The organism is Undibacterium sp. GW821-FHT11H02 (genome assembly GCF_058808015.1).
In genome coordinates this window covers 115,344-173,014 of record NZ_JBXARG010000006.1, presented here as the reverse complement: position 1 = coordinate 173,014, position 57,671 = coordinate 115,344, and the positions used below count along the sequence as shown (strand labels likewise).

Sequence of the window (57,671 nt, the reverse complement as noted above, 5' to 3'; positions counted from 1 at the left end):
CACCCTATCGCTGTTGCTGAGATTTGCGCCGAATGGAAACTGGATGTACAGGCCATCATGGCAGCTCTATTGCATGATGTGATGGAAGACCAAGACGTCAAAAAAGAAGAACTAATTGAGCGTTTTGGTGCACCAGTGGCTGCATTGGTGGATGGTCTTTCCAAATTAGAAAAGATCGAATTTCAAAGTCACATAGAAGCTCAGGCCGAAAACTTCCGCAAGATGTTGTTAGCGATGGCTCGCGACGTACGCGTAATTCTGGTGAAGCTAGCAGATCGCCTGCACAATATGCGCACTCTAGGCGTAATGTCGCCTGAAAAGCAACGACGTATTGCCAGCGAAACCATGGAAGTCTATGTGCCGATTGCGCATAGACTTGGTCTAAATAATATTTATCGTGAATTGCAGGATCTTTCCTTCGCACATATTTATCCGCTACGCTATCGAACTCTGGCGAAAGCAATCAAAGCGGCGCGCGGCAACCGTCGCGAAGTCGTGAACAAAATTATGGCCTCCGTCAAAGCAACTTTGGCCGATGCTGGTTTAGAAGCACAAGTGGATGGCCGTGAAAAAACCTTGTACGGCATTTACTGCAAAATGCGCGATAAGCAGCTGAGCTTTTCACAAGTACTGGATATCTACGGCTTCCGTATTGTGGTCGATAATTTCCAGAACAGCTATTATGCACTTGGCACTTTGCACGCTTTATATAAACCTATGCCGGGCAAGTTCAAAGACTACATCGCCATCCCAAAATCAAACGGTTATCAGTCGCTACATACAACACTGATTGGCCCGTATGGCACACCAGTCGAGTTCCAGATTCGCACCCAAGAGATGCATAGAGTTGCGGAATCAGGTGTTGCAGCGCATTGGTTATATAAAAATGAAGATGGTAGCTTAACCGATTTACAGCAACGTACACATGCATGGTTACAGTCCCTGCTCGACATTCAAAAGCAGACAGGCGATTCTGCGGAATTTTTGGAGCATGTGAAGGTCGATTTGTTCCCTGATTCAGTCTATGTATTCACCCCAAAATCGAAAATTTTTGCTTTGCCGCGTGGTGCGACAGCACTTGATTTTGCCTATAACATTCACACCGATATCGGCGATCAGGCGATTGCGACCAGAATCAATAATGAGCCAGTACCACTGCGAACCGAATTAAAGAATGGCGATATCGTTGAGATTATTACCTCACCAAATTCACGTCCTACGCCGAATTGGCTAACCTATGTGCGCACCGGCAAAGCGCGCTCCGCGATTCGCCATTATTTGAGGACCATCAATCTAAATGAATCAACTGAACTAGGTAAACAATTGCTGGCACAAGCACTCGTTTCCCTACATTTGAATCCTGAACTACCTGAATCACTGGTCGATAAATTACTCAACGAATCTAGTGCCAATACGCTAGAAGAACTCCATACCGATATTGGGATCGGTAAGCGTATGGCAGCTTTAGTTGCCCGTCACATTTTAGATTTAGTCGAGAACGATTCGCCCTCAATTCCATTCCAACACATTGGTGATGAAAAACTTAGCAAACCTGATCCCGTGATCATTTATGGCAGCGAAGGTGTTTCTGTGCAATTGTCACCATGCTGCTTACCTATCCCAGGCGATAGCATAGTCGGACAGTTAAAACGCGATCAAGGTCTGGTTGTTCATAGCAGCGACTGCACCAATGCCAAGCGCATGCAAGTTAAGGAACCAGATCGTTGGATTGATGTTACTTGGGGTGAAGATCTTAATCGCCGCTTTGATTGTCGCATCTCTGTTATCGTCAATAATGAACGCGGCGCTCTAGCGCGTATCGCAGCAGAAATTGGCGAAGCCGATGCGAATATCAGTCACGTGAACATGGAAGATGGCGAATCAAAAGATATGACCAAAATTCATTTCACGATTCAAGTCGATGGCCGCGTTCACTTGGCTCGCATCATTCGCAATGTAAAACATCTTAATGGTGTCAGCAAAATTCACCGAGAATATACGACCTAAGTCGTAACTCTAAGTTTGCGGGTACTGCACATCGAGTATCGTCAACTCATCCACGCCATGTGGCGTCTTCAATGTGACTGTATCCCCTACCCTAGCTTTAGTTAAGGCGCGAGCAACCGGCGAGATCCAGCTAATCTTCCCATTCAAGGGATCAAACTCATCTACACCAACGATACGTATAGTCGTAACATCGCCGTCCTGATTTTCATATTCGACTATAGCGCCAAAAAATACCTGATCAGATCCAAAATGCACGGTGGGATCAACGATCTCAGCCAAATCCAAGCGCTTCGTCAAAAAACGAATACGACGATCAATCTCTCGCAAGCGACGTTTACCGTAAATGTAGTCACCATTCTCTGAGCGATCGCCATTCGACGCAGCCCAAGAAACGATTTTTACCACTTCAGGTCGGTCGTTATCAATAAGATTTAAGAGCTCTGTCTTCATACGATGATGTCCTTCCGGTGTCAGATAATTCTTTACACCGGGAGGAATTGGCGGCGCGCCGAATTCTTCCTCATCGTCGTGATCCGTTTCTTTTACAAATGCTTTACTCACGAAATCGCTTTCCAATTTATTGTCATTTTTCTGGGAACCTGCATACCGATTAAGTGTTGATTTTACCTTGTTATGCAAGCTAAGCTCAGCAAATAAAATACCAAGTAATTCAATGCACTTTATTTCCTTGGTGCATCATGCAATAATGCTCAGATACTAGTTCCTAGCCAGGAAAGATTTTTGCATGACTGAAAATGCTCGCATCAAATTGCTGATCGTCGATCCCCATCCTGTGGTGCGCGCCGGCATACGTTATTTTATTCGCGACGATGAGGATATCGCTATTGTTGGCGAAGTCGTCAATGGGCAAGATGCAATTCGTTTGGCTCGTCAAATCGAAGTCACCGTCATGCTCATAGAAATCGCACTCAATGACCGAAATGGCATGGATGTGATTAAGCAAATCAAGCGGGAATTTCCCGATATCGCGTTGATCGTGTTTTCCTCTCACCGCGAAGACCAATATGCAATTCGCTCGCTAAAAGCGGGAGCCTCTGGCTTTCTCAGCAAACAGTGTATGGCGAATGAATTAATTTTAGCAATACAGCAAGTATCATCGGGCCTGAAGTTCATTAGTCCAGAATTAGCTCAGGAGATGGCAAATAATCTCAACAACGAGCATGTAAATGAACCGCATAAACTTTTATCTGATCGAGAATATCAAACCATGATGATGATAGCCTCAGGCAAAAGCGTTAGTGATATTGCCAAAGAATTGTCCCTATCTGTTAAAACCATTAGTGAATATCGCTCCCGTATATTGATTAAGATGAGATTACGCCACAATGCTGAATTAACCCACTATGCGATCAAGAACGAACTGGTAGAATAAAATATTCAACTACGCTAAGCGCGCAAACTTAGCCGCATCTTGCCGAAAGTATGTCATGTCAGAAAAGTCCAACAACGTCACGCCAAAAACGCCGACCGATATTGCCCGTGAGACTTTTAAGCGCTTGGCATTGGAACGCATTGCACCAACGCCCGATGCGTACCGTCGGCTGTATGTTGAAATTTCAGGTATCGACGACACTATAGAACCGGTAAAAGTTGAAATCCCCACTCCCCGTAGCGTGGATGACTTAACGCCAGGTGAAGCAGAAAATTTACTCAACACCTTCGCCAGTTCCTTACAAAAGTCCAGTGGTGATTTAGCCAATTACGGTCATCGGTTCGCGCGCGCTTTAAAAGGTAAAGATTGGGAAGATTACGCTAAAGGCTTGAATGAATTAGCAAGTAAGATCAACACAAAACCCAACAATAATCTGGTTGATCCAATTCCAGCACTACCTGCCGCAGTCAATGCGCTACCGAAGCGAATTTCTTTGGTGGATGATGGCCCCGAAGAAAATATTCGTGAAAATATACTCAAGGATCTATTGTTCAGAACTTTGAGTATGGCGGTAAGCTCTCTACTCAAGCCCAATCCAGCGCTTGCAGCAGAATCCGAGTCGATTGCTGACGCAGTGAAAGTGGCCATTCATGAAAACGAACTCAATGGAATCAGCGCCAGGCTCAAACAATTATGCTTTCAGATCGAGCTCAAAAGTGGCGACACCGCTGAGCAACAAGAACTTTTATTACGTCTGTTCGCCCTACTTCTAGAAAACGTCAGAGAATTGTTGGACGACGACAATTGGTTACGCGGGCAGATAGAAGTCGTACAAAATTTGATTGCAGGACCTATCGATCATCGCGCTTTACAGGAGGCAACGCGCAGCCTTAAGGACGTGATTTACAAGCAAGGAGCACTCAAACATAGCCTTGCAGAATCCAAAACATCAGTCAAAAACATGATGGCGACATTTATCGACCGCCTTGATGTGATGACCAGTACCACCACCAATTACCAAGAAAAAATCAGTGGCTACTCAAAAGAAATCAGAAACACCAGAAATACTGCAGAGGTAGAAAAAATCATTGTTGAAATCTTGAGCGAAACGCAAACCATACAATCGGAAGCGAGTCGTTCACAGCAAATTATGTTGGCTGCGCAAAAAGAAGTTAAAGAAGCAGAAGTCCGCATTAAAGAATTAGAAGATAAACTCACACAAATGAGTGAATTGGTGAGAGAGGATCAACTCACTGGCAGCCTGAATCGGCGTGGATTAGATGATATCTTTGAGCGTGAAGCGGATCGTGCCGATAGGCGCGGCACTTCACTCTGCGCTGCGATGTTAGATCTGGACAACTTCAAAAAACTCAACGACACGCATGGACACGCTGCGGGTGATGAAGCTCTGATTCATGTCGTCAGAATCGTCAAGCAAACCCTGCGCTCTATTGATGTGATTGCGCGTTATGGTGGTGAAGAATTTTTGATCGTCATGCCAGAGACTAGCTTAGATGAAGCAGCGAAAGCCATGACGCGAGTCCAGCGCGAACTGACCACCCATTTTTTTACCGCCAACGATCAACGTCTATTCATCACATTTAGCGCCGGCGTCGCATTACGCGCACCGCACGAGGCACAGGATTCTGTGGTTAAACGCGCAGACAAAGCGATGTATGAGGCCAAGAAAACCGGGAAAAATCGGGTGATAGTGGCAAAGTAAAATAGATTTGTGAGTTGCTAAAAATATCAAAAGCGGCATCGTTGCCGCTTTTTTGCCATTAGATTACACACCTGACCACAATTTTTAATCTAAGCGATCCGTTTTAAAAAACCATCCGGTGCAACCGTGATCTGCAATTTGTGATGCATGTTTTTATCAATCACGAACTCGGGGTGTGATTCCAGATAAGCGTGTACCGCTGTCTTAGGGCTATTACCTGGGCTCCATGGGCGGTTATCAAATACATCTGCGGGAACATCTTCAACAAAGGTATCAAACACGACGCAATAGCTATCCTTGCTGACTAAACCTGCGTAGGCATGCAATTCGGCCAGCACGTGTTCGTGCGTGTGATTTGAATCCAAAAAGACCAACACTTTCTGTTTATTTTTGACCAATTCACGTACTTGAGCGACGATGTCATCCGCTACGCTTGATCCCTGCAACATCGTAATGCGTTTAGACATAGGATGCTGCAGTATCGCTTCGCGATTATGCTCTCGAATGTCGATATCAATCCCAATAACGAATGCATCAGAATTGCCACCGCAGGCAGCATTTAATTCCAGTAAAGAAGCGGAATAAATAATTGATCCGCCATGCGCGATACCAGTCTCGATTACGACATCAGGCTGCACGGTCCAGATCAATTCTTGCATCGCCATCATGTCGATAGGATTTTGAATGATAGGCCGGCCCAGCCAAGAAAAATTGTAAACGTATTGGCGACGCATGCTTTGCTCCAGCCAATCTCGTGATTGCTTTTGGAATTCAATATCTTGCGCCAAAGCCTCTACACGTGCTTCTCGTTCTTTTTCGAATTGCTGGATTGGATTCATAATGTCTCACCATAGTGTTGAAGTAGACTTGGCAAATCTCGCACCAAATCACAAGTTCTGCTACCAAATTTTGCTTCTATTTTTTGCGTATTAATACGTGGGAATTTGATTAAAGGTGCATCAAGTTCAAATTCACAAACCACACCCACTTTAGTCAAAAAATCGGCAATCGTCTGATTTGAAATATTCAAACCAGAAGCCAGATTTACAATACCACTCTCACTATCTAATGCAATGCGCGGTAAAGTAGCGACAACCTCTTGCACGGAAATGTAATCCTTTTCAGAATCCGGTGCGCTACGAAATCGTACCTGTTTTACACGTGCCGCAGCATTTAAAATTTCTGCCAAAAAATTTTGCTCAGGCATCTGCAAGCCATAAACATTAGAAAGACGTGCGATACGCACTGGTCGTCCACTTTGCAAACACAGGCTTTCCCCCATCAATTTAGAAAGATTATAAAGATCGCCTCCCAATTCAGGATTTACCAATAGAGTGGCATTTTCGGAGGTCGATGCCGCATTCGCATATACGCGTGTACTCGACAAATAAGTCAAGGAATCAAATTTAGCTAATTGCAGCCATTGCGCCAGATAACTAACATGCGCTTCTATCGTATCAAACGGACGCTCACGAAAATCAGCCGTGAGGCCTGCGCAATAGAACACATGTCCCCGGGGTCTATTAGAAATCGCTGTTTCATTTCTTGGAATAACTTCGCAATCCCATCTTTCTGCGCGCAAATGTGCTGCTAAATGATGTCCGACAAATCCATGCCCGCCGATTATTGTTGCTTGCGGTTTCAAACTCATTCACGCCACCCTAATAGTTTGAGTGGATTACCTGCCTGAATTGAGTAAGCAGGAATTTCACCGCGCACTAAAGAGCAAGCGCCGATCACACAACCCGTGCGCAAAATGGCGCCATCGAGGATCACAACGTTCGCACCTATCCACACATCATCTTCAATCACAATACCACCACGACTTGGTAGAAAACCTTGCTGATTGATACGACGTGATTTGTCTTTATAAGCATGGTTCACAGGCGCGAACGTGCAATTGGCCGCGATCGCGACATCATTCCCAATTTGAATTCCGTTACCTGTATATAAAACGCAACCAGAATTAATCACGGTACGTTCGCCGATAACGACGTCCCCACTTCCACCAGCGGGTTTGATCTTCACAAAACTATCTAAACAAGCATGCGCAGCGATTACGATATTCGTGCCTCGTATCGAGTCTTCGATATCGGCTAGCTTAGACACTTTAGCGAGTGGATGAATGTCAATCACAAGGAATGCTCCTAAACGGGTGTTTTTTTACTGTCCATCAAAAAATTCTTAAATGCGGAATCGCGATCACAAATTGCGCACCCCATTCACGCACAAACGATAATTCTTGCGTGATTTCGCGCTCCAGATTCCACGGAAAAATAACAATTCGATCAGGGCGTTGTTGTTTCAAGTACTCGATATCGACAATAGCCACCCGGCTACCAGGCAAATACTTCCCTTGTTTCTGTGGATTTTTATCGACGACGAATTGCAGCAGATCACTACGTATTCCGGCAAAATTTAAAAGCGTATTACCTTTTGCTGCCGCACCGTAGGCTGCCACAGTTAGACCTTCACGCTTAAACTGCATCAATTGTTCGAGCAAAGCATATTTCGCGCGCTCAGCATTATTTTGAAAACTCAGGTAAAAATCTCGCTCCAACATACCAGCCGCTCGCTCTAGTTCAAGACAATCTGCGACACGTTCAGAAAGCGCATGATGCGCACCGCTTTGCGCATAAACGCGCAAACTGCCGCCATGTGTACTCAACTGCTCGACATCGAATACCTGCAAACCATTCGACTCAAAAATCTTTTTCACCGCCGTCAGCGACAAGTAGGAATAATGTTCATGGTAAGCCGTATCAAATTGATTTAACTGCACCATGTTCAATAAATGTGGGAATTCGAATGTCGCAACGCCAGTCGGCTTTAATAAACATGCAAACCCTTGTACAAAATCATTGATATCTGGCACATGTGCCAGCACGTTATTTGCCGCAATCAAATCCGCTTGTTTTCCTTGCTGACTTAAATCACGGCCCAATGCTTCGCCGAAAAACGCTTCGATAATTTCTATGCCGCGCTGCCGCGCCACGATTGCGGTACTGGTGGTAGGTTCAATTCCATAACAAGGAATGCCCTGTGCCTGCACATACTGCAATAGGTAACCGTCATTCGCGGCAATCTCTACCACCAGGCTATCTGCATTCAATGAAAATCGTTGTTGCATTGCCAGCACATAGGCTTGTGCGTGCGCTAACCAGGAACTCGAATAAGAACTAAAGTAGGCGTAGTCTTCCGTGAATAAAAGTTCTCGTTGTGCGAAATCCTCTGTCTGCACCAAGAAACACGATTCACACAATAACAAACGTAAGGGAAAATAAGATTCAGGCAAGGACAATTGCGCCTGCGTCAAATACGAGTTGGAAGGCGGCGCAGTGCCGAGATCCAAACAGGCGACATCAAGTTGACTTGAGCAATGACGACATTTCAAAGTTTAACTCCTTCAAAATCTTCTGAGAGAAAAGCAAAGGCTAGATCACGCTCTGATCTCAGAGTAATCGGTAATGGCCAATCTAACTTCAAGCGTGGATCAATGATATTCAATCCAGCCTCGCTGTGCGGCGCATAGACAGCGCTGTGGCAGTAGAACATATCGACATTCTCGCTAAGTGTCTGAAACCCGTGCGCGCATCCAGGAGGGATTAATAAGCTGCGATGATTTTGCTCAGATAATTCGATCCTAACATGCTGCAAGAAGCTCGGCGAACCATGTCGCAAATCGACCACGACGTCCCACACCGCACCACGCAAACACGATACCAATTTACTCTCGGCAAAAGGTGGCAATTGATAATGCAAACCCCGTACCGCACCTTGCTGCGCTGTAAAGCTGTGATTCACTTGAGCGATTCCATTATTCCATCCCAAGCTTTGCATAGTCTCGGTGCAAAACAGACGCTCAAAAAAACCACGCGCGTCACCACGCTGAACGCGCTCAATCAGGTACAAGCCCGGAATAGCAGTTGACTGACTCTGTAATCCACTACTTGCACTCACATGTATCCCCTTTGTTTGATTCAATCTGCTTTCATTCCTTCAAATTGAAGTTAGCACTTCTCTAGCAGCGACGAACTTATTCTTGCGTAGTTGCCAAAAAGGCTTGTATGTCCGCCTCACACAAAGCACGTGCATCGCCTCCATCCAAGAAGGCTTTGTACCATTGCATGCTCTTATTAACTGCTTGTGCCAATTGCCAACGTGGACGTGTTCCTAAATGCGCCTTCGCTAAACCTGTGTCAAGGTGCAATAAGTTTGCCTCATGTGGTCCTTCAATCAAATCAGCAAAATCGGTAGTACCTCTGCCAAAGGCCTTTTGCGCTAGTTCTATCACTGCGCGCACACTCACCGCATCGGAGGCATCGGGTCCAAAGTTGTACGCCTGCCCTATTTCAGCTTGCACACACATCTTTTCTGCCAAAATCAGATAAGCACACAAGGGTTCCAACACATGTTGCCACGGCCGGACGGCATCAGGTCGCCGAATATCCAAAGTATGATTATTCTTCCAGGCACGTACCGCATCGGGGATTAGTCGATCAACTGACCAATCGCCACCACCGATGACATTGCCCGCTCTCGCAGTCGCCACGCCAAGATGCTGCAAAAAACATTGCCTATAACTACTCACCAAAATTTCGCAAGCGGCCTTACTGGCACTGTAGGGGTCATGCCCACCTAAGTGATCATTCTCTTGATACGAATGCCCTGTCTCATTATTTTTGTACACCTTATCGGTCGTTACAATCACCATTGATTTAATCGACGGACATGTTCGGACTGCTTCTAATAAATTCAGAGTTCCAACAAAATTAGTCGTCATGGTATCCACAGGATCCACATAACTTTGTCTAACCAAAGCTTGTGCTGCAAAATGTAAAACGACCTCTGGCTGCACTCTTTGCAACCATGCATACAATGCGGGGGCATCACGTACGTCACCAATCTGGCTATCAATAAGCTCTGTCACTCTCGCATTGGAAAACAAATCTGGCTTAGTGACTGGCGCCAAGGCATAGCCATATACCTGTGCCCCCAAATGCGTGAGCAATAAAGCCATCCAACTACCTTTGAAGCCGGTATGTCCCGTCAGCGCAACACGACGTCCGCGCCAAAACTGCGGATCTGGATTGACGAATCCTGAGTTCACCAGCATTTCCATGGCGCTCTCCCGCTTTGCCACAAGTCTTCCAGCATATTTTTCTCGCGTAGAGTATCCATAGGCTGCCAAAAGCCAGCATGTTCAAAGGCCATCAGTTCCTGATTAGTTGCCAGACTCGTTAAAGGTTCAGACTCCCAACTAGTTGCATCCTCAGCGATTAAATCAATGACCTTAGGTGACAACACAAAAAAACCGCCATTAATCCAACCACCGTCGCCACGCGGTTTTTCGATAAATCCTTTGACGAAATCACCATCACGTTCCAGCGCGCCAAAACGTCCGGGAGGCAATACCGCAGTCACAGTCGCTAATTTTCCATGCTGCTTATGAAACGCCAATTGTTCGGTAATGTTTACATCCGACAAGCCATCGCCATAAGTAAAGCAGAATGCTTCTTCATCTTTCAAATACTGAGCGACACGCTTTAAGCGCCCACCTGTCATGGTATCTTCACCGGTATCGACCAAAGTCACGCGCCAAGGTTCAGCGTGATGTTCATGTACTTCGACCTGATTGGTTTTCATATCAAAGGTGACATCTGACATGTGCAAGAAATAATTTGCGAAGTATTCTTTGATCAGATAGCCCTTGTAGCCACAACAGATAACAAAATCATTCACCCCATGCGCAGAATAGGTTTTCATGATGTGCCAAAGGATAGGATGTCCGCCAATGTCGATCATAGGCTTAGGTTTCAAATGCGTTTCTTCCGAAATCCGGGTTCCCAATCCACCTGCTAAGATCACTGCTTTCATGCTGCACCTTTCTCACAATAGATTTGCCACATTTGACGATAGGCTTTCTCTACAGACCGCGCAAAAGCATCTTCGTTCATTAACATGGATGCTTCCATTTCTTGGCGCATGGTTTTACGCATCTGTACTAATCCATCTACATCGTGCGCCAGAATAATCGCTTTCTGCGCATATTCCTCTTCAGATGTTGCGATCCATTCAGGGCGTCCCATGCCCACTAATACACTAGAACCGATACGTCCCACGGGCGGTCTATCTTGCAAAGTAACGAATGGAATTCCCATGTACAAGGTCTCCAATAAAGTTGTCCCAGAATTATGCGGAAAACAATCCAGACCGATATCGATGCGCTTTAAGACTTCCCATGAAGGCGAACTAAATCCTATATCCAAACGCGAGCGATCAATACCATATTGCATAAAGCGCCCAGCCATTTCCTCTTGAACCAAAGGGTCTTTAAAATCTCCGCTATTAATTACTAGGCGTGAATTTGGCATCGCGTCTAGGATAGCAGCCCAAATTCGTACGACGCGATGATTAATTCTGGTAGTACGTGACAAGCTACCAAAAGTCACGAACCCAGTCTGGCTTACGGGAGAGTCATTCAAAATAGCCAAGCGTGTGTCGGGGCGATACACATAGGCTGGCCCATCTAAACGCCAAATCTGTTCCGAGAATAAATGATCGCAATCACCTGTGACACTGGGGCTATCGGTCATAAAATAATCCACCGCACTTAATCCTGTGGTGTAGCCATATTCCAACCAATGTAAGGAAACTGGCGCTGGCTTCTGCGCAAAAATCATCAAACGATTTGAGTTGGTGTGCCCTGATACATCAATCAAAATATCAATTCCATCGGCACGGATTCTTTCCACAGCTTGGTCATCTGTCATGCTGCGAATAGGTATCCAATGATCGACAATTTTTTTGTAGTGTTCGGTGACTTCGTCTTCAAAGGGAATTTGCGCATAGGCATAGATTTCCACCTGACTTCGATCATGCTTTTCTAACAATGGAATCAAGAAGTATTTGCACACTTGATTATAAAAAGACTGGCAGACATACCCAATTTTCAAACGCCGCCCTGGTGTTTTATCATTACTGAATGGCAGCCATTTGTCTCTCAATTGAACTGCAAATCGTTGGTCAAATTCACGATAAGCATTAAAGATGACTTCCGCCGATAAATCAGGATGGTAATTCAGACAAAATAAAATATTGGTATAGACTTTTCGATTAAAGGTCGAATGCTCATCGGTTCTAAAGGATACGGCCTGTATATAAGTTTCAATAGCAGCATCGAGATATCCGCCATCTCTTAATGCATCGCCATAGGCTGCCCAAATTTCTGGAATTTTGTCATTGAGTTGAAGTGCGCTATTGCTGCAATCGATCGCTTGCCGGATTTGCCCAGAGTGTCTATAGGCTTCGATGAGATTAGGGTAAACCTGATGCAAATCCGGCTGGATTTGTAAAGCTTGGTGATAGACTTCTATCGCCGATTCACAACGATCTAAAGACCGATAAGTCAGCCCCAGATTATTGTAAAGATAGGCCATCTGTGGCGCTAACTGTATCGCTTTAGTAAAACTTTCTATCGCTTCTTCATATCTACCGAGGAAGCGATAAGCATTTCCCAGATTATTATAAGCAGTCGCCATTTCTGGTGCCAATTCAACAGTGCGCTGCAAAATCTCCAATGACTCTGCGCAACGCTCCAGAGAAGTCAAAGAGCAAGCCAGATTATTTAATACATGCGGATTATTGGGCAGAATTTTTGCTGCATGCGAAGCGGCGTCGTATGCAGCTTCATATTTTTGCTGCTCCAGACAAGCAATCGACAAATAATCCCAGGCGATCCCGTCTTTAGGGCGTAAATTGACCAACCAGCGACTAGCTTGCTCTAACAACGCATAAGATTTACGCGTAACGAAACGATTCAAAATCGTGTAATAAGCTTTTGAATCAATCACCATCTTGTGCGAAATAGAAAAAGCTTTCTGTAAATGCGCGATTGCTTCCTCATCTTGGTCGCAATTAAAGTAAATTTTAGACAAAAATAGATGCGCGTCTTCGTTTAAAGGAAACCGTTGAATCACTCGCAAAGCGACTTGCCTAGCGTCTTCTAACTTACCCGCCTTTACGAAAGCCTGTGCTTCTCGCATTGCTGCTTTCGGATCAAAACCAGATTTACTCATTGCTCGCTCTTTCACTCACGGGTTAGTTCAAGGTATAGCTATCTTTTACCAGTTAATCGACAAAATCACAATTCACGGCACAAACCGAACAACACACAACGACTCAGTTAGCTAACCAAAAACAAAAAATACTGATTTTTTAGTATTTTACAAACAAAATTTCACATCAAATCGAACAAAAAGACGTGAAAAAATTGTTCAAATCAGGGCTTAAGTATTTTAAAAAGCTGTCGTATAACGGAATATCAAGAAAAACTTAAGCACAAAAAATAATATTTATTTTGGGCAATTTCCTCAATTTTTTTATTTCCTGCCCGTTACCAGTTTCAACGACGGTGCAATGGTCAACAAGACAGACCGAAGTTCAAGCTAAACGTCGAGTTGAATTAACCAAGTTAGGAGAACCATCATGGCTTCATATATCAATACCAATATCGCGTCTTTAAATGCACAACGCAATTTATCGACATCACAAAGTTCATTGAACACATCTTTGCAACGCTTGTCTTCAGGTTTGCGCATTAACAGCGCAAAAGACGATGCGGCAGGTTTGGCGATTTCTGAACGTATGACTTCACAAATCGGCGGCTTGAATCAAGCAGCACGTAATGCAAACGACGGCATCTCTCTTGCTCAAACGGCTGAGGGCGCGTTAAGCCAAATTGGCGCCAACTTACAACGTATTCGTGACTTGGCAGTACAGTCTGCTAACGGCTCTAACAGTGTATCTGACCGTGCGGCGTTGAACAACGAAGCTTCTCAGTTGATTTCAGAGATTAATCGCGTTGCTAGCAACACTAACTTCAACGGCGTTAATTTGCTGGATGGCTCCTTCTCTGCTCAAACTTTCCAAGTGGGTGCAAACGGTACTTCAAACGATCAAATCAATATCGCTAACATCGCTAGCGCAAAATCATCTGCTTTAGGCGTAGGCGCATCTTCAAGCTACGCTACCACAGTGGCTGGCGCTGGTGCAGTCACAACCACAGCCTTAGCTGCTGGCGACCTTTCAATTAATGGTTTCCAAGTTGGCGCATCAGCTGCAGACGGCGTTTCTTTCTCTAACTCGACTGGTAGCGGCATCTCCAAAGCGGCTGCGATTAATGCGATTAGTGGCAGCACAGGTGTTACTGCGACTGTAGGCTCGACGACCATTTCCGGTACCGCATCTACTTCTGCAACCGCTATCGCTTCTGGCGACATCACTATCAACGGCGTAAATTTGGGTGCTTTATCTGCATCGACATCTGGCGCACAACGCGGTGCTCAGGTCGCTGCGGCGGTGAATGCAATCAGCACACAAACTGGTGTTACCGCAACATTCAACACAACAACAGGTGCAGTCGCACTGGCAGCTGCTGATGGCCGCAACATCACAGTAACCGCTAGCACTAATGCTGCTGCTGCTGCTGCGAATACTGGTATCACTGTATCCGCTACTGGCGCAACTGACATAGCAACGTCAACATTGAGTCTCACTTCTACCAGCTCTGCTGGTATTACATTGGCCAATGGTACAGGTACTGGTTTGACAGCAGCAAACTTAACTGGTGGCTTCACTTCTGCCTCAGTCACAGTCGGCGCGGGTGTATCTTCACTGAACTTGGGTACCGCAGCGGGGGCGACCGCAGCATTAAGCACCATTGATGCTGCGCTGCAATCAATTAACAGCTCACGTGCTTCTTTGGGTGCTTATCAAAACCGTTTCGCATCTGCGGTTTCGAGCTTGCAAACTAACTCTGAAAACTTATCAGCATCACGCAGCCGTATCCGTGACGCAGACTTCGCATCAGAAACAGCGACTTTGACTCGTGGTCAAGTGTTACAACAAGCAGGTACAGCGATCTTGGCACAAGCAAATGCGTTACCACAAGGCGTATTGGCTCTGTTAAGAGGTTAAACAATAATGTAGTCCACCACATTATTCATTGATGTAGACTGTCCCCTGCCCAATATTTTTTGGTCAGGGGAATTTTGCTTAAAGGAAAAGATCATGGACATTCAATCAATTGGCCGAACTTCGCCATCCGGATCAGTGGCAACAGAAAAACTTCCTCCCCCGCCCTCGCCTGCTATCGCTAACGCACAAAACGCGACTGGAACTCAAACGCTGTCAGCAGTGACTCAAACAGCAAAAGCACCTACCGCGAGCGAAGTCAATAAGGCCGTCAGCGAAATAAATAAGACGGTACAGGCTATCTCACAAAATCTTGAATTTACAGTCGATACGGATGCCAATGAGATTGTGGTAAAAGTAGTGGACCAACAAACCAAAGAGGTATTACGCCAGATCCCAACAGTGGAAGCGTTGGAAATTGCCAAGTCATTAGATAAACTGCAAGGACTATTAATCAAGCAAGAAGCATAACGATTATTCCTCTTGTTTTCTTCGGATATCAAGAAAATGCGATGAATCTTGCAAGACGAAAATAGATAGGTAAATGCCCCTCTAAAGTCTGATTTGCTTTTGCCGTTAACTTGTATAGTGACAATACTTACAAAAGGGGAACGTGGTGGGCATACAATCAACAGGGGTTGGCTCTAATTTAGATGTAAATAGCCTCATCACTAAATTGATGCAGGTTGAAAGTCAGCCATTAACGACCCTCGCAAAAAAAGAGGCAAGCTATCTGGCGAAACTGACCGCCTATGGATCACTGAATGGCGCACTCAGTTCATTTCAAAGTAGCTTCGTTGGACTGAGCAGTGCAGCAGCATTTCAAAATTTAACTGCCAACGTTGGGGATAGCACGGTACTGTCAGCAACTACCACTAGTGTCGCTACTGCTGGCAGTTATAACATCAATGTAACTCAACTCGCAAAATCACAAACCATTTCAAGTGCTGGCCAAGTCAGCACCACCGACAGTATAGGCGCTGGCGCAAGCACAACAATCTCGTTTCAATTTGGCACGATCAGTGGTGGAACATCGACAAATGGCATCTACACTGGTGCCACTTTCACACAAGACGCGAATCAAGCCATAGGCACAGTAACGATTGATAGTTCAAACAATTCTTTACAAGGCATACGTGACGCAATCAATGCTGCTGGCAAAGGTGTTACCGCCTCTATCGTCGGCGATGGATCGGCAACGCCGTATCACCTAGTATTAAGTTCGAATAAGACGGGGCTGACATCAAGCTTGAAGATCGATGTCAGTGGTGACGCGACTTTGCAATCTCTACTCTCGTATGACCCCGCTGGCACACAAAATTTATCTGAAACCACAACGGGTCAGAATGCCAACCTTTCAATCAATGGCATTAATATCACCAGCACATCCAATACAGTAAATGATGCGGTTCAAGGTGCAGCTATTACGCTATCAAAGGCAGGCAGTACGACACTCGCATTGACCAACAACACAGCTGGCGTGCAAAATTCTATCAATACTTTTGTTAAAGGTTTTAACGATCTTCAAGCTACATTTAAGTCCTTAACAGGTTTTGATGCTGCGACAAAAAAAGGCGGCGTGTTGACTGGCGATGCTGCAGCGCGTGGCGCGCAGAGCCAAGTTAGAAGTGCTTTGTCGTCTGCTGTGAACGGCTTAGGTGGCAATATAACTACCCTCTCATCGATAGGCATCAGCTTTCAAAAAGATGGCACACTAAGTGTAGATTCAACAAAACTACAGAATGCGCTAAACAATAACTTTAAAGAAATTAGTGGTCTGTTTGCCACCATAGGTAAAGCCACCGACAGCTTGGTAAGCTACAGCACCTCAAGTGCCTCAACGACTCAGGGTAATTACGCATTAAATGTAACCGCATTAGCGACACAAGGTGGATTAACCGGCGACCTAGATTTAACGACTGGCAACACAACAATAGACCCAAATACAAGTATTAACGTCACGATAGACGGAACCTCAGCGGCAGTATCATTAGCGGCTGGGTCGTACACTTCAAGCCAATTGACCACCTTATTACAAACCTCAATTAACGGAACTACCGCATTCACCAATGCGGGTGTGAAGATTACGGCAACCACAAATGGCAGTGGTTTTTTGAAATTAACATCAAACAGCTATGGCAGTACATCCAACGTAACACTATCAAATGGCACAGGAACAAGTATTTCAGCTTTGAGCGGAACTGTTTTCAGCGGCACCCCTGGGACGAATGTTACCGGATCATTTAATGGCGTATCGGCAGTTGGCACAGGTCAGTTTTTGACAGGCACGGCTGGATCTGCAGCAGATGGATTAAGAGTATTGATTTCTGGTGGTGCAACAGGTGACCGCGGTACCGTACATTTCTCAAAAGGTTATGCAAGTCAGCTTAGCACCTTGTTTAGTTCTATTGTTGGAAGCGGCGGTAGCATTTCCAGCACTACCGACGGGGTTAACCGCACTATCAAAGATATTGGTAAACAGCGTGAAGCAATAAATAGTCGCCTGATTGATACAGAAGCGCGTTACCGGGCCCAATTTACGGCATTAGACAGCATTATTAGTAGCCTCAACAACACGAGCAGTTTTCTCACTCAGCAGCTCTCAGCATTAACCGGCAGCAACACCAAATAATTAAGGAAACATTTATGTTTGGCTCTTCTAACTCACATGGCGCTAATGCCTACGCAAAAGTTGGCATTGAAACTGGAGTCATTTCTGCCAGTCCGCATAAACTTATCGTCATGTTGTATGACGGTGCAATTGTTGCATTAAATAACGCTATGCAGCACATGAAAAATAGTGATATTCCGGCCAAGGGTCACTCAATCTCGAAAGCGATTGCCATCATTGAAAATGGCTTGCGTGCTAGCCTAGACAAGAAAGCTGGTGGTGAAATAGCAGCCAGCCTTGACGCCTTATATGAATACATGAGTAATCGGCTCTTGCAAGCCAATATCAATAATCAGCTAGAGGGTTTGGCTGAAGTTCAGAATCTCTTGCGTGACTTAAAGTCCTCATGGGAGGCGATCGCTCCAGATAACAACAAAACCAATATTGAAGCACCCATTCCGCAGCTCGACCCGCTCGCTCCACGTCGTGCGAATCTCTTTGAGGCCTAAACCATGAATAGTCTGGAACTGTTAAACGTGTATGAAAAAGTCGCTCACATCACTGCCAATATGCTGCTTGCTGCACGTGCGAATGATTGGGAATTGCTATCAAAATTAGAGAGCGACTGCAGCGGTCACGTTAATACCTTGCGAGAATTTGAAGGCCCTAGCGAATTGCCTTTAGAATTAAAATCAAAAAAAATCGCGATTATCAAACAAATTCTGGCGGATGACCGTGCGATTAGGGATATCACCGAACCTTGGATGCACAATCTCGCTAATCTGATGAAAAGCTCCAGTACAAGTCGAAAACTTTCACAAAGTTATGGTGCCAATCAAATGGGATAGTGCATGTCGATTATTTTCCCTCGTCTTGATCCCAATCTGATCATCACAACTGGTGTCGAGGGACCTACTGCTGTCAAAGCAATAGAAGCCATTAAGCAGGATGTCGTTCAGAGACTAAGCCAGCTTGGTGTCGGTAAACATATCCAAGGGGAAGTACTGGCAAGACTGAACGATGGAAGCTTCATCGCCAAAGTGGATGGCACACCAATGCGCTTATCGCTCCCTGCAGCTACGCAAATTGGCGAAAAACTATCATTAACCTTAATCAATCTTACGCCACGTCCAGTCTTCCTATTAAATGGACAAAATCAGGTCACGCTACTCGATATACCTCAGCGCGGCAAGCCTGGCGAATCAGCACAGCAAAGCTACAGTAAGGTAGGACTAGCTTCTGATGCCGAAGCAGTGACTGATGCTCATCAAACCTCAAATACCAATCAAAGCCTCCCCAAACCCACTCGATCAGCACATTCACAAGCCGATGCAACTGGACACACTCAAGCTGGCATTCAGGCTAGTGCAAGCTCTAAATTCTCAAACCTACTTGGCGTTTCCGAATCAGAGTTTGTCACCCAACAGAATTTAACATCCAGCATCGGTGCCAGTTCAGAAACTGAACTGAGTTTGACGGGGCAATTAATCAATAAACTCCTTCAAGAAACGAGTAAGTCGCCAGACAAATTGAGTATTAAAGCTGAAGCCCCATTGCTAACAGAAGCCAATAGCAAATTAGCTGATACCCATTTAGCGCGACAATTAGAAACGAATTTACGTCAGAACATTAGCAGTAGCGGACTTTTTTACGAGTCCCATGTCGCCAAGTGGTCGGTTGGACAAAAAACAATGGCCGAGCTGCAGGCTGAGCCTCAAGCAAAAATAGCGCCATTTCTGGAGCAAACTATTTTACTCAATCAAGAAGATAGTAATCACGCTGGATTAACGCAACTTATTCATCAGCAGTTGGATATTTTGGAACATCAGAAGCTTCAATGGTCGGGGCTACTAACACCGCAAATTCCTATGCAATGGATGATTGAGGAACAACTACCCGATCAACAACAGAACAAGACAGAAGAATCCGAAAAAAAGCAATCTTGGCAAAGTTATCTTAGGATAGAACTCCCTAATCTGGGTACCGTCGCGATAAGTATTGATCTAAGTTCAAATAAGCTGCAACTGAATATCAAGAGCGATGCGCTTGAGACGAGTTCAATATTAAGGTCGCATTATGCCGACTTAGAAAAAGCAATTGAAGCATCAGGCACACATATTCAAGTTTTCACGGTGCAGCATGATGAACAAGTCTGAGCAACCGTTGTCAAGTGCCGTTGCACTTACTTATAGTCCTGAAGACGGCGCTCCCAAAGTCGTCGCAAAAGGCAAAGGCCTTGTGGCGGAAGAGATCATTGCCAGAGCAAATGAACATGGTATTTTCATTCACCAATCAAAAGAATTAGTGAGCTTGTTGATGAAAGTGGACTTAGACGACAACATCCCACCGGCACTTTATACAGTTGTTGCAGAACTACTCGCTTGGCTATACCATATCGAGACAGAGATAAAAACAAAATAACAAATCTCTAACATCCTCTCATTATAATTATTACAGAATAAAGCACTATGCCTGCAACGCATCCGTCCCTGGGAACCGAAAACCAAAGCCCGTACCAAGTTGAATCAAAACGCGAGATCTTTTCAATACTTAAAGGGTTTAGGGATAAATCACAATTGATCAGTATGCTAATCAATGGTGGTAGTGAAGCTTTTATCACTTCCGTGTTGGATATTGACGACAAGAACAATACGCTCATCATCGATAGCACGCCTAGTAACGAAGCCAACCAAAGAATCATTGCGGCCTCCACCGTGTTTTTTGATGGCTTATTGGATAGAATCAGCATCCAATTTACTTCTTCCAATGTCAAAATAATTAGCTACGAAGGAAAACCGGCATTGCAAATGCCGATGCCAACCAGTGTCATCCGCCTGCAGCGTCGTGAAAATTATCGAATCAATACTCCCATCACAACACCGATTAAATGTGTGATTCCGGTAGAACTAGAGTCAGGAATTTTCAGGCACAAGTTTTCATTGGTCGATATTAGCTGCGGCGGTATCGCGATCCTGGACGATGGTCGTCTCATCGATATTGCTATTGGCACTGGCTATCCGCATTGTCAGATGGATATACCTGGGATAGGCATAATTGAAATGGAATTACAGATACGCAATTCACAAGAATTGACGCTATTGAATGGAAAAACTACGCGACGCATAGGCTGTGCGTTTTTGAACTTATCGAGCAAGAACCTAGCTGCCGTGCAGCGCTACATTATGAAGTTAGAACGTGAGCGTAACGCAAAAATTACGGGCATCAATTAATTTGATACTGATTAAATTCCAGCGACATCATTTACATAAAAATAATTAAATTTGCATATTCATAATGTCGTGATAGGCTGACACTAACTTATTGCGAACCTGGACAGTGGTCTGAAAAGAAATACTGGCTTTTTGCATAGAAATCATCATATCTGACATGCTGACACTATCATCACCGAGAGCAAATTTCTTTCCCATCTCTTGAGAGGCGCTTTGCGCTGCGCTGACTTGATCCAACGAAGACTTCAGCGCATCCGCAAAATCTAATTTTGGCGCGCCTGGATTAATGCCAGTGACAACATTTCCAGCTCCGCCCTCCATCTTCGCCGCAGCAGCTTTAAGTTGCGCAACCATCGCGTCGATTTTACTTTTATCAATTCCACCGACATTCACTTGAGCTCTCCTTTTTTTCAGATATGCTTAGAATAGCAGTCGAGCAAAAAAGCTTAAGCTGAAGAAGGCGGGTGAAACAGGCGTTTTTCTTGCAATTGAAAATAATAAAAAGTCGCACAATTGCTAGCAAGGGAAAAACCTTCACAGGAATAAAAAAATGTTGCAAAGAGAATTAATTCAAAACGAAAACGGGGACGACCATGGCAACCGCAAATGATGCGACTTTAGAAGCGCCAGTACCCGTCGTATTCGGTATCCCACAAACACCGGCGGTACGCACCATCCTGTTATCAGTAGGTGCAGCAATCACTATCGCGCTGATGGTTGGTATCTGGCTGTGGAGCCAGGCCCCCGATTATCGCGTGCTTTTCTCCAATTTCAACGATAAAGACGGTGGTGCCATTGTCGCCTCTTTGCAGCAACTAAACATTCCGTATAAATATTCAGATGGTGGCGGTGCAATCTTAGTGCCTGCCAATCAGGTGCACGATGCACGTCTTAAGCTAGCCTCTCAAGGCTTACCCAAAGGGGGCAATGTAGGATTTGAATTGATGGAAAATCAGAAATTGGGCATCTCCCAGTTTTTGGAGCAAGTGAATTTTCAACGTGCTCTTGAAGGCGAACTAGCTCGTTCAATTCAAGCGGTTTCATCGGTACAAACCGCACGTGTGCATTTAGCGATTCCCAAAGCCTCGGTGTTCGTAAGAGAACAACAGAAACCAACTGCCTCGGTGTTACTTAACTTGTATCCTGGTCGTGTCTTAGATCAGCAACAAGTCAGTGCGATTGTTCATCTGGTCGCCAGCAGCATTCCGGAGCTACCCGCAAAAAATGTGACCATCGTTGATCAAAATGGCAATCTCCTGTCTGACACCAGCAAACAGACAGCCAACAATAATCTCGATCCATCGCAGTTAAAATATGTACAAGAATTTCAACTCAGTATCGTTAAGAAAATTGAATCGATTATTTCACCGATTGTAGGTCCCCAAAATGTTCGTGCGGAGGCGACAGCCGACATCGATTTTTCAAGAAGCGAGCAAGCAGCAGAAACCTATCGCCCTAATGCGCCTCCAGAAGCGAGTACCATTCGTAGCCAGCAAACCAGCGAGAGCTATGGTAAGCCAGCGAATGCATCGGGTATTCCCGGCGCTTTGAGCAATCAACCTCCCGTTCCGGCTACAGCGCCCATCACCGCCGCGGCAGATCAAGGCGCACAAAGCGCGGCAGCAGCGAATACTGGATTGACACAAAAAGATTCCACGCTCAACTTTGAAGTTGATAAAACCATCCGTTACACACAACAAGCGATGGGTGGGCTAAAACGACTGTCAGTTGCAGTCGTGGTCAATTACAAAACAGAAACCGATAAATCAGGTAAAACCACGACACGTGCATTGACCGAGATTGAAAAAAATCAAATTACTGACCTGGTTCGCGAAGCAATGGGGTATAACAAGGAGCGTGGTGATACCCTGAATGTGGTGAATAGCCCATTTGCCAGCCCAGAAAAAGTCAAAGCAGAAGATATACCGCTTTGGAAGCAAGCAGACGTGTTACAAACCGCGAAAGAAGTCGGCAAATACATCATCGGTGCTCTACTGTTACTGTATTTATTCTTTGGCTATTTGAAACCTACGCTCAATAAGATTACGGGTAAAGATCCAAAGTCATTACGGAAAGAAAAAGAACAAGAAGCACTTGAGGCAGCCGCCAGAGCCGAAGAAGAGGAAGCGGCCATCGTCAAACTAAATAACAAAGAAATGGAAGCAAGCAATAGGCAGCAATTATCCAGTTACGAAATCAATATGGATATGGCAAAGCAGTTAGCTTCCAGCGATCCTAAAATCGTCGCAAACGTAATTAAGGCATGGGTCAGCAATGAGTGATGAAGGCGTACAAAAAGCAGCCACACTAATGCTCGCATTAGGTGAAGATGCTGCCGCTGAGGTGATGAAGCACCTTGGCCCAAGAGAGGTGCAAAAGATTGGCGCTGCTATGGCGACCATTGGTGCCATTCCGCATGAGTCGATAGCCAAAGTTCTCGACGAATTTAAGTCTCAGGCAGACTTAAGTTCTTCGGTTGGACTTGACTCCGACGAGTACATTCGCAACGTGCTGACTAAGGCACTGGGAGATGACAAAGCCTCCTCCCTACTCAATCGCATTTTGGGCGGCAAAGACGCAAGCGGTATCGAAAGTCTGAAATGGATGGATTCAGCGTCGGTCGCCGAACTGATCAAGAACGAGCATCCGCAGATTATTGCGACGATCTTAGTGCATTTAGAAAGCGATCAAGCCAGTGAAGTACTGAACAACTTCAGCGAACGCTTACGCAATGACGCAGTATTACGAATTGCTACTTTAGACGGTATCCAACCAACTGCCCTGCGCGAACTGAACGACGTGTTAACGAAGCTACTGACTGGCAACGAGAGTTTGAAGAAAAAATCTATCGGTGGCGTACGTGCTGCCGCAGAAATTCTCAACTTCATGAGTGGCGAGAACGAAGCCTCCATCATGGAAAATCTACGCAAATACGATGGTGACATGGCCGAAAAAATCATGGATGAAATGTTCGTCTTTGATAATATCCTTGAGATTGACGATCGCGGCATCCAACTATTACTGCGTGAAGTTCAATCTGACTCATTAATTGTTGCCCTAAAAGGCGCGAATGCAGACATGCGCGAAAAGATCTTCAAAAACATGTCGCAACGTGCGGCCGAAATGATGCGCGAGGATCTGGAATCAAAAGGCCCAGTGCGACTTTCAGAAGTAGAGGCGCAACAAAAACAAATTCTTTTGATAGTCCGACGCCTGGCCGATGATGGTCAGATTATGTTGGGCGCAAAAGGGGAAGACGCCTATGTCTAATGCTTTACCGAAAGAGCTGCAGACCGCTTTTCAACGTTGGGAGATGCCATCGTTTGGCGATATTCGTCCAGCGCATTTAGAAAAAATCGCCCAACAAGAAAAAGTAACCGTCGCTGAAATTACTGCGATTAAAGAGCAAGCAAAAAATGAAGCATATGCAGAGGCATATCGGGAATCCTACGCAATTGGCTATCAGGAAGGGCAACAAGCAGGTCAACTTGAGATGCAAGATCAAACGATGCGCGTACTCGACGAATTGACTGAGCTAAAGAAATCTTTCGAAGAGCAACTACTCAACGCGCAAAACACCATAGGTAAAGACTTGATCAGTTTAGCGGTCGAACTAGCGAGTGCGATGACCAAACATCACTTTGAGCATCATACTGAATCAATTATCGAAATCGTCAAAGAAGCGATCGCGTCATTGCCCTCCATCCAGCAACCGGCGCAGATTTTTTTGCACCCTGAGGATCTAAAATTAGTAAGTGAAGGCATGGATGACACTTTGGATCGCGGAACTTGGCGCATGATTGTGGATCCGCACATGACGCGTGGCGGCTGTCGTATCGAAACAGCGCACAATCTGCTCGATGCGAGCTATGAAACTCGCTGGTCGCGCCTTAGTCAGGCTTTACTAGATTCGAACTTCTAATTCACAACTATCGACTGCCTGCCCTAATCAGCTCAGCAACCAACACCATATTACCAACACCAGACCAAGCATGAGCACCCTACTCTCACCACAACATTGGAAGGATCAATTGACCAATAGTGTCAAACAGATCTCCCATGTACAGACCGAGAGTATCTCCGGTCGGATCGTTAAAGTAACCGGTCTGGTAATGGAAGCCGTAGGAATTAAATTACCTGTGGGCAGTGCCTGCCTGATTCACCTGCCTAACGACGTTAAAATTGAAGCCGAAGTAGTTGGCTTTGATGGTGATCGCTTATTTTTGATGCCGCAGAGTGATCTCGATGGTGTTGTCCCTGGGGCCGCCGTTACGCCAGTCGCTACAGCGTCGAATCAAGATCCCAATCATCCACATAGACGGAACAATGACAGGACTAAGCGCCTTCCAGTAGGCTATGAGTTACTTGGTCGGGTACTCGATGCAAATGGTCGTCCGCTCGATGCTTTAGGCCCCTTAAATAGCAGCGTAACCGCTCCACTCGGTGCTCGTATTTATAATCCACTTGCCCGCGCACCGATCAAGGAAAAACTGGACGTCGGCGTCCGCGCCATCAACAGCATGTTAACTGTGGGTCGTGGCCAGCGACTCGGTCTTTTTGCTGGTTCAGGCGTCGGTAAAAGTGTCTTGCTCGGCATGATGGCGCGCTACACCACGGCCGACGTCATCGTCGTTGGTCTGATCGGCGAACGGGGACGTGAGGTCAAAGAATTTATCGAAGAAATTTTAGGCGAGGAAGGTTTAGCGCGCTCTGTCGTTGTGGCTGCACCAGCTGACGCACCTCCCTTGATGCGCCTGCAAGGTGCCGCTTATGCCACCACCATCGCAGAATACTTTCGAGATCAAGATAAAAATGTCTTGTTAATTATGGATTCATTAACGCGCTATGCGATGGCACAGCGCGAAATTGCACTGGCCATCGGTGAGCCTCCAGCAACCAAAGGCTACCCGCCCTCGGTATTTGCAAAACTGCCGATTTTGGTCGAGCGTGCAGGCAATGGCAGACTCGGTGGCGGATCCATCACAGCGTTTTATACGGTATTAACTGAGGGCGATGATCAACAAGACCCGATTGCGGACTCGGCTCGTGCGATTTTGGATGGACACATAGTTTTAAATCGTACTTTGGCAGAAAGTGGTCATTACCCTGCTATCGATATTGAACAATCCATCAGTCGCGCTATGCATGGCATTACGACACCAGAACACCAAGCCTTATCACGTCGATTAAAACAATTGTACTCACGTTACGAACGTAGTCGCGACTTGATCAATGTTGGCGCGTATGCGGCAGGCTCCGATCCCGTGCTGGACGAAGCGATACGCAAATATGGTCGAATTCAATCATTTCTGCAGCAAGAAATTACCGAAAAATCATCCATATCGCAAAGCTTAGCGGGACTTTCCTCGCTTTTCGACGCTTAGAATAAAAAGTTGATGGGTACAATTAGAAAAAGAATGAGAACAATATGGCTGGGTCGGCTTTAAATACTTTGATTGAACTCGCAGAAAATGCTGTCGAGAATGCGGCTAAACATTTAGGGCGGACTATTAAAGCAAAAGATGACGCGAATCAGCAATTAGAGCTGTTAATCCAATACCGTACCGACTATGAAACACGATTACAGAATAATGCGCAAAGAGGCCTGTCTGTCACGCAATTTGCTAATTTTCAAGGGTTCATCGCAAAACTAGACCAGGCGATCGATGGACAGAAGAAGTTGATTATCGATGCAGAATATAAAGTTGAGCTGGCAAAAAAATTCTGGCAAGAATGTGAAAAAAAACGACTTTCTTATAAGACTTTAATCAATAGAAACATCGCGACCGAGTTAAAAAAAGAAAATAAACGCGATCAAAAACAAACCGATGAGCGAGCTACCCGCACACTGTTTTATAAAAAATAGTAGAAACAAACTGAGGTGTTGGCTTTCAATTAATTACTAGTAATTTTCGCTTTTATAGGTGTCATCATGCCAAGCACGTCAAGCACTCCCGTGGTCACTCAAGTTCTACCCAATTTCAACTCTGCGAAAAATGGCACAAGCGCGAATGAAGTAAACACGAGTAAGGGCTTTAATCAAATACTAAAAAATGAAGTCGCGAATAAAATCAAAAAAGCACCCGCAAATAATACAAAACCACTGGCAAGCAACCAGGTGGAACAAACGCCTTTGACTCAAAAGAAAAGTGCCGTCAATAGCGAAGCATCACACACAGAAAATACGAGCTCATCAACCAATGAGGAGACCAAAGATCTCGAGGACATCAATTCGTCCATCATCGACGAAACGAATACACTGCTCAATTTTGTTGGAGACCTAAATTCATTGGTACGTCCAACCGAGGTCACCCCAGACCAAATGGACGATGCGCTCACAAAGTCATCAATGACCTTAGATGTTTCGTTAAGCCCAAGTAAAGTGACGGCTCCGGAATCAACACTTGCGTCGAATAAAACGCCAGTGGAGCTACCCGTTGCCGAGCTAAATTTAAGCCAATCAATTAAGGAAAGTTCGCTTAAATCGGATACACCAGTTAGCCCTAATAACTCAAAAATCAACAGTAATCAATCAGCCGAAAATGCTCTAAAGGCAGCTGCCACAGAATTGATTCCGCCACCTGTATCGTCGTCACCAAGCTTGCCAGCAAGTACAACTGCAATATCAGCCAATCTGATTTCGTCGAACACCGGGCTTGATGTAAAGCCTGTAGTCAGTGATAAGAATAAGAGCTTCGGCATATCAATGGCGACATCCAAGGATAAAACGCCATCAATCGCCTCAGCATCTGAAGAAACACAACTCAGTAATGCAAGCGCTCAAACAGATGTGCTTACTCGTCAACAGAAAATCACTTCCAATATTGCTAGTGCTGATTCAAGCGTGCCAGCAAACGTTCAACGTGAAATAAGTGCACAATCTGATTTAACAGCCAAAGCTGCACCTATACTTGGGTCTATGATTTCAAACATAGAGCCCACTAGCGTGCCAGCTACAAAGGCAATTCAAGCATCTCTTGATATCAACAAGCAAGCCACCACCAGCGAAGTCGATCAACAAAACACAATAGCCTTGCCGGAAGACCTCAAACAAGCTACTACAGTCTTGGATATCACTGCGGTGCCACCACCTAGCGACCCAAACAAAAATTTGGCACCAACATCGCCTGCCTCTATACCAAGGTCTGAGGTAAATACTAATGCCGTGGTTCCCGCCAATGCGCCTGAATCCCCTGATAAAAACAAAAATGAATTCACTAGTGTCCCTGTTACAAAGCCACTTCAAGAAGTCCCTGTTTTCAGCAAACAAGCAGTCCCTGACGAAATCAATCAGCAAAACACCATAGTCGTGTCGGACGACATCAATCAAACGACAAAATTGAATGTCACAACGAGCACCACACACAGCGACTTGAACAAGAATTTGGCACTGGATTCGCCTGCAACAACACCAAGGTCTGAGGTAAATACTAAGGCTATAGCGCCAGCCACCGTGCTTGAATCTCCTGATTTAAACAAAAGTGAATTGGCCAGGGTTCCGGCCACAAAACCACTTCAAGAGACCCCTATCGTTAGCAAACAAATCCTTCCTAGTGATGTCAATCAGTCAAACACGGTTGGCATGGTGAGTGATTTTGATCAAGTAACGACAGCCTCAGATAAGGCAGCATCACCGCAGCCTGTTGGCTCGGACAAAAATTTAAACCAAGCACCTCCATTAGAAAAACTGACACCAGCTAGCAACACACAGCAATTGGATTCGGTAGCCGCTGCTGTTGCCGCTCTTGCAAAAACTACTAAGGGTAATCCACAGCCAGCAGATGACACCAGCGAGACCAGCGAGACCAGCGAGACCAGCAAATTTTCTAGCAAAAACACAAGTACAGAACTGATTTCTGATCTCTCTGCCGAAGATTACCGTCCAGAGCTCAAGGTAAATGAGCATTCAGCTTCGGATAAATTTTCAATGGCATTGAAAACACAGTTACATGAAACGCAGAGAGATAATTTAGGGCAAGACAAGGAAGAGCAAAAAGAATTTAAAATCACCGATATAGCAAGAACGGAACCCACACATGCAACGCCACCGACACAAGCACCTATAGAAGCGGCGAGCGTTTCAGCCGCGTCCAATTTTATTGGGGCTAGAGTTGGTAGCAGAGCGTGGGATCAGGCGATAGGGCAAAAAATAGTCTGGATGGTCGCTGGCGGCGAGCAAAGCGCTCAACTTACATTAAATCCCCCTGATCTAGGACCAATACAAGTTGTCTTAAGCATTAGCGACAGCCAGGTTGACGCCAGTTTTGTTTCTTCCCACCTCGATGTGCGGGAGGCGATTGAAGCGGCAGCGCCGAAATTACGTGAAATGATGGATAACGCTGGAATGACCTTGTCTGGATTCTCGGTCAATGCACAATCAACCCCGGCCGACAGTGGTTTTTCATCCAATAACGACAATAGAAGTAGCGAAACCAAGCAGCGCCAACTAACGAGTGTGGATACTGACAACTCAGTAAGCAATATTCCAGCAATTGCGAACAAAAAAGCACCATTGGGGCTGGTTGATACATTCGTCTAAATCAAAAGCATACCAAGAGCAGGATGCCTAGCTTAAGTGCGCTGCCCTGCTCCCCAAATCAGCTTGTCGCGGCAGGATTACCCGCAAGCTATCATTGCTCTGCTCAAAACCGAACATGCGCGGCTGGAATAAGGTCGAACTCGTGACAATTGATTCAAAATTTAACCCAGATTTTCCATTAGGATTTGTGAAGATGACGGATGCACTTTTCGAGGCAGTTTTGTTGCGAGTGAGGAGCAAATAGCGAGCTATTTGCAACGAAGAGCAACAAAAATGACCGAAAATGCGCCGTCAGCACACAAATAGCACCGCAGGTGCGCCTAATGGGAAATCTGGGTTTAAATCAAAACCAACATGTTTTCAGTTTCATACGAGCCAAACCAGACCGTATAGTTGAAAACAATACTATAATAAAACTGGGCGAAACGATTCTTTTGTGAAACTTTCGCGCCTCAGCATTAGTCATCGAAAAGCGAGCTAATTACGATTGTTTTCGCAATAAAAAAACCGTCTTTCGAAATAACTGAATGATAAAAATTGAGAGCAAGCCCCAAATTCCCACTCTGTTTTGAAGATGAGAAATCACAAAACTAGTGGATAATTTTTTTAACTGCAATAACACTTATGAAGTGGTGAAAGCCAAACATGTCAAAAGCACCCGGAAAACCTGCGGCACCTGATGCGCCAGTCGGTAAATCAAAAAAGAAGCTATTCATTATGATAGGCATCGCTGTCCTTTTGCTTGGCGCAATCGGTGGCGGGGCTATGTTTATGCTCTCAGGTAAGAAAAACACCAAAGAAAAAGAACATAAAGAAGAAGTCGCAAAAGCGCCAGTATTCCTCGCGCTCGAGCCCTTCATCGTGAATTTACAATCAGACACCGGTGAAAAGTACTTACAAGTGCAAATGACACTGCAGGTACCGGAAGAGGCACAGTCAAATTTGATTAAATCCAATGCTCCGCAAGTAAAGAGTCGCCTGATTATGTTGTTGTCTAGTAAAGATGCTGCTGAACTTTTGACGCCAGAGGGAAAGGAAATCTTGATCAAAGAGATTATGGAGCAAGTCAATTTGCCCTTCTCTCCAAAGGGAGACCCGCAAAAAGTCAGTGGTGTGTTTTTTACTTCATTTGTAATTCAATAAAATCGTGTCGGATAATTTTCTATCACAGGAAGAAGTCGATGCCCTATTAAAGGGTGTGACTGGCGATCAAGACGATGCAGAGTCGCTTGAAGATACCTCGGGTGTCCGCCCCTATAATTTGGCAACTCAGGAACGTATTGTTCGTGGGCGTATGCCAACCTTGGAAATTATCAACGAACGTTTTGCCCGACTTTTACGCATAGGCTTATTTAATTTTCTACGCCGTAGTGCTGAGGTCTCAGTAGGCACGGTGAAAGTCTCGAAGTACAGTGAATTTATCCGTAACTTGGTTGTTCCTACCAACCTCAATTTAACGCACATGAAGCCTTTGCGTGGCACTTCCCTGATTGTGCTTGATCCGGGTCTGGTGTTCCTCTTGGTCGACAACCTGTTTGGCGGAGATGGCCGTTTTCACACCCGGGTCGAAGGTCGTGATTTTACGCAAACAGAGCAAAGGATAATTCAAAAGATTCTGGAAATCATTTACGAAACCTATGCCAAGTCTTGGGAGCCGGTGTATCCCGTTCAATTTGAGTATATTCGCTCGGAAATGAACACCCAGTTCGCCAACATTGCTACACCCAATGAGGTTGTGGTCTCCACTACTTTTACAATAGAACTGGGACCGGTTAGTGGTGAAATGCATATGTGCATGCCGTACTCGATGATAGAACCAATCCGCGATTTGTTGACGAGTAGTTTGCAAGGAGAAACTCTGGAGATTGACAAACGTTGGGTACGTCTGATGACCCAGCAAATTCAAATCGCAGAAGTAGAAATTGTGGCTGACTTAGGTACTGCTCGCATTAATCTTGGTGATATTTTGAATATGAAAGTTGGCGACATCATTCCGATTGCAGTGCCTGAAATCGTTTCTGCAAAAGTAGATGGAACGCCCGTCATGGAATGTAAGTACGGCGTTTTTAATGGGCAATATGCGCTGCGGGTTGACAAAATGCTAGGCTCTAGCGTTAACGATATATCGCATGAGTCACTAAATGGAGAGAATAATGGATGACAATGACGCAATCAGCGAAGATGATTGGGGCGCAGCGATAGCGGAACAAGAGAAGGCTGATGCCGAAGCCGCAGCACGCGCAGCGGCTGCAGCGGCGCAAGCTGCGCCAGCACCAACTGCTTTTTCCGCAGGCGCTTTTCAAGAGTTCGGCAAAAGTCCGCAAACACAAACGTCCAACGATATCGACTTTATTCTCGATATTCCTGTACAACTGACCGTTGAACTAGGTCGTACCAAAATCGCCATTAAAAACCTATTACAATTGGCTCAGGGCTCAGTAGTTGAATTAGACGGTTTAGCGGGCGAACCTATGGACGTGCTGGTCAATGGTTGCTTAATTGCCCAAGGTGAAGTGGTGGTGGTGAATGACAAATTTGGTATTCGCTTAACCGATATTGTGACGCCTGCCGAACGTATTCGTAAGCTAAACAAGTGAAGCCATCCTTTATGCAATTATTCTTCAGATCGCTGTCTCTATCTAGTTTTTTATTAGGACTACTTGGCGTTGTCAATAACCCAGCGATGGCGCAGGCAAAAGGACAAACTAGTGTATCGGCAAGCACTGGCTTACTACAAATATTTTTAGCCTTAGCAGCCGTCATTGGACTAATGCTTTTGATCGCCTGGCTATTTAAACGCATAGGGCCGATTAATAGCATGAACAAAGTACCTATGAAAGTGGTGGGCGGTCTTAGCATAGGCAACCGCGAACGCATCATGGTCATAGAAATTGCAGATCAATGGTTGATTGTCGGCGTCACGGCACAACAAATTAATACCCTAAGCAGCATGCCTAAACAAGAAATTAGCTCTTCAGACCCAGGTAACAACACGACAGCTCATCAAGAAAATCAATTTTCGAACTGGCTCAAAAAGACCTTAGAAAAGCGCAACACCACTGAAACCTAAAGCATCATGAAAACCTTGCGCTCCCCCTTCTCCTCTAATTCAAATTGTGTCAACGCGATATTTTCAATCGCCTTTTTATTGCTCTTTTGCGCGCCAGACTTAGCACTGGCTCAAAGTGGCGGTGGCTTACCAGCGATCACCACATCACCTGCATCCGGTGGCGGGCAAAATTATTCGCTAAGTATTCAGACACTGATTTTCTTAACGTCGCTGGCGTTTATTCCTGCTGCTCTGCTGATGATGACCAGCTTTACCCGCATCATCATTGTTCTTTCCTTGTTGCGCCAGGCCTTGGGTACTCAATCCGCGCCGCCGAATCAGGTCTTAGTTGGTCTTTCTCTATTTTTGACACTGTTTGTCATGGGGCCTGCATTTGACAAAATCTATGAAGATGCCTATCTGCCTTTTTCAAAAAATGAAATTACCATGCAAAAGGCGATGGAAAAAGGTGTAGAACCGCTCAAAGGCTTCATGCTCAAACAAACACGTGAATCTGATATCGCGTTATATGTGCGCTTATCGAATACACCTGCCCTGCAAGGTCCGGAAGATATTCCATTGAGGGTACTGATTCCGGCATTTATAACCAGCGAGTTGAAGACTGCGTTTCAGATCAGTTTTGCTATTTTCATTCCCTTTCTCATCATTGATATGGTAGTCGCCAGCGTATTAATGGCGATGGGTATGATGATGGTGTCGCCATCGATTGTGTCGCTTCCCTTCAAGCTCATGCTATTTGTCTTAGTCGACGGCTGGCAATTGCTCATCGGCTCGCTGGCGCGCAGCTTTTACTAAAGGAATGAATATGACACCCGATAGTGTAATGAACATGGGCCGGCATGCAATGGAAATCACTTTAATGATTTCTGCACCCTTGCTATTAGTTGCCTTGGGCATAGGTTTGATTGTCAGTATTTTTCAGGCCGCAACGCAAATTAATGAAACCACGCTTTCGTTTATTCCAAAACTCGTTGGTATTTTCGTGACTCTGATTATTGCCGGCCCATGGATGCTGTCGGTGTTAGGTGACTATATGCGTGAAGTCTTCACTAACGTTGCGACCATGGCTGGCTAATTTCAACTATGGTCTCGATAAGTAGCAACGAGCTAATCAATCTGCTTGCGGCCTTTCTATGGCCGCTGACACGCATACTCGGCTTCATCGCCATCGCTCCTCCAATTGGAAATAACGGTGTACCGGTTCAGGTAAAACTCGCACTTGGTGTATTTCTGGCCATGATAGTCGCCCCTACTATAGATCCAATTCTAGATGTCGATATGCTGTCTATCACCGGCATCATGGTGGTGTTTCAGCAACTTATCATCGGCTTGGCGATGGGTTTTATGGTGCGCATTGTATTCGCAGGAATCGAGATGGCTGGCGAGGTTGCAGGTCTGACTATGGGCTTGGGTTTTGCCACTTTCTTTGACCCTCAGACCAGAGGACGTTCCTCCGCTATTAGCCAATTCCTGGTCATCATTACCACGCTGATTTTTCTATCCTTAAACGTCCATTTAATTCTGTTCGAAACGCTTATTACCAGTTTCAAGAGTATTCCTATATCCACCTCTCTTACGATGGGTTTTAGTTTTCAAAAATTAGCCATCTGGGGTGAGGAAATTTTCAAAATTGGTCTACTAATTTCTTTACCCATTGTCGCAGCGCTGCTTATTACCAACATTGCCCTGGGCATACTCACACGCGCCGCGCCGCAATTGAATATTTTCGGTATTGGTTTCCCGATTACTATCGGTGTTGGTTTCTTGATGCTCAGCCTGATCTTGCCACATTTACTTGGACCAATAGAAAGCATATTTCAACATTTGATCGATACGATATCGACTTTGGGAACACATAGCGGCACCAGTGATTTGCGTTCCATCAAATAGTTGCTTGATTTATTATGGAATGAGCAGCCCCTGGATGTGTAGGCAGAATAAAGTACGAGTCTAGCTCTACAATAAACCGCTCACTTAATTTCATTAGTCCTTAGTTAGGATGCCGCTCCATGCAATTTCACGCGCTCTACCAGATTAATCAAATCCGCCAGCTTGAGCAACGCGAAAAAAGCAGACTTCCAGCTGGAACCCTAATGCGAGAGGCTGGCGCTGCGGCAGCAAATCTAGGTAAGCAACTTCTCGAATTTCAGACCAAGTCTGTCAACAGGAAAGTATGTATTCTGGCCGGCCCTGGGGATAACGGTGGCGACGCATTTGAAGTCGCGAACCAACTCGTCACAACCGCGGGACTTACTTCTGGCGGTGTCTTTGAGCGCGATATTCACATCGTCATCTGCGGCGTTCGCGACGTTTATTCTAATGACGCGAAAACCTGTCTACAAAGTGCGGAATCAAAAAAATTCAATTGGCTCACATTAGATCAGGCTCTGCAATGCGATCCTGCTGAATTTGATCTTATCGTTGATGGCCTATTTGGTATAGGATTAGATCGACCTATTACAGGCAAGATCGCCTCACTCATCCAACTAATTAATCAAAAAAGACGATGCCCAGTGCTGGCCTTAGATGTTCCTAGCGGCTTAAATGCCGACACGGGACAGATTATCAACTCAGGCGCTGATGGCACCGCACTCATCGCCAGCCACACCATTACTTTCATTGGCAACAAACCAGGGCTGCACACGGCGCAAGGAAAAGATTATGCAGGCGTCGTCAGCCTCGACGATTTAAATATAAGAGAGAGCAATTATCCGGAACCTCACGCTTGCTTGTCGGATCCAATTCAACTATCCAATCTAATTAAACCGCGCCGACATGACAGTAACAAAGGTAGTTACGGCGACGTCACCATTGTTGGTGGTAGTGCAGGCATGTTAGGTGCGCCGCTACTTTCTGGACGTGCGGCCTTACATGCTGGCGCTGGGCGTGTTCATTTAGAGTTTATCGCGCCTTTTAATGGGGTTGATTTTCTTCACCCAGAATTAATGTGCAAAGAGGCGGCGTGTAGTGATTTCGCAGATAAAAATTTAGTCATTGGACCTGGCATAGGAAGCTCGCAAAAAGCTTGGGATATTTTGCGACTAGGCTTAACACAAGCCCCGACTATCGTCATTGATGCCGATGCACTCAATCTAATCGCAAAACACGCCGAACTTACACAACTTTGTCTTGACCGGTCACATCTATCATGGCGTACGATCATCACGCCTCACCCTTTAGAAGCGGCACGCTTGTTAAATTGCAACACGACGGATATCCAAGCTGATCGCTGTCTGGCAGCACACCGCTTGGCGAAAAAATTTCACGCCACCGTCATTCTAAAAGGTGCGGGTAGTATCATCGCTCAACCAGGACAGATCATCATCAACAGCAGCGGCAATCCCGCTCTGGCGACAGCAGGCACTGGTGATGTATTAGCAGGCGTCTGTGGCACACTAATGGCACAAGGATTAAGCGCATTTGACGCAGCTTGCCTCGCTACATTTATTCACGGACAAGCCGCCGACGATTGCGTAGATCGTGGCGTGGGTCCAATTGGTATGAGTGCGAGTGAGCTGCTTCCTGCAATACGAACAGCCTTAAACCGACTCGTTTATTCGAACTACAGTTAAATTGGGCTAGCTAGTACCCAGCATGAGCGTCAACACAAATTCCACACCTTCTTCTACATTTTGCGCCCTGATGGTACCGCCCATTTTTGCCATATATGTTTGCGCTACAAACAAGCCCTGACCACGGTTGCCATTCGCGCCAGACTCCAATTGATCTGATACACCATACTCAAAGATTTTTTCAAGCATGGTGTCGGGAATAAGTGGACCGCCGTTATGGATAATGATACTGGCACTAAGTTCATCAACTGCTAAACGGATACTGATCTTGCTTCCTGCTGGACGATAGCGATCTGCATTTTTCAAGATATGGGTAACGACATCTTCCAGAGAATATTCATCTGCTTTAACTTTAATATTTTTATACCGTTCGCCAAGTGGGATAAACTCAACATCTTCGACACCTATGCACGGCGCATTGCTTGCTACATGCGCCAAAAACCCAGCAATATCAATTTCTTCCAGTTGCAACACAGTGGTCTGAAAAGCCTCGCTAGGTGTCGCACTACCATAGAGCACTTTGATCGCCTGTTGCATGCGACTAATGTAGCGATGACTTTGATCATCAGGTGTCTGATGCAAAACCATTAAAGACTGCAAAGGCGACATAATCTCATGGCCGACTGCATGCCACATCTGCTTTTCTTGCTCGGTACGTATAGTCTCACGCTCCACGTCCTCTTTAACGCGTCTTAATAAATCATGCAGTGCGCTCGCCAAGACACCCAACTCATCGGGACTGCGTAAATCACTCACATCCAACTGATCAAGTTCACCTGCACCTTTCATCGTACGTGACAAACTAGCAGCACGCTTAGTCAATAAAGTGATACGTCGGATGATATTAATTTCTATCAACAACCACGCCAACAACAAAGCGAATAACATAGCGCCAACGAACCACGATACCCGGGTCGCAACTACGCTCAGACTTTTACTGATACTTCGCACATCGCCTTTCAAACTAATTTCATAATTATCCAACGGCGTGCTAATCAAATCACTACCGACTAATGGCGTATCGTATTCATCTACCGGTAAACGCCTGATTAGGCGGGTCAAAAGATTCCACGATTCTTCTTCCTGCTCGACGCTGCCTAGCAGTTGAACAATATCTTTTTTCTCAGCGGCTTTGCGTATCCTTAAGCTCTCGCCAGGCAATAACATGGCCTGCAAATCATGCAAAGAAAAAGGTGTCGCAGTTGGCACGCTTTTGCTATCCAACAAGGCGATCTCACTTCCCGGTGCCAACACTGTCAATTCCACTTGAATTTGATCCAGATCCTGTGGTGGCCACACCGGACGTTTTTTCTCAAACAAGGCTTCTTGCAGCACGGCGATAGGCAGACGCAAAGAAAAAAAAGTATTGCGCAGGCAATCTTGATTCTTAGTTTCCGAATTCCTTAATTGATTACTGTTCCTATCAATATCAACATCAATATCATTGCAAATCGCTTTTTGCCAGGCCCAGCCACGAAAATCACGCACCGGGCGTAGATTAGGCTTTGTAATATCACTCTCGACAAATCCTACCCAGCGACCGCGCAAGCCGACATTGGCTTTGCTGGCAGGCTCTTCTTCAAACGGTGCTATCCATTGATAGTGTTCGCCACGCAAAGAGACACTGACACGAATTCGATGAGCTTCATCACGCACCATTTGGCCACGCGGACGCGAGACTAAAGCCGCACTATTAAAACTACCGGCCACATAAATAAAACCACCCGCCCAGGGATTATTTCCTATACCGACGCACAGTGACCCTTGCTCGCCGTATTGCACCAGACAGCCTGACATTGCAATCGCTTGCTGTACCTTACTTTGATCATCAAAATCAAGTGCAGAAAATGGCAAAAGCAAAGGATGTAAAACACCAGTATCGTCAACCCGATTACTTTCATCAATTACGCTACGTGGATTAAGCAAGGCTAATTGCCCGGCGGGATGTCGTAAGGTGGCGACGATTTGATTACGAGTTTTATTAAAATTCGCTTGGTAATTGTTATAGCTAAGTTGCTTTTCCTGCTGCAATACCGAAAGCGCCAAGCCTATCGTCGCCAAACTTAGTAGCAAGAAAACGCCGCGAAATAGTAAGCGCAGTCGATATGATGAAAGCAGAAATTTTTTCATGACAAGTCACCTGAATAGGGGCTATAAAATTGAGCAACAACTTACACACTTGCCACCCAACGAAAGCCGCGCATAGGGACATTTTCTATACCTTCAAACGCAGGATCAATTTCACGAAAAGCATCACGTATCGTACTTACATGCTTACGAATATTGTCTCGATTGCGGCCGCTCTTAACGACTTCATATAAATCATCATATGATACAACCTGACCACGTTTTTCAAACATCACAGCGAGTATGCGTTGTGCCGTTAACGGTAAATTAATACGTTGTCCGCGCCACATCGGTGTACGTTGACGCAAGGGATCCATACTTAAAGAATCGACGACAGAAGCTGTTTCTACTTTCTTTTGACCACTAGACAATTTCTGTTGACGTTCTTTGACAGCGCGCAACATATCAAGAAATGTGTCAATAAAATCGGTTTCTTCGAATGTCGCCTTCTGCAAATAGTCCCAAGCATCTAAGGCTTTCATAATGCTGCGATAAATAGTCGCAGGCATGGCGGAGACCACTAACACAGGCGTCGCTTGCCCTTCCCCACCCTTACTAACATTCTTGTTGATCGCATTGATGATTGCCACCCCCGCATGACGCTCACGCCCAAGTTCAATATCTAAAACAACCAGATCGTAATGTTCACGAGCAATCGCCGCTTCAGCGTCATCACGATTAAACCATTGATCGATTTGTATCCCTGGTTTAGCCGCTTCTATCCAGGCTTTAAATTGATTACTGGTTGGCTGGTCATCTTCGATAACGGCGACTTTTACTAGATTTGACACGCTGCACTCCTTCTCACTTTACTAGCATCCAGTATCCCTGTTTTCGCACAAAAAGTCAGTGTTACGTTGTGAGTTTTTCTTCACAAACTAGCGTGAACATTCCGTTCTATTAGTAAATACGACGTAGCAGTGAAATTACTTCCCGTAGGACAGCATTGAATCCTCCGCACCTGACATAGCAAGATATGTCTTAGGGAAACGCACAAAAACATGCGAACAAATTCAGACCCTAGACCGATATTTAATTTCAGGAGGCATCATGGCAAATCGTCTTAAATCCATCGTCAACGCAGTACGTTCCACATTTTCGTCTGTGTTCACTTCACGCAGGTCTTCTCAATCTGACATAGGCGTTGTCACCCCAACCAGCGCCGACGCAGAAACTGAATACCAAAGTGAGTATCCGCCCGAATTTCAAGTAAGAGCGCCATGGATTAATAAAGCTAGCTTAAAGAATGTCGCAATCGTTGGCGTTGTAATGGCGATTGCCTACGCAGTTTATTCCCATCCGCCCATTCAAACTATTAGTCGCGGTCAGGTTGGCATTCGTTCCAACTTATTTACAGGGAATGCCGCGCAGTTTCGTGAAGGCAGTGTCATCGTCATCCCTGGCATCTATCAATTGCGCAAGTACTCTTTACAAGATCAGTTATACCGCCCTAGCAAGACCAGCGCAAATAACGAAGCACCATTTCAATCAATTGAGGGCTTATCGCTAGGCGTCGATCTCACCGTACGTTATGCCATTGATCCGAGCAAATTGACCAGCACAGGTAAGGCTTTACCAGACAATATCAATGCTGACATCGTTGAGCCCATGGTGCAAGGCGTGATGTACAAAGCTTTCACCCGTTACACCGTGAAGGAGATTTTCTCTACCAAACGTGCAGAGATTCAACAAATTATTGAAACCGAATTGAAACCTAAATTGGCTAACGACGGCATCCTTTTGCATGCAGTAATGATAGGCAAAATCGATCTTCCCGCCGACTACAAACGCGGCATGGAAAAACTATTAGCAGAGGAATTAGAGAGCGAAAAAATGCGTTACACCTTGGAGCTAAAGGAAAAACAAGTGAAACAAACTGCACTGGAATCCGATGCAGAAAAAATTCGTAGGGAAAAAGCGGCTGAAGCTGCCGGCAATGAACAGGTGATTGCAGCCAGAGCGCAAGAAGAAGCGATGAAGCACGTTTTGCCCTTCAAACAAAAACAAATCGAACAGCGACAGTTAGAAGCGGAAGCGGCGAAAATTTCTATGATCAAAACCTCAGAGGGTAATGCTCAGTCTCGCGTGATTGAAGCTGCTGGTGAAGCTGACTCACGCCGCAAATTAGCCGATGCCGATGCCTATCGTCAGGAATTAGTGGGAAAAGTCTCCAGCGCGCAGTTGGAACGTGATGGTGCTTTACTGTCCAAGCATCCTTTACTGATTCAAAAAACCATGGCAGATAAGTTATCCGACAAGATCTCAGTCATCATCGCGCCAGCACCGGCTGACGGTGGTTTTATTGGATCAGCTTTACTCGGTGGCGGTAAAACGCAAGCCAACACTACGACTACCAATTCTGGTGCTAACAAAGAAACGACACAGACCGAAAATAATTCTGAGAACAATTAGTTTTTTCGCAGCCGCCAACTAGCAATCATTATGTCGAACTCATCAATCAACACCATAGAGGAAAACCATGTTAACAAGTATCGCTGCGGCAGCCGCTTCCAGTATTATCGCCATCGTCACACAAGATCAGGCGGCGTTGCGTGCCGCCCCCAAAGACAGCGCACAACAACAAGTCATTTTATGGCAAGGCGATAGTTTAGAAATTCGTGGTGAACGCATGGACTATTTGCAAGTCTATGACCATAGACGCGAACGTGCCGGATTTATTAAAGCGAGCCAAGTACGGCTGGTGCGCATAGATCCTGACGACGCGCCGGACAGTTTCGCAGTGATTCGTTTTTTACGCGACACACCAGGGGCTGAGGCACTGGGAATCAGTTACACGGCCGCCTATTTAAAAGCCGCACCCGTCAAGCAAATCGGTCCTGAAGTTTTTGATGCCTTGGGTAGCATGGCAGAACGCTTGGCACGACGCTCGACCAATTTGCAAAGCCAAACTGGTTTCACTACGAAACCAGCAAAGCACATTGAAACAAGCATCGCTGCGCATCTGGAAGTCGCCAGCTATTATGGCGTGCAGTTTAAGAGTTTTGAACGTGAAGGCAGGATTCAACTTTGTTATGACGGCGAAGCCTTTCGCCGCGTACTCGCCATGAATGCCAGTAGTGAACAAAAAGCGCGTGCCGCTTTAGCATTGACCCGGGCAGAATGCATGGATCCGGCTACACGCCCTTTAGCAAAATTCGCTATCGATAATTGGCGTGCCGACGTCTTAGATCGTGTCGACACCAGCAATTTGAGTGAGTATCTCAAGAACCGCATCAAGATGCGCAAAGCCAGCGTGTGGTCTAGCATCGCCTACCAACGTAGCCGTAAAAATGAGGACGTGCAAGCCGCCGGCAATCGCGCGCTATTAGAACTTGCTGCGGTTAACAAGGAAGAATTAACTGACGAAGACAAACAAAGCTATGCCGATGCTGGTGTACGTGTAGGCACAGCGCGCTGGGCCGCAGAATTACCTGTTACCCCAAAAAGTAATCTACAAATCGTCACAGCTCCGGGCGATGTTGGCGAGACTTGCGTGTATCTGATAGATAACAAGCGTGACAACAAACGCGACAACAAGCAAGATATCAAGAACCCGCTGGTAAAACGTTGTACCTACAGTGTGGTATGGCAAGCTTCGGCACGCACCAATCCGCAGAACACTGCATTAACGCTGGCAGTACAACCTATGGATACCTGGCGTGAACTGTGGCTATTTCATCAAACTAGCACAGGCTGGACAATCGACGTCTTGCCGCCCGCTAATACGGATCCCAATTTAGGCTATGTAGAATTTGCAGGCTGGGTTCCCGCCACTAACAAAATATTAGTCGCACGCGAAGCCAAAATAGAGGGCGTATTTAAACGCCGTTTTGAAGTGGTAAATATGGAGACCTTACAAACCGAGAATGGCGCCGATCAACCCGGTTCTTTGAGCCTCTTTTATAAATGGCAGGACCCGATCTGGAAACATCAGACAGTCAGTTTGCGATAGTACTGAGATATTCAAAATCGCTAGCTTGACGTAGAACCAAACTACAACTTTAACAATCCCAGCAAGGCCTGCAATTCGCTACGAATTTGACCAATATTCATCACGTCATTTTGATTCGCATTTGTTTCAACTGCGACCTCATCATGGGTGACTTGGTTGTTAAGCTTATTGCGGGCACCATTGATGGTGAAACCTTGCTCATAAAGTAGCTCACGGATACGGCGGATCAGCAGCACTTCATGATGTTGGTAGTAGCGACGATTACCGCGCCTTTTTACTGGTTTAAGCTGTGCAAATTCTTGCTCCCAATAACGTAAGACATGCGGTTTAACACCACACAAATCACTGACTTCGCCTATCGTGAAATAGCGTTTGGCGGGAATTGGAGGCAACACGAGGTTTTCCATTGTGACGTCACTCATAAGGCAAACATAGGAGAAAATTAGGCAGCGTTAACACCATTAAACTGACTAGAAGAATGCAAATCATCGACCATACTTTTTAGTTTTTGACTGGCATGAAATGTAACGACACGTCGCGCCGTAATAGGAATTTCTTCACCAGTTTTGGGATTGCGTCCCGGACGTTGCGGCTTATCACGCAATTGAAAATTGCCAAAGCCTGAGAGCTTAACTTCAGCCCCACGCTCTAAAGCATCACGAATCTCACCGAAGAAAGTTTCAACCATATCTTTCGCTTCACGTTTGTTTAAACCCACTTGTTCAAACAAGAGCTCCGCCAGTTCTGCCTTGGTTAAGGTCGGCAAATCTTTTTCTGCCTTAGAACGCGCCTGTGCTTCATGCATGGCGCGTTTTAAATCTTCATCCAATAAAGATTGAAGATCAGCAGAATTTACGTCATTCATCATTATTTACCTATTCATTACCCAGTTAATCTTGGGGGTTATCGACTTTTTACGATCACTGAAATGCGTTGACGCCCCTACTTGCCATAAAAAATTGGCATTCAGGGCGTCAAAAAAACAATGAATTTAACGAAGTCTGGCTGAAACACCTGCCGTTGCAGCGGCCACTAAAGCAGTCATTGCCAACTCAACCGTTTCATCTTGTAACGTATTCTGAGTATCTTGCAAGCTAAAGCGGAAAGCAAGACTTTTCTCGTCATTTTCCAAACCTTTACCACGATATTCATCAAATAAAACAAGGTCTTGCACGATTTTGCAAGATTCTGCTTTGTTTATTTCCGCATGGAAAACGTCGATCAAATCTTGCGTGGAAACAGTTTGTTTCACCACCAAAGCCAAATCACGAGTCACCGCCTGGAACTTAGAAATTTCACGATGTACAGGCAAATTAATTGACTGCAAGGCAGCGGCTTCAACTTCAAATACGATAGGCGCTAATGGCAAATCATATTTTTGTTGTAAACGAGGATGCAACTCACCAATCAGGCCTATCACTCTACCATCACACTCGACTTGCGCGGAACGACCGGGGTGCAAGGCTGGATGGTCAAGCTTATTGAAACGCAGGATTTTCGGTGCAAATAAATTTTCCAAATCTGATTTCAGATCAAAGAAATCGACATTGCGCGTCACTTGCCCCCACTGCTCGGTAGCAACAGGACCATAGGCTAATGCAGCCAAGCGCTTAGGCTGATCATATCCAGCGACAGTTAATGCGCCATCGCTGATAGATTCATCACGCAAATACACTGCAGCCAGTTCAAAAATACGCACACGATTCAGTTTACGATTCAAGTTATAACGAGTATTTGCAACTAAGCTTGCGATCAAACTAGTACGCATTACACTCATTTGACTGGCAATCGGATTTTGCAGTTTGATAGGCGTATCGTTACCGCAGAAATCTTTTTCCCATACTTCTTCCACAAAGCTGTAGTTAACGACTTCTTGATAATCTAAATCAGCGATCTGACGGCGCAAAGTAAATGCGGAACGCGTATTTTCAGGTGCGATCAACATTGCATTTGGTGCGACTGGCGGCAAGGATGGGATATTCTCAAAACCATACACACGCACCACTTCTTCAATCAAATCTTCTTCGATTTCAATATCGAAACGATAGGAAGGTGGCGTGACCGAGAACAAGCCTGGTTCCTGTGTAAACTGCAAACCAAGACGCGTGAAAATATCTGCGATCTGCGCATCAGTAAAGTCGACACCGATCACTTTATTCGCGCGTGCTGTGCGCAGTTTCACAGGCAGACGCTTTGGCAAATTCACAACCAGGTCGTCCACAGGACCAACCTTAACGTGCTCAGTGCCACCGCAGATTTCTACAATCAATGCGGTGATACGTTCAACGTGTTCAACGATAGAGGCAAAGTCTACGCCACGTTCATAGCGATGAGCGGCATCAGTCGAGAAATTATATTTACGAGCACGACCTTGAATTGCCTGCGGCCACCAGAATGCAGATTCTAAGTAGATGTTTTCAGTGTCTAAACTGACCGCGGTTGAATCGCCACCCATAATGCCAGCTAGAGATTCGATTTCTTGTTGATCGGCGATCACACCGACCCACTCATCAACTGCTACGGTATTGCCATTTAAAAGTTTTAAGGACTCACCCGTTTTACCCCAACGGACATCGAGACCACCGTGGATTTTATCCAGATCGAATACATGGCTAGGACGCCCCATTTCCAACATCACATAATTGGAAATATCGACCAACGCAGAAATGGGACGCTGACCGCTACGCTCCAAGCGCTGCTTCATCCAATCAGGTGTAGGCGCTTTCGCATTCACACCACGAATCACGCGGCCAACAAAACGCCCGCACAAATCAGGTGCGCTGATTTTGACTGGTAGTTTCTCGGTCAGACTCACCGGCACAATATGTGCTTCAGGCAAATGCATAGGCGTACCCGTTAACGCCGACACTTCACGTGCGACGCCGAGTACCGACAAGCAATCCGCCTTATTTGGTGTGAGCTTGATTGTGAACTTCAAATCATTAAGTTGATAATAATCACGGAAATTTTGACCAACTTGCGCATCGGCAGGCAAGTCCATCAGGCCGCTACCTTCTTCGGATAGTTTCAATTCTTTAGCCGAACACAGCATACCCTGAGACTCAACGCCTCGCAGCTTGCCAACTTTAATCAAAAATGGTTTACCGTCCGCACCTGGTGGCAATATCGCACCTGCCATCGCGCAAGGCACTTTCATACCAACTCGCACATTCGGAGCACCGCAAACGATATTCAACAAAGTACCTGTGCCAACATCAACCTGACAAACATTTAAGCGATCCGCATCCGGATGCTTGGCGATCTCGCGAATTTCAGCGACAACCACATTACTAAACGGCGGAGCAACTGGCTCCACTTCCTCGACTTCCAAACCTGCCATCGTGAGCATATGAGACAACTCGTCCGAAGTCATATTCGGATCAACCATGGTACGTAACCAGTTTTCAGAAAATTGCATAATTCAACCGTGATGTTGATGGTGTACTTTGCAGTACGGAATAAATCAAAAAAGAGATGTAAAAATCTAAGAACTTAAAACCTCTCACCACAGAGACACAGAGACACGGAGAACGGCGGGAGAAAACCTCGCCTCTTCATTTTTCTCTTTGTTTTTCTCTGTGCCTCGTAAAGGTACACCTTTACCTCTGTGTTGAGAGGTTTGGTCTTAATTAAATTGTTTTAAGAATCGTAAATCACCTTCATAAAACAGGCGCAAATCGCTCACGCCGTAACGCAACATCGTTAAGCGTTCCAAGCCTGAGCCAAAAGCGAAACCGATATATTTTTCAGGATCAAGACCCATGTTTTTAATGACGGATGGATGCACCTGTCCTGAGCCAGAAATTTCTAACCAGCGACCTTTCAATGGGCCGCTACCAAAGGCGATATCAATCTCCGCCGATGGCTCAGTAAATGGAAAATACGATGGGCGGAAACGCACTTGCAAATCATCTGTTTCAAAGAAAGCTTTAACGAAATTCAGATACACACCTTTAAGATCTGCGAAGCTGATATCTTCGGCGATCCACAAGCCTTCCACCTGATGAAACATTGGTGAGTGCGTAGCATCGCTATCAACGCGGTAAGTGCGGCCCGGTGCAATCACTTTGATCGGCGGCTTGTTCATACGTGCATAACGCACTTGCATAGGACTGGTGTGCGTACGCAACAGTAAAGGTTTACCAGATGTGTCGTTACCTTCCACATAGAAAGTATCTTGCATAGAACGCGCAGGATGATTTTCTGGGCTGTTCAAGGCAGTGAAATTAGTCCAGTCATTTTCAATTTCTGGGCCATCTGCCACATCAAAACCGATAGAACGGAAAATCTCTTCTACACGCTGCCAGGTACGCATCACTGGATGTATACCGCCCATGCCACGGCCACGGCCAGGCAAAGTTACGTCGATTGCTTCGGCATTTAAACGCGCTTCCATTTGTGCATTCGCTAATGCATCACGGCGCGCCGTTAAAGCATTCTCGATTTTTTCTTTGGCGACGTTGATGACGGCACCTTGAACTTTACGCTCATCAGGCGCGAGCTTGCCCAAGCTTTTCATTTGCTCGGTGATTTGACCGGATTTACCTAGGTACAAAGCCTTGGCATTTTCCAAAGCAGCAGCATCGAGTGCCGCTGCAAAATCAGCGATAGCTTGGGTGACAATTTGATCTAAGGGATTCATGCGATTTTTTCCCACTTCGTGTGGATGATAGAAAGTTACGAGTCTCTAATTCCAAGAAAGATATTCATCTACAAAAACAAAAACCATCAACCGCAGAGGCGCAGAGTATGCAGAGAAAACCTTTTTCTTTCTCTGCATACTCTGCGCCTCTGCGGTTCAAGCTTTTTATAGGTACAGCTTGAATACCGCAGTAAAAGACTCACACAAAATAATTTGACCCGTATCACGAAATCATTTTGTATAGGCCCTTCAAAAAAACAAACGGGGCACAGGATTGAACCTCTGCCCCGCCCATATTGCAGCTTCGTGCTTGACGAAACTACAGACTATGACTAATTAAGCAGCCAAAGTCGTTTTTACTTGATTAACAATCGCAGCAAACGCTGGTTTGTCCATCACAGCCATATCGGCCAACACTTTACGGTCGAGTTCGATGTTCGCTTTTTTCAAGCCGTTCATGAACACGCTGTAAGTCAAACCATGTTGACGAGATGCAGCATTGATACGGGTAATCCACAAAGCGCGGAATACGCGTTTTTTGTTACGACGATCACGGTATGCATATTGACCAGCGCGCATAACTGCTTGCTTAGCAATACGGAATACCTTACTACGACGACCACGATAGCCTTTGGCTAAATCGAGAACTTTCTTATGACGGGCACGAGCGGTAACCCCACGTTTTACTCTAGGCATGATAACTCCTTAAAATAGTGAGTAGAGGTTAAGCTGTTGGCATCATACGCATGACTGATGTTACGTCAGACGCGTTGATGTTACGGGTGCCACGCAATTGGCGTTTGTTCTTAGTGGTTTTCTTAGTCAAGATATGGCGCTTGAAAGCGTGACCACTCTTAACTGTTCCACCTGGGCGTACACGAAAGCGCTTCTTTGCAGAGCTCTTTGTTTTCATTTTAGGCATATTACATACTGTCTTTTACGACAGCTCCTTTTTATATGATGGTAGGTGGCAACAATGACGTTACTCTTGGATGCCTACTTCTCACTTAGTTCGGGCTTGAAATCGAGTTCAATGCCCTTTGTGGAAATCGCGAACTTTACAAATCTCGACTTCCACAAATTCTTTGCACTGCATGGTGGGTTACAACCCACCCTGCAAATCACTTCTTTTTCTTCGGTGAAAGGATCATAACCATTTGGCGTCCTTCCATCTTAGGAAACTGTTCAACCTGACCGTAAGGCTCAAGATCGAGTTTCAAACGCTCTAGCATGCGCATACCAATTTCTTGATGTGCCATTTCACGTCCACGGAAACGCAAAGTAATTTTTGTCTTATCGCCGTCATCCAAGAATTTGGTCAAATTACGCAACTTAATGTTGTAATCACCATCATCTGTACCTGGACGGAATTTGACTTCCTTGACCAAAATAACTTTTTGCTTCAGCTTGGCTTCGTGCGCCTTCTTCTGCTCTTGGTACTTAAATTTGCCGTAATCCATCAATCGGCAAACAGGTGGCTGCGCTGTTGGCGCGATTTCCACCAAATCTACTTCGGCCTCTTCGGCTAAGCGAAATGCTTCACTTAATTTAACAATGCCTAAAGGCTCGTTCTCAACGCCGGACAGACGCACTTCTATCGCTGTAATTTCGCCGTTGATGCGATGTGACTTATCGGTAGCTATCTTAGTTTCCTTCAAAAATTTAAATAAACAGGCTGTGCTTTTCTACGGGCAAAAGCTGGTTAAGCCTTGGTTTCCAAGTCGTTTTTGAGGCGATCCAAGAAGGCTTCTTGAGTCATTACACCCAAGTCCAGATTACCGCGCGTACGCACAGCCACTGTATTTGCATCCCGTTCTTTATCACCGACTACGATGATATAAGGCAACTTTTGCATGGAATGTTCGCGTATTTTATAGGTAATCTTCTCATTACGCAAATCTGTATGTACTCTAAAGCCTTGTTTTTTCAGGTTTTCTGCCACAGATTTGGCATATTCGGCCTGAGATTCAGAAATATTCAAGACCGCGACTTGCACAGGCGCCAACCAAGTTGGCAAAGCCCCCGCATGATTTTCGATCAAAATGCCAATAAATCTTTCCATCGAACCAACAATCGCGCGATGCAGCATGACCGGCACCTTGCGTGAATTATCGTCAGAGACATATTCAGCACTCAAACGGCCTGGCATAGAAAAATCCACCTGCATGGTGCCAACTTGCCATGGACGACCCAAGCTATCCTTCAAGTGATACTCGATTTTAGGACCGTAGAAAGCACCCTCGCCCGGCAACTCTTCCCAAGTCATGCCGCAATTACGTAAAGCAGCACGCAAAGTATCTTCCGCTTTATCCCAAATTTCTTCTGAGCCAATGCGATTTTCAGGGCGCAATGCCAACTTGATTTGAATATTTTCAAAACCAAAGTCGTCATACACTTTCATCGCTTGCGGATGGAAAGCCATTACCTCATCTTGAATCTGATCTTCGGTACAGAAAATATGACCATCATCCTGAGTAAAGCCGCGGACGCGCATAATGCCGTGCAAAGCGCCAGACGGCTCGTTCCGGTGGCATTGACCAAACTCACCATAACGCAAAGGCAGTTCACGATAGCTGCGCATATTGGAATTAAAAATCTGTACGTGACCAGGGCAGTTCATCGGCTTCAAAGCGTAATTGCGATTTTCAGACTCGGTGCTGAACATGTTTTCGCGATAATTTTCCCAATGGCCGGTTTTTTCCCACAAAGTACGATCAAGAATCTGCGGCGCCTTTACTTCTTGGTAGCCACAGCCTTGATAAACCTTACGCATGTACTGTTCAACTTGCTGCCAGATCGTCCAACCTTTTGGATGCCAGAAAATCAAACCAGGCGCTTCATCTTGGAAGTGGAACAAATCTAAAGTCTTACCCAATTTCCGATGATCGCGCTTCTCTGCCTCTTCCAACATGTGCAGGTATTGCTCTTGATCTTCTTTTTTCGCGAACGCTGTGCCGTATACACGTTGCAGCATTTCGTTTTTGGAGTCACCACGCCAGTAAGCACCGGCCAACTTCATCAACTTAAATACTTTTAACTTGCCTGTTGATGGCACGTGCGGACCACGGCACAAATCAGTAAAGTTACCCTCAGTGTACAAGGACACATCTTGATCGGCAGGAATCGATTCTATGATTTCAGCTTTATAAGCTTCACCTATGGATTTGAAGTAAGCAACCGCCTCATCGCGCGGCAACACTTTACGAGTAACTGGCTCATCCTTCTTTGCCAACTCTGTCATTTTCTTTTCAATCGCGACCAAATCGTCCGGTGTAAATGGGCGCTTGTAAGAGAAGTCGTAATAGAAACCGTTTTCGATCACTGGACCAATGGTTACTTGCGCATCTGGGAATAATTCTTTGACTGCATACGCCAACAAATGGGCGGTTGAGTGGCGAATCACTTCCAAACCATCGGCATCTTTATCAGTCACAATCGCCAAATCAGCGTCAGCTTCAATCAGATGTGAAGTATCGACCAACTTGCCATTGACTTTACCGGCCAAAGCAGCCTTCGCCAAACCCGCACCGACGCTAGCAGCGACTTGCGCTACCGTGACAGCGGACTCGAATTGTCGTTGTGAACCATCGGGCAATCGAATTGAAATCATATTCATCTCCATACGGGCCTAAGCCAAAAAATTACTATTTTAAAATTTGAATAAATCTTTAGACGAAAAAAAACGCGGACTAGCCGCGTTTCTTTATCGTACCTGAAGACGAAAAAACACCTCGACTAGCGTCGCTCACAAAGGAATGTGATCGTAGTTCGCGGTGTCATAACCATGATGCCTTTCTCGCTCTTACAAAGTACTACTTATTTTTACTAAATTCTGGTGGGCGGTGCAGAATTCGAATCTGCGACCCCTTGGATGTCGACCAAGTATTCTAACCAGCTGAACTAACCGCCCGAAGAGCCGAGACTATAGCAAACATCAAGACAACCGTAAAGTGCTTTTTAGTAATTTCGTGAAAATTAGGCATATCGTACGCCCAAAGATGAGAACCACGAAACTAGAGATTAAACATCGCCGAATATTTATACCGCCTTTAAGTCAAGGCAAATCACTTACAATACACTACTCATTTCATGAAACCAATCACCCATGCCTCACGATTCACATACACATCCTAGCTCAGAAAAAAGTGCTCACCTTCACGCTCACCGTCATGGCGATGCAACGCATCAACATTACTTCGCTGATCGTAGTCAATCAATCTTGGCATGGGCACTGGGCTTAACTTTATTTTTTGCCGGCGTCGAAATTGTTTTTGGCTTTTTGTCCAATTCACTGGCGCTGATCTCCGATGCAGGGCATATGGTGACGGATTCCGCTGCACTCGGGCTAGCACTTTTGGCACAACTAATTGCAAAGCGCCCCCCTACTGCCAAACACACCTTTGGCTTCGGACGTTCGGAAGCTCTGGCTGCCTTCGTCAACGGATTGGTGATGCTGGGCGTCGTGGTTTGGATTAGTTTTGAAGCCTTGCAAAGACTGGCGACACCCGAAAAAGTGCAAGGTGGCGTGGTCATGATCGTTGCAGCAATCGGCTTGACGATCAATATTATTGTTGCCTGGGTTTTATCGCATGACAAAGAAAGTATGAATACGCGCGCGGCATTGATTCATGTGATGGGTGATTTGTTGGGTTCGGTCGCAGCCATCGTGTCTGGCGCTATTATTTACTACACAGGCTGGATGCCAATCGATCCAATTTTATCGATCTTCGTCTCACTACTAATTTTAAAATCGACGATAGGCGTACTCAAAGAATCCTTTCATTTTTTAATGAAAGGGGTGCCACATCAAATTGATTATCTACAAATTGGTGACGACTTGGAGGCGACAGCCGGCGTCGTCTCTGTACATGATTTACATATTTGGGATATGTCACCAGGTCAACCCGCATTAATTGGACATTTGGAAATTGACGACCTTAGTGCCTGGCCACGCATTCTGGAAAGCATTAAGAAAATGCTTTTAGAAAAGCATGGCATTGATCACATTACCTTACAAGCTGAAGTGTTACGCGATGACGAGTTTGATGATGCTCACGGCAATCATCAGCATTGAAGACGATAGACTCAGCTTAGCACCAAGGTAAATACACAAGTTTGCGCTTAATTTCAAATCAGGTAAATTAGACGATTAGGCGCGACGAACTTCCTGCACACCAATCACCTCTTGAATTACTTTCAGCGCTTTTTGCAAGTGCGTCGTGCCATTTATTTCTACCGTAAACGACATCTTTGCGTGTCCTTTTGCGCTCTGCGTATTGACGCCGATCACATTGATTTTTTCACGTGAGAACACTTCCGAAATATCGCGCAGCAAACCCTGCCTATCTTGCGCCATGACAAAAATATCCACGGGATACAAGCTATCTTTACCAGCGTCACCCCAAGTTGTTTGAATCACTCGCTCTGGTGCTTTATTGCGCATTTCAGCAAAATTCTTACAAGTCAGTCTATGGATAGAGACACCTTTACCGCGCGTGACGAAACCAACAATATCGTCTGGTGGCGCGGGCTTGCAACAACGCGCCAATTGCGTCATCAAGCCGTCAGTACCAACGACCAAGACACCCGATTTAGCACCTTGGACGACGCTAGAAGCGCGGCTTTTATTGGCAACAAAGAGTTCGGGATCTTCTTCTGGTTCTGGATTATCACGCAAAGCATTTTCAACCTGACGCAAACTAAACTCTTCTTTGCCGACAGCCAAAAACAAATCATCCAGACTAGCAAAGCTAAGCTTGCGTGCCAGCTCTTCCAAATTGACGGACGTTTTACCTTCGCGCTGCAAAGTTTTTTCTATCATGCCCCGTCCGCTGGACAAGGTCATTTCCTGATCAATGGCATTAAACCATGCGCGAATCTTACTGCGAGTACGAGTACCGACAGTATATTCTGGGGTCAACCAATCACGCGATGGCCCGGTCTGAATAGAGCCGCTTTTCAGGGTAATAATTTCTACGGTTTGCCCGTTCTTTAACTTAGTGTTGAGCGGCACCATCACGCCATCAACGCGGGCGCCACGGCAACGATGACCTACGTCTGTATGCAATTGATAGGCGAAATCAACGGGCGTCGCGCCAGTCGGCAACTCAATCACCCTAGCCTGTGGCGTCAAAACATAAATCCTATCATCCAGCGTTGCAGCTTTGACTTTCTCTACCCATTCACGCTGCAACTGCTCCTGATCCACCACGACATCGGAAACTTCATTTTTCCAAGCTAATAATTGGCGTAACCAAGCAATTTTTTCGTCGTACTCGTGAGCAGAAAAATTCGATCCACCCGACTCTTTATAGCGCCAATGCGCTGCCACACCAAACTCGGAAAATTGATGCATCTCCTTGGTCCGGATTTGCACTTCCAATGGGCGCCCATCGTCGACTATCACCACAGTATGCAAGGACTTATAACCATTCGGTTTAGGCCTGGAAATATAGTCATCAAACTCTTTGGGAATCGGCGTCCACAAATTATTTAAGATGCCCAAAACTGTGTAACAGTCCTTTATGTCATCGACGATGACTCGAAATGCACGTACATCGTAAAGCTCGTCAAAATCAACCTTTTTACCCTTCATCTTTTTCCAAATACTAAAGATGTGTTTAGGACGACCACTGACTTCGGCTTTCACGCCGACTGCTGCCAATTCTTTCTCTAAACGAGCGATAGCAGACACCACAAAACTTTCGCGCTCTACCCGCTTCTCTTCGAGCATTTTGGCAATGCATTTATATTGTTCTGGTTCCAAAAAGCGAAACGATAAATCTTCCAGCTCCCATTTCAATTGCCAGACGCCGAGACGATTTGCTAAAGGTGCATACAAATCCATGGTTTCACTAGCAAATTGCTGAACCGCGCCATCGTCACGCTTACATTCAGCAAAATAACGCAGACTCGTTAAGCGCGATGCCAAACGCACCAACACCACGCGCATATCGTTAGCCATCGCCAATACCATCTTACGCAGCACTTCCATCTGCGAGGCGGTGCGCTCGGCATCATCCTTACCACGCCCCACATCATGTTGCGTCAGAGTCGCTTCGCGCAAGCGCATCAAGCGCCGCACGCCAGCAACTAACTCCGCAATTTCCTTACCGAATTTGGTTTCGATTTTCGCGGCGGCTAATGGATTGACTTCGGATAATTCAAACAACAAACCCGCAATACGCGTATCAACATCGGTTCTTAACAAGGCCAAAGTCGAAGCCACGCCGACCACAAATTGCAAAGCATTTTGTTCGGTCAAAATGCTGTGATCTTCATAAAAAGGCGTCACGAACTCGAGCGCCTGCATGACGCGAGCGGCATCGGCTTCCGATAAGCCATCAACCAAACCTGCTTCAGAAATTGTCGCGGATAAAGAAACCATATTATTTTTGCGCTGCTGTCACAACGATCTCAACTAACCAATCTGGATTGGCCAACGCTGCTTGAACCGTGGCACGTGGCGGTGAATTGCCTTCTGGCACCCAAGCGTCCCAAGCTTGATTCATTCCTGCCATATTTTCCATATCAGAGATAAAAATCTGGCACATTAAAATGCGAGATTTATCGCTGCCAGCCTCAAGCAATAAGCGGTCGATTTGCGCCAACACATTTTGAGTTTGTCCAACGATATCTTGTGATGTATCTTCGGGCACTTGACCCGCAAGATATACCACTTGATTAAAAATCGCATATTCCGACAAACGCGGACCTACATGAAAACGTTGCAGCATAATGAAATAACTCCCAAAAAATCGCGAATAAAATGTCGAAAATAAGCTATCGCAATAAAAATTCTTTAACAATGGCTATTTGATCTTGCTGGACAAAAGTTGGAGCATGCCCAACGCCGGGTATCTCGACTACCTCAGCACGTGGTCCGCGTTCTTGCATTTGAGTCGCGGTCGCTTTTGATAACAAATCAGATTCTGCACCACGCACCAATAAGGTATCGCACGTGATGGCATCATAGGCAGCCCACAACATTTTTTCTCCTATCGCTGCGACTTCTGCTGTAGTCGCTTGCACAGGAATTGCCAGATTCAAATCATAGTGACGCACCCATTTGCCGTCCGCATTTTGTTTTAACACATCACGCGCGATTTTGTGCCATTCAGTGTCGGAATGAGGACCAAACGAAATGGAAACTTCACGGATGAATCGCTGAGCTTCTTCAAACGTATCAAAACGCACATCTTGCGCAATCGAATCACCTATCCGCTTTAAACCATCAAAATTCAAACTTGGCCCAACATCATTCAATACCAATTTACGGAGCGGGCTATCTTTCATCGAAGCCAGCACCATGCCGATCAAACCGCCCATCGAGGTCCCAAACCAATCAACCGTCTCTGCATTGGCGCGCGCCAGCAAAGTGACCATGTCACTCACATATTGTGGAATTTGATAAAGCTGGGGATTCGGTAAATGACTAGACTGACCACGCCCGACAACATCTGGGCAAATGATACGATAGTCTTCTTCTAAAGCTTGCGCCAACATATCAAAATCGTCAGCGACACGCGTCACGCCATGCACGCAAATCAGGACTTTAGAATTTCCTGGATCGCCCCATTCCTTATAAGACATTTGATGCAGACCAGCGGGAGAAATGCATTGCACAGTTTGACGGGTGAAAGCCATAAAAGATTTCTTTGCAAGATTAGACAAGTAAGCTGCCATTTTACCGAGGCTTTGACATAAAATCGCTGCAATGACGCTTTTTCACTCACTATATTTTATTTTTCACTAGGAAATAGTATGCAAACACCTGCACTTGTTGGAAAAACCGCTCTAGTTACTGGCTCCACTTCTGGAATCGGCTTAGGCATTGCACGTTCACTAGCGGCAGCTGGCGCAAATATTTGTTTGAATGGATTTGGCGATGCGCAAGAGATAGCGCAAATACGCACCGCAATAGAACATGAATTTAAAGTCAAAACCATGTACTCGAATGCCGACATGACGCAGGTAACACAAATCGCCGACATGATGACGCAGGCGCAAACCGAATTGGGGGGTGTCGATATTTTGGTCAATAACGCAGGCATTCAGCACGTAGCGGCGATTGAAGATTTTCCTGTTGAAAAATGGGATGCAATTATCGCGATTAATTTAAGCTCGGCATTTCATACTACGCGTCTCGCCTTACCAGCTATGCGCGCCAAAAATTGGGGGCGAATTATCAACATCGCCTCAGTGCATGGTCTAGTCGCATCCGCACAAAAATCTGCTTACGTTGCAGCAAAACACGGTCTGATCGGCTTCACAAAAACCACGGCATTAGAAACAGCCGACACGGCTATTACCTGCAACGCCATTTGCCCAGGATTTGTATTGACACCCTTAGTACAAAAACAAGTCGATGCACGCGCAGAACGCGATGGCATCAGCAATGAAGAGGCAAAAAAATCGCTACTATCTGAAAAGCAACCCTCTGGCGAATTTGTCACGCCTGAACAGTTAGGCGCCTTAGCGGTATTTTTCTGCAGCGATGCCGCCACACAAATCCGTGGCGTTGCCTGGAATATGGACGGTGGCTGGGTCGCTCAATAACATTGGCGCGATCAGGATAACTTAAGCAAAAAAAATAGCCTGAGACAATTCCATCTCAGGCTATTTTCTATACGCAACAAACACGCAGACAAAAAATAAGAGCGGCTTATTGCACCGAGCTCATATCTATTTCAGCTTCTGTCTTCGCCTGAATTTCTTCCTTAGTAACACCCGGCGCTAATTCAACCAGCTTTAATCCTGCGGCAGTGATGTCGATTACACCTAAATCTGTGATGATACGATCCACCACAGCAACGCCGGTCAATGGCAAATTACAGGCTTTCAAAATTTTGTGCGCATCGCCCTTAGCCACATGTTCCATCAAGACCACAACGCGGCCAACACCAGCCACCAAATCCATCGCGCCGCCCATGCCTTTTACCATTTTGCCCGGAATCATCCAGTTGGCAAGATCGCCTTTTTCAGACACTTGCATCGCGCCCAAAATCGCCACATTGATTTTACCGCCGCGTATCATCGCGAACGAGTCAGCCGAGCTAAAAATCGATGAGCCAGCTAATGTCGTAACGGTTTGTTTGCCAGCATTAATCAGATCTGGATCAACTTGATCTTCCGTCGGGAACGGTCCGATACCGAGCAAGCCATTTTCGGATTGCAACCACACTTCCATATGACTAGGCACATGATTTGCCACCAAAGTCGGCAAACCAATTCCTAAGTTCACGTAAAAACCATCTTGTAATTCTTGCGCTGCACGTGCAGCCATTTCGTCACGATTCCATGCCATGATGATGTCCTCTTTCTTATTCTGTGATTAGCTAGGCGTTACAGTGCGTTGTTCGATGCGTTTTTCTGGATTTGCATTGACGACGATACGATGTACGTAGATGCCGGGCGTGTGAACCTCATCCGGGTCAATCTCGCCAATTTCCACTAAATGTTCGACTTCAACAATCGTAATTTTGCCCGCCATCGCGACGTTAGGATTGAAGTTACGCGCTGTTTTGCGGTAGACCAAATTACCTGCTTTGTCAGCCTTATACGCTTTCACCAAAGACACGTCTGCTACCAAGGCGCGCTCCATCACATATAGTTCGCCGTCGAACTCACGCACTTCTTTACCTTCGGCGACGATAGTACCAACCCCCGTCTTGGTGAAAAATGCTGGAATCCCTGCGCCGCCAGCACGCAGCTTTTCAGCCAAAGTACCTTGTGGCGTAAATTCCAATTGCAACTCGCCTGCCAGATATTGGCGTTCAAATTCTTTATTTTCACCAACGTAAGAAGAAATCATTTTGGTGATTTGACGAG

General features: G+C 45.7%; 54 protein-coding genes and 1 tRNA gene (2 of these 55 cut by a window edge). 29 read left to right on the top strand and 26 right to left on the bottom strand.

Annotation, left to right across the window (positions count from 1 at the left end):
- A protein-coding gene (locus AC1RR2_RS08575) for a RelA/SpoT family protein (RefSeq protein ID WP_493221838.1) crosses the window boundary here: on the top strand, nucleotides 1-2,007 show its 3' portion. The gene continues 288 nt to the left of window position 1, outside the view; 2,007 of the gene's 2,295 nt are visible here — the last part of the coding sequence; the start codon falls outside the window, past its left edge; the stop codon is at nucleotides 2,005-2,007.
- A gap of 9 nt (nucleotides 2,008-2,016) precedes the next feature.
- On the opposite strand, the gene greB is transcribed toward AC1RR2_RS08575, so the two are convergent.
- A complete protein-coding gene (gene greB / locus AC1RR2_RS08570; protein WP_493221837.1) occupies nucleotides 2,017-2,568 on the bottom strand; it encodes a transcription elongation factor GreB in 552 nt (183 codons plus the stop codon).
- Between the two features lie 184 nt (nucleotides 2,569-2,752).
- On the opposite strand from greB, the gene AC1RR2_RS08565 reads away from it, so the two are divergent.
- Together AC1RR2_RS08565 and AC1RR2_RS08560 are read left to right on the top strand one after the other, a co-directional pair.
- Nucleotides 2,753-3,400, top strand: coding sequence for a response regulator (locus tag AC1RR2_RS08565; protein ID WP_493221836.1), 648 nt, complete (start codon nucleotides 2,753-2,755; stop codon nucleotides 3,398-3,400).
- Between the two features lie 55 nt (nucleotides 3,401-3,455).
- Nucleotides 3,456-5,123 (top strand): GGDEF domain-containing protein, encoded by a 1,668-nt coding sequence (locus AC1RR2_RS08560; protein ID WP_493221835.1) that lies wholly within the window; start codon nucleotides 3,456-3,458, stop codon nucleotides 5,121-5,123.
- Nucleotides 5,124-5,212: 89 nt separating this feature from the next.
- On the opposite strand, the gene AC1RR2_RS08555 is transcribed toward AC1RR2_RS08560, so the two are convergent.
- The 8 genes from AC1RR2_RS08555 to AC1RR2_RS08520 all read right to left on the bottom strand — a co-directional run bounded on the left by AC1RR2_RS08555 (nucleotide 5,213) and on the right by AC1RR2_RS08520 (nucleotide 13,201).
- Nucleotides 5,213-5,962, bottom strand: a complete 750-nt coding sequence (locus AC1RR2_RS08555) for a cephalosporin hydroxylase family protein (RefSeq protein ID WP_493221834.1) — start codon at nucleotides 5,960-5,962, stop codon at nucleotides 5,213-5,215.
- On the bottom strand, nucleotides 5,959-6,774 hold the full coding sequence (locus AC1RR2_RS08550) for an NAD-dependent epimerase/dehydratase family protein (protein WP_493221833.1): 816 nt from the start codon (nucleotides 6,772-6,774) through the stop codon (nucleotides 5,959-5,961). The genes AC1RR2_RS08555 and AC1RR2_RS08550 overlap by 4 nt, the downstream gene beginning before the upstream one ends.
- Nucleotides 6,771-7,259, bottom strand: coding sequence for an acyltransferase (locus AC1RR2_RS08545; protein WP_493221832.1), 489 nt, complete (start codon nucleotides 7,257-7,259; stop codon nucleotides 6,771-6,773). The genes AC1RR2_RS08550 and AC1RR2_RS08545 overlap by 4 nt, the downstream gene beginning before the upstream one ends.
- Before the next feature lie 37 nt (nucleotides 7,260-7,296).
- On the bottom strand, nucleotides 7,297-8,517 hold the full coding sequence (locus AC1RR2_RS08540; protein ID WP_493221831.1) for a methyltransferase domain-containing protein: 1,221 nt from the start codon (nucleotides 8,515-8,517) through the stop codon (nucleotides 7,297-7,299).
- On the bottom strand, nucleotides 8,514-9,083 hold the full coding sequence (locus tag AC1RR2_RS08535; RefSeq protein WP_493221830.1) for a dTDP-4-dehydrorhamnose 3,5-epimerase family protein: 570 nt from the start codon (nucleotides 9,081-9,083) through the stop codon (nucleotides 8,514-8,516). Before AC1RR2_RS08535 ends, AC1RR2_RS08540 begins: the two co-directional genes overlap by 4 nt.
- Before the next feature lie 76 nt (nucleotides 9,084-9,159).
- Complete coding sequence (rfbG, locus tag AC1RR2_RS08530) at nucleotides 9,160-10,245, bottom strand: CDP-glucose 4,6-dehydratase (RefSeq protein WP_493221829.1); 1,086 nt, start codon at nucleotides 10,243-10,245, stop codon at nucleotides 9,160-9,162.
- Complete coding sequence (gene rfbF, locus AC1RR2_RS08525; protein ID WP_493221828.1) at nucleotides 10,230-11,000, bottom strand: glucose-1-phosphate cytidylyltransferase; 771 nt, start codon at nucleotides 10,998-11,000, stop codon at nucleotides 10,230-10,232. The genes rfbG and rfbF overlap by 16 nt, the downstream gene beginning before the upstream one ends.
- Complete coding sequence (locus AC1RR2_RS08520; protein ID WP_493221827.1) at nucleotides 10,997-13,201, bottom strand: tetratricopeptide repeat protein; 2,205 nt, start codon at nucleotides 13,199-13,201, stop codon at nucleotides 10,997-10,999. Before AC1RR2_RS08520 ends, rfbF begins: the two co-directional genes overlap by 4 nt.
- Before the next feature lie 409 nt (nucleotides 13,202-13,610).
- Between AC1RR2_RS08520 and AC1RR2_RS08515 the strand changes: the two genes are divergently transcribed.
- From AC1RR2_RS08515 to AC1RR2_RS08480, 8 genes are all read left to right on the top strand, one after another.
- Entirely contained in the window at nucleotides 13,611-15,101 is a 1,491-nt protein-coding gene (locus AC1RR2_RS08515) for a flagellin N-terminal helical domain-containing protein (RefSeq protein ID WP_493221826.1), read from the top strand.
- A 93-nt stretch (nucleotides 15,102-15,194) separates the two neighbouring features.
- The gene (locus tag AC1RR2_RS08510; protein WP_493221825.1) at nucleotides 15,195-15,569 is read left to right on the top strand and encodes a flagellar protein FlaG; all 375 of its coding nucleotides are present in this window, start codon (nucleotides 15,195-15,197) and stop codon (nucleotides 15,567-15,569) included.
- A 145-nt stretch (nucleotides 15,570-15,714) separates the two neighbouring features.
- A complete protein-coding gene (fliD, locus tag AC1RR2_RS08505) occupies nucleotides 15,715-17,730 on the top strand; it encodes a flagellar filament capping protein FliD (RefSeq protein ID WP_493221824.1) in 2,016 nt (671 codons plus the stop codon).
- A 14-nt stretch (nucleotides 17,731-17,744) separates the two neighbouring features.
- On the top strand, nucleotides 17,745-18,218 hold the full coding sequence (fliS, locus tag AC1RR2_RS08500; protein WP_493221823.1) for a flagellar export chaperone FliS: 474 nt from the start codon (nucleotides 17,745-17,747) through the stop codon (nucleotides 18,216-18,218).
- A 3-nt stretch (nucleotides 18,219-18,221) separates the two neighbouring features.
- Nucleotides 18,222-18,557, top strand: coding sequence for a flagellar protein FliT (locus tag AC1RR2_RS08495; protein ID WP_493221822.1), 336 nt, complete (start codon nucleotides 18,222-18,224; stop codon nucleotides 18,555-18,557).
- Between the two features lie 3 nt (nucleotides 18,558-18,560).
- Nucleotides 18,561-19,865 carry a flagellar hook-length control protein FliK gene (fliK, locus tag AC1RR2_RS08490; RefSeq protein ID WP_493221821.1) on the top strand — a complete coding sequence of 435 codons (1,305 nt, stop codon included), beginning with the start codon at nucleotides 18,561-18,563 and terminating at the stop codon, nucleotides 19,863-19,865.
- Nucleotides 19,852-20,130 carry an EscU/YscU/HrcU family type III secretion system export apparatus switch protein gene (locus AC1RR2_RS08485; protein WP_493221820.1) on the top strand — a complete coding sequence of 93 codons (279 nt, stop codon included), beginning with the start codon at nucleotides 19,852-19,854 and terminating at the stop codon, nucleotides 20,128-20,130. Before fliK ends, AC1RR2_RS08485 begins: the two co-directional genes overlap by 14 nt.
- Before the next feature lie 47 nt (nucleotides 20,131-20,177).
- Nucleotides 20,178-20,939, top strand: coding sequence for a flagellar brake protein (locus AC1RR2_RS08480; protein ID WP_493221819.1), 762 nt, complete (start codon nucleotides 20,178-20,180; stop codon nucleotides 20,937-20,939).
- Nucleotides 20,940-20,984: 45 nt separating this feature from the next.
- Here the strand turns inward: AC1RR2_RS08480 and fliE are convergent, their stop codons facing one another.
- Nucleotides 20,985-21,332: a flagellar hook-basal body complex protein FliE gene (gene fliE / locus AC1RR2_RS08475; RefSeq protein ID WP_493221818.1), complete on the bottom strand. Its 348-nt coding sequence runs from the start codon at nucleotides 21,330-21,332 to the stop codon at nucleotides 20,985-20,987.
- A gap of 200 nt (nucleotides 21,333-21,532) precedes the next feature.
- On the opposite strand from fliE, the gene fliF reads away from it, so the two are divergent.
- From fliF to AC1RR2_RS08405, 14 genes are all read left to right on the top strand, one after another.
- A complete protein-coding gene (gene fliF / locus AC1RR2_RS08470) occupies nucleotides 21,533-23,221 on the top strand; it encodes a flagellar basal-body MS-ring/collar protein FliF (protein WP_493221817.1) in 1,689 nt (562 codons plus the stop codon).
- A complete protein-coding gene (gene fliG, locus AC1RR2_RS08465; RefSeq protein ID WP_493221816.1) occupies nucleotides 23,214-24,209 on the top strand; it encodes a flagellar motor switch protein FliG in 996 nt (331 codons plus the stop codon). The genes fliF and fliG overlap by 8 nt, the downstream gene beginning before the upstream one ends.
- Nucleotides 24,202-24,861 carry a flagellar assembly protein FliH gene (locus AC1RR2_RS08460; RefSeq protein WP_493221815.1) on the top strand — a complete coding sequence of 220 codons (660 nt, stop codon included), beginning with the start codon at nucleotides 24,202-24,204 and terminating at the stop codon, nucleotides 24,859-24,861. The genes fliG and AC1RR2_RS08460 overlap by 8 nt, the downstream gene beginning before the upstream one ends.
- Before the next feature lie 70 nt (nucleotides 24,862-24,931).
- Entirely contained in the window at nucleotides 24,932-26,323 is a 1,392-nt protein-coding gene (gene fliI, locus AC1RR2_RS08455; RefSeq protein ID WP_493221814.1) for a flagellar protein export ATPase FliI, read from the top strand.
- A 44-nt stretch (nucleotides 26,324-26,367) separates the two neighbouring features.
- A complete protein-coding gene (fliJ, locus tag AC1RR2_RS08450) occupies nucleotides 26,368-26,805 on the top strand; it encodes a flagellar export protein FliJ (protein ID WP_493221813.1) in 438 nt (145 codons plus the stop codon).
- A gap of 66 nt (nucleotides 26,806-26,871) precedes the next feature.
- A complete protein-coding gene (locus AC1RR2_RS08445; protein WP_493221812.1) occupies nucleotides 26,872-29,478 on the top strand; it encodes a flagellar hook-length control protein FliK in 2,607 nt (868 codons plus the stop codon).
- A 645-nt stretch (nucleotides 29,479-30,123) separates the two neighbouring features.
- Entirely contained in the window at nucleotides 30,124-30,621 is a 498-nt protein-coding gene (gene fliL, locus AC1RR2_RS08440) for a flagellar basal body-associated protein FliL (RefSeq protein WP_493221811.1), read from the top strand.
- A gap of 4 nt (nucleotides 30,622-30,625) precedes the next feature.
- Nucleotides 30,626-31,639, top strand: coding sequence for a flagellar motor switch protein FliM (gene fliM, locus AC1RR2_RS08435; protein ID WP_493221810.1), 1,014 nt, complete (start codon nucleotides 30,626-30,628; stop codon nucleotides 31,637-31,639).
- Nucleotides 31,632-32,075: a flagellar motor switch protein FliN gene (fliN, locus tag AC1RR2_RS08430; RefSeq protein WP_493221809.1), complete on the top strand. Its 444-nt coding sequence runs from the start codon at nucleotides 31,632-31,634 to the stop codon at nucleotides 32,073-32,075. The genes fliM and fliN overlap by 8 nt, the downstream gene beginning before the upstream one ends.
- An 11-nt stretch (nucleotides 32,076-32,086) precedes the next feature.
- Nucleotides 32,087-32,548: a flagellar biosynthetic protein FliO gene (gene fliO, locus AC1RR2_RS08425; protein ID WP_493221808.1), complete on the top strand. Its 462-nt coding sequence runs from the start codon at nucleotides 32,087-32,089 to the stop codon at nucleotides 32,546-32,548.
- 6 nt (nucleotides 32,549-32,554) lie between these two features.
- The gene (fliP, locus tag AC1RR2_RS08420; protein ID WP_493221807.1) at nucleotides 32,555-33,343 is read left to right on the top strand and encodes a flagellar type III secretion system pore protein FliP; all 789 of its coding nucleotides are present in this window, start codon (nucleotides 32,555-32,557) and stop codon (nucleotides 33,341-33,343) included.
- A 10-nt stretch (nucleotides 33,344-33,353) separates the two neighbouring features.
- A complete protein-coding gene (gene fliQ, locus AC1RR2_RS08415; RefSeq protein ID WP_493221806.1) occupies nucleotides 33,354-33,623 on the top strand; it encodes a flagellar biosynthesis protein FliQ in 270 nt (89 codons plus the stop codon).
- Between the two features lie 8 nt (nucleotides 33,624-33,631).
- Nucleotides 33,632-34,438, top strand: coding sequence for a flagellar biosynthetic protein FliR (gene fliR / locus AC1RR2_RS08410; RefSeq protein ID WP_493221805.1), 807 nt, complete (start codon nucleotides 33,632-33,634; stop codon nucleotides 34,436-34,438).
- 119 nt (nucleotides 34,439-34,557) lie between these two features.
- Complete coding sequence (locus tag AC1RR2_RS08405; protein WP_493221804.1) at nucleotides 34,558-36,120, top strand: NAD(P)H-hydrate dehydratase; 1,563 nt, start codon at nucleotides 34,558-34,560, stop codon at nucleotides 36,118-36,120.
- A gap of 6 nt (nucleotides 36,121-36,126) precedes the next feature.
- Here AC1RR2_RS08405 and AC1RR2_RS08400 read toward each other — a convergent pair whose 3' ends face one another.
- Both AC1RR2_RS08400 and AC1RR2_RS08395 read right to left on the bottom strand, forming a co-directional pair.
- Complete coding sequence (locus AC1RR2_RS08400; RefSeq protein WP_493221803.1) at nucleotides 36,127-38,250, bottom strand: sensor histidine kinase; 2,124 nt, start codon at nucleotides 38,248-38,250, stop codon at nucleotides 36,127-36,129.
- Nucleotides 38,251-38,291: 41 nt separating this feature from the next.
- Nucleotides 38,292-39,038, bottom strand: a complete 747-nt coding sequence (locus AC1RR2_RS08395; RefSeq protein WP_493221802.1) for a response regulator transcription factor — start codon at nucleotides 39,036-39,038, stop codon at nucleotides 38,292-38,294.
- A gap of 259 nt (nucleotides 39,039-39,297) precedes the next feature.
- Between AC1RR2_RS08395 and AC1RR2_RS08390 the strand changes: the two genes are divergently transcribed.
- Nucleotides 39,298-40,659, top strand: coding sequence for an SPFH domain-containing protein (locus tag AC1RR2_RS08390; protein ID WP_493221801.1), 1,362 nt, complete (start codon nucleotides 39,298-39,300; stop codon nucleotides 40,657-40,659).
- 67 nt (nucleotides 40,660-40,726) lie between these two features.
- On the top strand, nucleotides 40,727-42,199 hold the full coding sequence (locus AC1RR2_RS08385; RefSeq protein ID WP_493221800.1) for a hypothetical protein: 1,473 nt from the start codon (nucleotides 40,727-40,729) through the stop codon (nucleotides 42,197-42,199).
- Between the two features lie 41 nt (nucleotides 42,200-42,240).
- On the opposite strand, the gene AC1RR2_RS08380 is transcribed toward AC1RR2_RS08385, so the two are convergent.
- From AC1RR2_RS08380 to AC1RR2_RS08340, 9 genes are all read right to left on the bottom strand, one after another.
- Nucleotides 42,241-42,606, bottom strand: coding sequence for a MerR family transcriptional regulator (locus tag AC1RR2_RS08380; RefSeq protein WP_493221899.1), 366 nt, complete (start codon nucleotides 42,604-42,606; stop codon nucleotides 42,241-42,243).
- 35 nt (nucleotides 42,607-42,641) lie between these two features.
- Nucleotides 42,642-43,064 (bottom strand): integration host factor subunit alpha, encoded by a 423-nt coding sequence (locus AC1RR2_RS08375; protein WP_493221799.1) that lies wholly within the window; start codon nucleotides 43,062-43,064, stop codon nucleotides 42,642-42,644.
- Nucleotides 43,065-43,190: 126 nt separating this feature from the next.
- The gene (gene pheT, locus AC1RR2_RS08370; protein WP_493221798.1) at nucleotides 43,191-45,617 is read right to left on the bottom strand and encodes a phenylalanine--tRNA ligase subunit beta; all 2,427 of its coding nucleotides are present in this window, start codon (nucleotides 45,615-45,617) and stop codon (nucleotides 43,191-43,193) included.
- 207 nt (nucleotides 45,618-45,824) lie between these two features.
- A complete protein-coding gene (gene pheS / locus AC1RR2_RS08365; RefSeq protein WP_493221797.1) occupies nucleotides 45,825-46,841 on the bottom strand; it encodes a phenylalanine--tRNA ligase subunit alpha in 1,017 nt (338 codons plus the stop codon).
- Nucleotides 46,842-47,177: 336 nt separating this feature from the next.
- A complete protein-coding gene (gene rplT, locus AC1RR2_RS08360) occupies nucleotides 47,178-47,537 on the bottom strand; it encodes a 50S ribosomal protein L20 (protein ID WP_186889230.1) in 360 nt (119 codons plus the stop codon).
- A 28-nt stretch (nucleotides 47,538-47,565) separates the two neighbouring features.
- The gene (gene rpmI, locus AC1RR2_RS08355; RefSeq protein WP_038493025.1) at nucleotides 47,566-47,763 is read right to left on the bottom strand and encodes a 50S ribosomal protein L35; all 198 of its coding nucleotides are present in this window, start codon (nucleotides 47,761-47,763) and stop codon (nucleotides 47,566-47,568) included.
- A 199-nt stretch (nucleotides 47,764-47,962) separates the two neighbouring features.
- On the bottom strand, nucleotides 47,963-48,499 hold the full coding sequence (gene infC / locus AC1RR2_RS08350) for a translation initiation factor IF-3 (RefSeq protein WP_186889229.1): 537 nt from the start codon (nucleotides 48,497-48,499) through the stop codon (nucleotides 47,963-47,965).
- 44 nt (nucleotides 48,500-48,543) lie between these two features.
- Nucleotides 48,544-50,451: a threonine--tRNA ligase gene (gene thrS, locus AC1RR2_RS08345; RefSeq protein WP_493221796.1), complete on the bottom strand. Its 1,908-nt coding sequence runs from the start codon at nucleotides 50,449-50,451 to the stop codon at nucleotides 48,544-48,546.
- Nucleotides 50,452-50,674: 223 nt separating this feature from the next.
- Nucleotides 50,675-50,751 (bottom strand) — tRNA-Val (locus tag AC1RR2_RS08340).
- A gap of 195 nt (nucleotides 50,752-50,946) precedes the next feature.
- Here AC1RR2_RS08340 and AC1RR2_RS08335 point away from each other — a divergent pair.
- Nucleotides 50,947-51,915 (top strand): cation diffusion facilitator family transporter, encoded by a 969-nt coding sequence (locus AC1RR2_RS08335; protein ID WP_493221795.1) that lies wholly within the window; start codon nucleotides 50,947-50,949, stop codon nucleotides 51,913-51,915.
- 75 nt (nucleotides 51,916-51,990) lie between these two features.
- Here AC1RR2_RS08335 and AC1RR2_RS08330 read toward each other — a convergent pair whose 3' ends face one another.
- The 3 genes from AC1RR2_RS08330 to AC1RR2_RS08320 are packed head-to-tail and all read right to left on the bottom strand — an operon-like array spanning nucleotide 51,991 to nucleotide 55,487.
- A complete protein-coding gene (locus AC1RR2_RS08330) occupies nucleotides 51,991-54,228 on the bottom strand; it encodes a RelA/SpoT family protein (RefSeq protein ID WP_493221794.1) in 2,238 nt (745 codons plus the stop codon).
- Between the two features lies 1 nt (nucleotide 54,229).
- Nucleotides 54,230-54,577 carry a RidA family protein gene (locus tag AC1RR2_RS08325; protein WP_493221793.1) on the bottom strand — a complete coding sequence of 116 codons (348 nt, stop codon included), beginning with the start codon at nucleotides 54,575-54,577 and terminating at the stop codon, nucleotides 54,230-54,232.
- Between the two features lie 46 nt (nucleotides 54,578-54,623).
- Complete coding sequence (locus AC1RR2_RS08320) at nucleotides 54,624-55,487, bottom strand: alpha/beta fold hydrolase (protein WP_493221792.1); 864 nt, start codon at nucleotides 55,485-55,487, stop codon at nucleotides 54,624-54,626.
- A 117-nt stretch (nucleotides 55,488-55,604) separates the two neighbouring features.
- On the opposite strand from AC1RR2_RS08320, the gene AC1RR2_RS08315 reads away from it, so the two are divergent.
- Nucleotides 55,605-56,399 carry a 3-hydroxybutyrate dehydrogenase gene (locus AC1RR2_RS08315; RefSeq protein ID WP_493221791.1) on the top strand — a complete coding sequence of 265 codons (795 nt, stop codon included), beginning with the start codon at nucleotides 55,605-55,607 and terminating at the stop codon, nucleotides 56,397-56,399.
- Nucleotides 56,400-56,505: 106 nt separating this feature from the next.
- Here AC1RR2_RS08315 and AC1RR2_RS08310 read toward each other — a convergent pair whose 3' ends face one another.
- Nucleotides 56,506-57,147: a CoA transferase subunit B gene (locus AC1RR2_RS08310; protein WP_493221790.1), complete on the bottom strand. Its 642-nt coding sequence runs from the start codon at nucleotides 57,145-57,147 to the stop codon at nucleotides 56,506-56,508.
- Nucleotides 57,148-57,174: 27 nt separating this feature from the next.
- Nucleotides 57,175-57,671: the 3' portion of a CoA transferase subunit A gene (locus AC1RR2_RS08305; protein ID WP_493221789.1), read on the bottom strand. 202 nt of this gene lie beyond the right edge of the window; the window shows 497 of its 699 coding nt (coding positions 203-699); its start codon lies beyond the right edge, outside the window; its stop codon occupies nucleotides 57,175-57,177.

Excerpts from the sequence above, each read along its gene's own strand:
- AC1RR2_RS08565 (WP_493221836.1), top strand. The coding sequence starts at position 2,753 with ATGACTGAAAATGCTCGCATCAAATTGCTGATCGTCGATCCCCATCCT.
- AC1RR2_RS08560 (WP_493221835.1), top strand. The coding sequence starts at position 3,456 with ATGTCAGAAAAGTCCAACAACGTCACGCCAAAAACGCCGACCGATATT.
- AC1RR2_RS08555 (WP_493221834.1), bottom strand. The coding sequence starts at position 5,962 with ATGAATCCAATCCAGCAATTCGAAAAAGAACGAGAAGCACGTGTAGAG.
- AC1RR2_RS08550 (WP_493221833.1), bottom strand. The coding sequence starts at position 6,774 with ATGAGTTTGAAACCGCAAGCAACAATAATCGGCGGGCATGGATTTGTC.
- rfbG (WP_493221829.1), bottom strand. The coding sequence starts at position 10,245 with ATGGAAATGCTGGTGAACTCAGGATTCGTCAATCCAGATCCGCAGTTT.
- rfbF (WP_493221828.1), bottom strand. The coding sequence starts at position 11,000 with ATGAAAGCAGTGATCTTAGCAGGTGGATTGGGAACCCGGATTTCGGAA.
- AC1RR2_RS08520 (WP_493221827.1), bottom strand. The coding sequence starts at position 13,201 with ATGAGTAAATCTGGTTTTGATCCGAAAGCAGCAATGCGAGAAGCACAG.
- AC1RR2_RS08515 (WP_493221826.1), top strand. The coding sequence starts at position 13,611 with ATGGCTTCATATATCAATACCAATATCGCGTCTTTAAATGCACAACGC.
- AC1RR2_RS08510 (WP_493221825.1), top strand. The coding sequence starts at position 15,195 with ATGGACATTCAATCAATTGGCCGAACTTCGCCATCCGGATCAGTGGCA.
- fliS (WP_493221823.1), top strand. The coding sequence starts at position 17,745 with ATGTTTGGCTCTTCTAACTCACATGGCGCTAATGCCTACGCAAAAGTT.
- AC1RR2_RS08495 (WP_493221822.1), top strand. The coding sequence starts at position 18,222 with ATGAATAGTCTGGAACTGTTAAACGTGTATGAAAAAGTCGCTCACATC.
- fliK (WP_493221821.1), top strand. The coding sequence starts at position 18,561 with ATGTCGATTATTTTCCCTCGTCTTGATCCCAATCTGATCATCACAACT.
- AC1RR2_RS08485 (WP_493221820.1), top strand. The coding sequence starts at position 19,852 with ATGAACAAGTCTGAGCAACCGTTGTCAAGTGCCGTTGCACTTACTTAT.
- AC1RR2_RS08480 (WP_493221819.1), top strand. The coding sequence starts at position 20,178 with ATGCCTGCAACGCATCCGTCCCTGGGAACCGAAAACCAAAGCCCGTAC.
- fliF (WP_493221817.1), top strand. The coding sequence starts at position 21,533 with ATGGCAACCGCAAATGATGCGACTTTAGAAGCGCCAGTACCCGTCGTA.
- fliG (WP_493221816.1), top strand. The coding sequence starts at position 23,214 with ATGAGTGATGAAGGCGTACAAAAAGCAGCCACACTAATGCTCGCATTA.
- AC1RR2_RS08460 (WP_493221815.1), top strand. The coding sequence starts at position 24,202 with ATGTCTAATGCTTTACCGAAAGAGCTGCAGACCGCTTTTCAACGTTGG.
- fliI (WP_493221814.1), top strand. The coding sequence starts at position 24,932 with ATGAGCACCCTACTCTCACCACAACATTGGAAGGATCAATTGACCAAT.
- fliJ (WP_493221813.1), top strand. The coding sequence starts at position 26,368 with ATGGCTGGGTCGGCTTTAAATACTTTGATTGAACTCGCAGAAAATGCT.
- AC1RR2_RS08445 (WP_493221812.1), top strand. The coding sequence starts at position 26,872 with ATGCCAAGCACGTCAAGCACTCCCGTGGTCACTCAAGTTCTACCCAAT.
- fliL (WP_493221811.1), top strand. The coding sequence starts at position 30,124 with ATGTCAAAAGCACCCGGAAAACCTGCGGCACCTGATGCGCCAGTCGGT.
- fliN (WP_493221809.1), top strand. The coding sequence starts at position 31,632 with ATGGATGACAATGACGCAATCAGCGAAGATGATTGGGGCGCAGCGATA.
- fliO (WP_493221808.1), top strand. The coding sequence starts at position 32,087 with ATGCAATTATTCTTCAGATCGCTGTCTCTATCTAGTTTTTTATTAGGA.
- fliP (WP_493221807.1), top strand. The coding sequence starts at position 32,555 with ATGAAAACCTTGCGCTCCCCCTTCTCCTCTAATTCAAATTGTGTCAAC.
- fliQ (WP_493221806.1), top strand. The coding sequence starts at position 33,354 with ATGACACCCGATAGTGTAATGAACATGGGCCGGCATGCAATGGAAATC.
- fliR (WP_493221805.1), top strand. The coding sequence starts at position 33,632 with ATGGTCTCGATAAGTAGCAACGAGCTAATCAATCTGCTTGCGGCCTTT.
- AC1RR2_RS08405 (WP_493221804.1), top strand. The coding sequence starts at position 34,558 with ATGCAATTTCACGCGCTCTACCAGATTAATCAAATCCGCCAGCTTGAG.
- AC1RR2_RS08400 (WP_493221803.1), bottom strand. The coding sequence starts at position 38,250 with ATGAAAAAATTTCTGCTTTCATCATATCGACTGCGCTTACTATTTCGC.
- AC1RR2_RS08390 (WP_493221801.1), top strand. The coding sequence starts at position 39,298 with ATGGCAAATCGTCTTAAATCCATCGTCAACGCAGTACGTTCCACATTT.
- AC1RR2_RS08385 (WP_493221800.1), top strand. The coding sequence starts at position 40,727 with ATGTTAACAAGTATCGCTGCGGCAGCCGCTTCCAGTATTATCGCCATC.
- AC1RR2_RS08380 (WP_493221899.1), bottom strand. The coding sequence starts at position 42,606 with ATGGAAAACCTCGTGTTGCCTCCAATTCCCGCCAAACGCTATTTCACG.
- AC1RR2_RS08375 (WP_493221799.1), bottom strand. The coding sequence starts at position 43,064 with ATGAATGACGTAAATTCTGCTGATCTTCAATCTTTATTGGATGAAGAT.
- pheT (WP_493221798.1), bottom strand. The coding sequence starts at position 45,617 with ATGCAATTTTCTGAAAACTGGTTACGTACCATGGTTGATCCGAATATG.
- pheS (WP_493221797.1), bottom strand. The coding sequence starts at position 46,841 with ATGAATCCCTTAGATCAAATTGTCACCCAAGCTATCGCTGATTTTGCA.
- rplT (WP_186889230.1), bottom strand. The coding sequence starts at position 47,537 with ATGCCTAGAGTAAAACGTGGGGTTACCGCTCGTGCCCGTCATAAGAAA.
- rpmI (WP_038493025.1), bottom strand. The coding sequence starts at position 47,763 with ATGCCTAAAATGAAAACAAAGAGCTCTGCAAAGAAGCGCTTTCGTGTA.
- thrS (WP_493221796.1), bottom strand. The coding sequence starts at position 50,451 with ATGATTTCAATTCGATTGCCCGATGGTTCACAACGACAATTCGAGTCC.
- AC1RR2_RS08335 (WP_493221795.1), top strand. The coding sequence starts at position 50,947 with ATGCCTCACGATTCACATACACATCCTAGCTCAGAAAAAAGTGCTCAC.
- AC1RR2_RS08330 (WP_493221794.1), bottom strand. The coding sequence starts at position 54,228 with ATGGTTTCTTTATCCGCGACAATTTCTGAAGCAGGTTTGGTTGATGGC.
- AC1RR2_RS08325 (WP_493221793.1), bottom strand. The coding sequence starts at position 54,577 with ATGCTGCAACGTTTTCATGTAGGTCCGCGTTTGTCGGAATATGCGATT.
- AC1RR2_RS08320 (WP_493221792.1), bottom strand. The coding sequence starts at position 55,487 with ATGGCTTTCACCCGTCAAACTGTGCAATGCATTTCTCCCGCTGGTCTG.
- AC1RR2_RS08315 (WP_493221791.1), top strand. The coding sequence starts at position 55,605 with ATGCAAACACCTGCACTTGTTGGAAAAACCGCTCTAGTTACTGGCTCC.
- AC1RR2_RS08310 (WP_493221790.1), bottom strand. The coding sequence starts at position 57,147 with ATGGCATGGAATCGTGACGAAATGGCTGCACGTGCAGCGCAAGAATTA.